51 protein-coding genes and 4 pseudogenes are annotated in these 49,232 nt (G+C 68.6%); 23 read left to right on the top strand and 32 right to left on the bottom strand.

Translation table 11 applies throughout. From position 1 onward, the window contains the following. On the top strand, nucleotides 1-769 hold a 769-nt coding region (locus I8N68_RS29160; RefSeq protein ID WP_234040801.1), incomplete at its 5' end, for an integrase core domain-containing protein. Nucleotides 770-1,139: 370 nt separating this feature from the next. Then, nucleotides 1,140-3,533 carry a low temperature requirement protein A gene (locus I8N68_RS29155; protein WP_200215918.1) on the top strand — a complete coding sequence of 798 codons (2,394 nt, stop codon included), beginning with the start codon at nucleotides 1,140-1,142 and terminating at the stop codon, nucleotides 3,531-3,533. A gap of 104 nt (nucleotides 3,534-3,637) precedes the next feature. Here the strand turns inward: I8N68_RS29155 and I8N68_RS29150 are convergent. Then, nucleotides 3,638-3,822: pseudogene (locus tag I8N68_RS29150) on the bottom strand (IS256 family transposase); the annotation flags it as partial. Between the two features lie 32 nt (nucleotides 3,823-3,854). Here I8N68_RS29150 and I8N68_RS29145 point away from each other — a divergent pair. Next, complete coding sequence (locus I8N68_RS29145; protein ID WP_307813019.1) at nucleotides 3,855-4,154, top strand: integrase core domain-containing protein; 300 nt, start codon at nucleotides 3,855-3,857, stop codon at nucleotides 4,152-4,154. A gap of 295 nt (nucleotides 4,155-4,449) precedes the next feature. On the opposite strand, the gene I8N68_RS29140 is transcribed toward I8N68_RS29145, so the two are convergent. Next, complete coding sequence (locus tag I8N68_RS29140; protein ID WP_200215914.1) at nucleotides 4,450-5,085, bottom strand: TetR/AcrR family transcriptional regulator; 636 nt, start codon at nucleotides 5,083-5,085, stop codon at nucleotides 4,450-4,452. A 135-nt stretch (nucleotides 5,086-5,220) separates the two neighbouring features. Here I8N68_RS29140 and I8N68_RS29135 point away from each other — a divergent pair, with 135 nt between their 5' ends. From I8N68_RS29135 to I8N68_RS29115, 5 genes are all read left to right on the top strand, one after another. Continuing rightward, the gene (locus tag I8N68_RS29135) at nucleotides 5,221-5,754 is read left to right on the top strand and encodes a carboxymuconolactone decarboxylase family protein (RefSeq protein WP_200215911.1); all 534 of its coding nucleotides are present in this window, start codon (nucleotides 5,221-5,223) and stop codon (nucleotides 5,752-5,754) included. Between the two features lie 108 nt (nucleotides 5,755-5,862). Continuing rightward, a complete protein-coding gene (locus I8N68_RS29130; RefSeq protein ID WP_234040800.1) occupies nucleotides 5,863-6,654 on the top strand; it encodes an isocitrate lyase/PEP mutase family protein in 792 nt (263 codons plus the stop codon). Nucleotides 6,655-6,715: 61 nt separating this feature from the next. Then, nucleotides 6,716-7,363: a nitroreductase family protein gene (locus tag I8N68_RS29125; protein WP_200215907.1), complete on the top strand. Its 648-nt coding sequence runs from the start codon at nucleotides 6,716-6,718 to the stop codon at nucleotides 7,361-7,363. Nucleotides 7,364-7,408: 45 nt separating this feature from the next. Then, the gene (locus I8N68_RS29120; RefSeq protein ID WP_200215905.1) at nucleotides 7,409-7,789 is read left to right on the top strand and encodes an MmcQ/YjbR family DNA-binding protein; all 381 of its coding nucleotides are present in this window, start codon (nucleotides 7,409-7,411) and stop codon (nucleotides 7,787-7,789) included. Nucleotides 7,790-7,833: 44 nt separating this feature from the next. Further along, entirely contained in the window at nucleotides 7,834-8,745 is a 912-nt protein-coding gene (locus I8N68_RS29115; RefSeq protein ID WP_200215897.1) for an NADP-dependent oxidoreductase, read from the top strand. Nucleotides 8,746-8,942: 197 nt separating this feature from the next. Here I8N68_RS29115 and I8N68_RS29110 read toward each other — a convergent pair whose 3' ends face one another. From I8N68_RS29110 to I8N68_RS29100, 3 genes are all read right to left on the bottom strand, one after another. After that, nucleotides 8,943-9,167: an integrase gene (locus I8N68_RS29110; RefSeq protein ID WP_236648169.1), complete on the bottom strand. Its 225-nt coding sequence runs from the start codon at nucleotides 9,165-9,167 to the stop codon at nucleotides 8,943-8,945. A gap of 223 nt (nucleotides 9,168-9,390) precedes the next feature. Beyond that, nucleotides 9,391-10,305 (bottom strand): hypothetical protein, encoded by a 915-nt coding sequence (locus I8N68_RS29105; RefSeq protein WP_200215896.1) that lies wholly within the window; start codon nucleotides 10,303-10,305, stop codon nucleotides 9,391-9,393. 266 nt (nucleotides 10,306-10,571) lie between these two features. Continuing rightward, nucleotides 10,572-11,630 carry a tetratricopeptide repeat protein gene (locus I8N68_RS29100; RefSeq protein WP_200215895.1) on the bottom strand — a complete coding sequence of 353 codons (1,059 nt, stop codon included), beginning with the start codon at nucleotides 11,628-11,630 and terminating at the stop codon, nucleotides 10,572-10,574. Between the two features lie 104 nt (nucleotides 11,631-11,734). On the opposite strand from I8N68_RS29100, the pseudogene I8N68_RS34380 reads away from it, so the two are divergent. Next, nucleotides 11,735-11,935, top strand: a pseudogene (locus tag I8N68_RS34380) (transposase); the annotation flags it as partial. 28 nt (nucleotides 11,936-11,963) lie between these two features. Here the strand turns inward: I8N68_RS34380 and I8N68_RS29090 are convergent. From I8N68_RS29090 to I8N68_RS29080, 3 genes and pseudogenes are all read right to left on the bottom strand, one after another. Further along, a pseudogene (locus I8N68_RS29090) lies at nucleotides 11,964-13,641 on the bottom strand (RHS repeat-associated core domain-containing protein); the annotation flags it as partial. A 533-nt stretch (nucleotides 13,642-14,174) separates the two neighbouring features. Then, nucleotides 14,175-15,002 carry a transglutaminase-like domain-containing protein gene (locus I8N68_RS29085; RefSeq protein ID WP_200215894.1) on the bottom strand — a complete coding sequence of 276 codons (828 nt, stop codon included), beginning with the start codon at nucleotides 15,000-15,002 and terminating at the stop codon, nucleotides 14,175-14,177. Between the two features lie 124 nt (nucleotides 15,003-15,126). Beyond that, nucleotides 15,127-15,606 (bottom strand): ester cyclase, encoded by a 480-nt coding sequence (locus tag I8N68_RS29080; protein ID WP_200215893.1) that lies wholly within the window; start codon nucleotides 15,604-15,606, stop codon nucleotides 15,127-15,129. 98 nt (nucleotides 15,607-15,704) lie between these two features. On the opposite strand from I8N68_RS29080, the gene I8N68_RS29075 reads away from it, so the two are divergent. The 3 genes from I8N68_RS29075 (at nucleotide 15,705) to I8N68_RS29065 (ending at nucleotide 17,398) form a co-directional block, all read left to right on the top strand. Beyond that, entirely contained in the window at nucleotides 15,705-16,343 is a 639-nt protein-coding gene (locus tag I8N68_RS29075; RefSeq protein WP_200215891.1) for a TetR/AcrR family transcriptional regulator, read from the top strand. 168 nt (nucleotides 16,344-16,511) lie between these two features. Then, on the top strand, nucleotides 16,512-17,009 hold the full coding sequence (locus I8N68_RS29070; protein ID WP_200215889.1) for a YcxB family protein: 498 nt from the start codon (nucleotides 16,512-16,514) through the stop codon (nucleotides 17,007-17,009). A gap of 77 nt (nucleotides 17,010-17,086) precedes the next feature. After that, entirely contained in the window at nucleotides 17,087-17,398 is a 312-nt protein-coding gene (locus I8N68_RS29065) for a VOC family protein (RefSeq protein ID WP_200215886.1), read from the top strand. A gap of 49 nt (nucleotides 17,399-17,447) precedes the next feature. On the opposite strand, the gene I8N68_RS29060 is transcribed toward I8N68_RS29065, so the two are convergent. From I8N68_RS29060 to I8N68_RS29045, 4 genes are all read right to left on the bottom strand, one after another. Then, entirely contained in the window at nucleotides 17,448-18,023 is a 576-nt protein-coding gene (locus I8N68_RS29060) for a DUF1345 domain-containing protein (RefSeq protein WP_200215883.1), read from the bottom strand. 171 nt (nucleotides 18,024-18,194) lie between these two features. Next, entirely contained in the window at nucleotides 18,195-18,911 is a 717-nt protein-coding gene (locus I8N68_RS29055) for an XdhC family protein (RefSeq protein WP_200215924.1), read from the bottom strand. Nucleotides 18,912-19,074: 163 nt separating this feature from the next. Further along, the gene (locus I8N68_RS33310) at nucleotides 19,075-19,368 is read right to left on the bottom strand and encodes a site-specific integrase (protein ID WP_234040799.1); all 294 of its coding nucleotides are present in this window, start codon (nucleotides 19,366-19,368) and stop codon (nucleotides 19,075-19,077) included. Nucleotides 19,369-20,280: 912 nt separating this feature from the next. Further along, complete coding sequence (locus tag I8N68_RS29045) at nucleotides 20,281-20,421, bottom strand: hypothetical protein (RefSeq protein ID WP_200215880.1); 141 nt, start codon at nucleotides 20,419-20,421, stop codon at nucleotides 20,281-20,283. A 425-nt stretch (nucleotides 20,422-20,846) separates the two neighbouring features. On the opposite strand from I8N68_RS29045, the gene I8N68_RS29040 reads away from it, so the two are divergent. Continuing rightward, nucleotides 20,847-21,857 carry an Acg family FMN-binding oxidoreductase gene (locus tag I8N68_RS29040; protein WP_200215876.1) on the top strand — a complete coding sequence of 337 codons (1,011 nt, stop codon included), beginning with the start codon at nucleotides 20,847-20,849 and terminating at the stop codon, nucleotides 21,855-21,857. Between the two features lie 338 nt (nucleotides 21,858-22,195). Here the strand turns inward: I8N68_RS29040 and I8N68_RS29035 are convergent, their stop codons facing one another. Beyond that, nucleotides 22,196-22,420: a hypothetical protein gene (locus I8N68_RS29035; protein WP_200215874.1), complete on the bottom strand. Its 225-nt coding sequence runs from the start codon at nucleotides 22,418-22,420 to the stop codon at nucleotides 22,196-22,198. Between the two features lie 224 nt (nucleotides 22,421-22,644). Next, nucleotides 22,645-23,061: a group III truncated hemoglobin gene (locus tag I8N68_RS29030; RefSeq protein WP_200215871.1), complete on the bottom strand. Its 417-nt coding sequence runs from the start codon at nucleotides 23,059-23,061 to the stop codon at nucleotides 22,645-22,647. A 43-nt stretch (nucleotides 23,062-23,104) separates the two neighbouring features. Here I8N68_RS29030 and I8N68_RS29025 point away from each other — a divergent pair, with 43 nt between their 5' ends. Beyond that, a complete protein-coding gene (locus tag I8N68_RS29025) occupies nucleotides 23,105-23,779 on the top strand; it encodes a helix-turn-helix transcriptional regulator (RefSeq protein WP_200215869.1) in 675 nt (224 codons plus the stop codon). On the opposite strand, the gene I8N68_RS29020 is transcribed toward I8N68_RS29025, so the two are convergent. After that, nucleotides 23,745-23,960, bottom strand: a complete 216-nt coding sequence (locus tag I8N68_RS29020) for a hypothetical protein (protein ID WP_200215867.1) — start codon at nucleotides 23,958-23,960, stop codon at nucleotides 23,745-23,747. The genes I8N68_RS29025 and I8N68_RS29020 overlap by 35 nt on opposite strands. 170 nt (nucleotides 23,961-24,130) lie before the next feature. Then, nucleotides 24,131-24,988, bottom strand: coding sequence for a sigma factor-like helix-turn-helix DNA-binding protein (locus tag I8N68_RS29015; RefSeq protein WP_267909693.1), 858 nt, complete (start codon nucleotides 24,986-24,988; stop codon nucleotides 24,131-24,133). A gap of 50 nt (nucleotides 24,989-25,038) precedes the next feature. On the opposite strand from I8N68_RS29015, the pseudogene I8N68_RS29010 reads away from it, so the two are divergent. Then, a pseudogene (locus I8N68_RS29010) lies at nucleotides 25,039-25,726 on the top strand (IS6 family transposase). Between the two features lie 309 nt (nucleotides 25,727-26,035). Here the strand turns inward: I8N68_RS29010 and I8N68_RS29005 are convergent. The 3 genes from I8N68_RS29005 to I8N68_RS28995 form a co-directional block, all read right to left on the bottom strand. Beyond that, nucleotides 26,036-26,812 carry a helix-turn-helix transcriptional regulator gene (locus I8N68_RS29005; RefSeq protein ID WP_200215863.1) on the bottom strand — a complete coding sequence of 259 codons (777 nt, stop codon included), beginning with the start codon at nucleotides 26,810-26,812 and terminating at the stop codon, nucleotides 26,036-26,038. A gap of 271 nt (nucleotides 26,813-27,083) precedes the next feature. After that, nucleotides 27,084-28,394: a multicopper oxidase domain-containing protein gene (locus I8N68_RS29000; RefSeq protein WP_200215861.1), complete on the bottom strand. Its 1,311-nt coding sequence runs from the start codon at nucleotides 28,392-28,394 to the stop codon at nucleotides 27,084-27,086. Between the two features lie 203 nt (nucleotides 28,395-28,597). Continuing rightward, complete coding sequence (locus tag I8N68_RS28995) at nucleotides 28,598-29,647, bottom strand: multicopper oxidase family protein (RefSeq protein ID WP_200215852.1); 1,050 nt, start codon at nucleotides 29,645-29,647, stop codon at nucleotides 28,598-28,600. A gap of 201 nt (nucleotides 29,648-29,848) precedes the next feature. Here I8N68_RS28995 and I8N68_RS28990 point away from each other — a divergent pair, with 201 nt between their 5' ends. The 4 genes from I8N68_RS28990 to I8N68_RS28975 all read left to right on the top strand — a co-directional run bounded on the left by I8N68_RS28990 (nucleotide 29,849) and on the right by I8N68_RS28975 (nucleotide 33,240). Next, on the top strand, nucleotides 29,849-30,586 hold the full coding sequence (locus I8N68_RS28990) for a YcnI family copper-binding membrane protein (RefSeq protein WP_200215845.1): 738 nt from the start codon (nucleotides 29,849-29,851) through the stop codon (nucleotides 30,584-30,586). A 131-nt stretch (nucleotides 30,587-30,717) separates the two neighbouring features. Next, nucleotides 30,718-32,520 (top strand): copper resistance protein CopC, encoded by a 1,803-nt coding sequence (locus I8N68_RS28985; protein ID WP_200215843.1) that lies wholly within the window; start codon nucleotides 30,718-30,720, stop codon nucleotides 32,518-32,520. A 10-nt stretch (nucleotides 32,521-32,530) separates the two neighbouring features. Then, nucleotides 32,531-32,701, top strand: coding sequence for a hypothetical protein (locus tag I8N68_RS28980; protein ID WP_200215841.1), 171 nt, complete (start codon nucleotides 32,531-32,533; stop codon nucleotides 32,699-32,701). A 272-nt stretch (nucleotides 32,702-32,973) separates the two neighbouring features. Continuing rightward, the gene (locus I8N68_RS28975; protein ID WP_200215839.1) at nucleotides 32,974-33,240 is read left to right on the top strand and encodes an NUDIX hydrolase; all 267 of its coding nucleotides are present in this window, start codon (nucleotides 32,974-32,976) and stop codon (nucleotides 33,238-33,240) included. A gap of 134 nt (nucleotides 33,241-33,374) precedes the next feature. Here the strand turns inward: I8N68_RS28975 and I8N68_RS34085 are convergent, their stop codons facing one another. Continuing rightward, the gene (locus I8N68_RS34085) at nucleotides 33,375-33,653 is read right to left on the bottom strand and encodes an ArsR family transcriptional regulator (RefSeq protein WP_307813017.1); all 279 of its coding nucleotides are present in this window, start codon (nucleotides 33,651-33,653) and stop codon (nucleotides 33,375-33,377) included. Between the two features lie 80 nt (nucleotides 33,654-33,733). Further along, nucleotides 33,734-34,399 (bottom strand): sigma-70 family RNA polymerase sigma factor, encoded by a 666-nt coding sequence (locus I8N68_RS28965; protein WP_307813016.1) that lies wholly within the window; start codon nucleotides 34,397-34,399, stop codon nucleotides 33,734-33,736. Between the two features lie 176 nt (nucleotides 34,400-34,575). Between I8N68_RS28965 and I8N68_RS28960 the strand changes: the two genes are divergently transcribed. The 3 genes from I8N68_RS28960 to I8N68_RS34570 all read left to right on the top strand — a co-directional run bounded on the left by I8N68_RS28960 (nucleotide 34,576) and on the right by I8N68_RS34570 (nucleotide 36,035). Then, nucleotides 34,576-34,785 (top strand): hypothetical protein, encoded by a 210-nt coding sequence (locus I8N68_RS28960; protein WP_200215837.1) that lies wholly within the window; start codon nucleotides 34,576-34,578, stop codon nucleotides 34,783-34,785. Beyond that, on the top strand, nucleotides 34,782-35,396 hold the full coding sequence (locus tag I8N68_RS28955) for a TMEM175 family protein (protein ID WP_200215835.1): 615 nt from the start codon (nucleotides 34,782-34,784) through the stop codon (nucleotides 35,394-35,396). The genes I8N68_RS28960 and I8N68_RS28955 overlap by 4 nt, the downstream gene beginning before the upstream one ends. A gap of 291 nt (nucleotides 35,397-35,687) precedes the next feature. Beyond that, nucleotides 35,688-36,035: a transposase family protein gene (locus I8N68_RS34570; protein ID WP_504739827.1), complete on the top strand. Its 348-nt coding sequence runs from the start codon at nucleotides 35,688-35,690 to the stop codon at nucleotides 36,033-36,035. Nucleotides 36,036-36,421: 386 nt separating this feature from the next. Here the strand turns inward: I8N68_RS34570 and I8N68_RS28950 are convergent, their stop codons facing one another. The 11 genes from I8N68_RS28950 to I8N68_RS28900 all read right to left on the bottom strand — a co-directional run bounded on the left by I8N68_RS28950 (nucleotide 36,422) and on the right by I8N68_RS28900 (nucleotide 48,167). After that, complete coding sequence (locus I8N68_RS28950; protein WP_200215833.1) at nucleotides 36,422-37,453, bottom strand: Gfo/Idh/MocA family protein; 1,032 nt, start codon at nucleotides 37,451-37,453, stop codon at nucleotides 36,422-36,424. Further along, nucleotides 37,450-38,379 (bottom strand): ATP-binding cassette domain-containing protein, encoded by a 930-nt coding sequence (locus I8N68_RS28945; RefSeq protein WP_200215831.1) that lies wholly within the window; start codon nucleotides 38,377-38,379, stop codon nucleotides 37,450-37,452. Before I8N68_RS28945 ends, I8N68_RS28950 begins: the two co-directional genes overlap by 4 nt. Continuing rightward, a complete protein-coding gene (locus tag I8N68_RS28940) occupies nucleotides 38,376-39,431 on the bottom strand; it encodes an ABC transporter permease (RefSeq protein ID WP_200215829.1) in 1,056 nt (351 codons plus the stop codon). The genes I8N68_RS28945 and I8N68_RS28940 overlap by 4 nt, the downstream gene beginning before the upstream one ends. 6 nt (nucleotides 39,432-39,437) lie before the next feature. Beyond that, a complete protein-coding gene (locus I8N68_RS28935; protein WP_200215827.1) occupies nucleotides 39,438-40,427 on the bottom strand; it encodes a sugar ABC transporter substrate-binding protein in 990 nt (329 codons plus the stop codon). 139 nt (nucleotides 40,428-40,566) lie between these two features. Continuing rightward, nucleotides 40,567-41,463 (bottom strand): TIM barrel protein, encoded by an 897-nt coding sequence (locus tag I8N68_RS28930; RefSeq protein ID WP_200215825.1) that lies wholly within the window; start codon nucleotides 41,461-41,463, stop codon nucleotides 40,567-40,569. Then, complete coding sequence (iolD, locus tag I8N68_RS28925) at nucleotides 41,460-43,406, bottom strand: 3D-(3,5/4)-trihydroxycyclohexane-1,2-dione acylhydrolase (decyclizing) (RefSeq protein WP_200215823.1); 1,947 nt, start codon at nucleotides 43,404-43,406, stop codon at nucleotides 41,460-41,462. The genes I8N68_RS28930 and iolD overlap by 4 nt, the downstream gene beginning before the upstream one ends. Continuing rightward, complete coding sequence (gene iolB / locus I8N68_RS28920; protein WP_200215821.1) at nucleotides 43,403-44,320, bottom strand: 5-deoxy-glucuronate isomerase; 918 nt, start codon at nucleotides 44,318-44,320, stop codon at nucleotides 43,403-43,405. The genes iolD and iolB overlap by 4 nt, the downstream gene beginning before the upstream one ends. Continuing rightward, nucleotides 44,317-45,213 (bottom strand): class I fructose-bisphosphate aldolase, encoded by an 897-nt coding sequence (locus I8N68_RS28915; protein ID WP_200215819.1) that lies wholly within the window; start codon nucleotides 45,211-45,213, stop codon nucleotides 44,317-44,319. Before I8N68_RS28915 ends, iolB begins: the two co-directional genes overlap by 4 nt. 2 nt (nucleotides 45,214-45,215) lie before the next feature. After that, on the bottom strand, nucleotides 45,216-46,190 hold the full coding sequence (iolC, locus tag I8N68_RS28910) for a 5-dehydro-2-deoxygluconokinase (RefSeq protein WP_234040798.1): 975 nt from the start codon (nucleotides 46,188-46,190) through the stop codon (nucleotides 45,216-45,218). Between the two features lie 2 nt (nucleotides 46,191-46,192). After that, on the bottom strand, nucleotides 46,193-47,158 hold the full coding sequence (locus I8N68_RS28905; RefSeq protein WP_234040797.1) for a TIM barrel protein: 966 nt from the start codon (nucleotides 47,156-47,158) through the stop codon (nucleotides 46,193-46,195). Nucleotides 47,159-47,162: 4 nt separating this feature from the next. Beyond that, nucleotides 47,163-48,167, bottom strand: coding sequence for a Gfo/Idh/MocA family protein (locus I8N68_RS28900; RefSeq protein ID WP_200215817.1), 1,005 nt, complete (start codon nucleotides 48,165-48,167; stop codon nucleotides 47,163-47,165). Between the two features lie 161 nt (nucleotides 48,168-48,328). Here I8N68_RS28900 and I8N68_RS28895 point away from each other — a divergent pair, with 161 nt between their 5' ends. Beyond that, the gene (locus I8N68_RS28895; protein WP_234040796.1) at nucleotides 48,329-49,066 is read left to right on the top strand and encodes a GntR family transcriptional regulator; all 738 of its coding nucleotides are present in this window, start codon (nucleotides 48,329-48,331) and stop codon (nucleotides 49,064-49,066) included. Nucleotides 49,067-49,232: the final 166 nt, after the last annotated feature.

Below are 49,232 nucleotides of genomic sequence, written 5' to 3'. Positions count from 1 at the left end.
CCCATCGATCGACCCGGCCATCGCTGCTCTGATTGCGCAGATGGCCCGGGGTAATCCCGGCTGGGGCTACCAGCGCATCCAGGGTGAGCTGCTCGGCCTTGGCTACCGCGTCGGCGCGTCCACCATCCGGCGGATCCTCCGACGTTGCGGGGTACCGCCGGTGCCGCTGCGACGTGACCACACCACCTGGCGGCGGTTCCTGTCTGCCCAGGCGTCGACCCTGCTCGCCTGCGATTTCTTTCACGTGGACTGCGCGCTCACCCTCAAGCGCCTGTACGTGTTCTTCGTGCTCGAGGTCGGCAGCCGACACGTCCACATTCTCGGCGTCACCGCCAATCCGGACGGGCCGTGGACAGCGCAGCAAGCCCGCAATCTGCTCATCGACCTCGGCGAACGGGCCGCGCAGTTCAGATTCCTCATCCGCGATCGGGCGGGGCAGTTCACCGCCGCCTTCGACGCCGTGCTGGCCGACGCCGGCATCACCGCATGCAAGATCCCACCACGTAGCCCACGAGCCAACGCCTACGCCGATAGGTTCGTCCTCACCGCCCGCAGCGAGGTCACTGACCGCATACTCATCTTCGGCGAACGACACCTACGCCAAACGCGCGGCGAGTACGCCCGCCACTCCAACGGGCGACGGCCACATCGAGCCCTGGCGCTGCAGCCCCCACGATCCGACCGTCCCGCCGTCGACCTGACACACGAGCGGATCAAGCGCCGGCCCGTCCTCGCAGGGCTCATCAACGAGTACGAACGAGCAGCATAGAAGTCCAGCTCACCACCGGTGACAGCGTTTTGGGACCCCTCAGGCCGGCTCTATGCCCGTGTCTGGACCGCCCGTCGCCCGCGCTCGGATGCCGCGCCCGAGCGGTCGTCCCGCGCCGGCCGGTCCTCGGCAGGCTTCTCGGCGCCCATCCTCGCTCCCCACGATCGGCGGTCACATATGTGAAGGGCTCTATGACGGACGGTGATCCCAGCGAGCTGCGTGCGGGCTGGCTGAATTCGGCCTCCGTCCGCCCACCGCTTGGCAGAGTGGGGAGGTGACCAGGAGCCGGTTGGCGCGGCATTCCGGTGAGCGTCCTGCGCGATTCCTCGGGGGCATTCAACTGTCTCCCGGGGGCCCCGGGGTGACCCGGTTGGAGCTGTTCCTCGACCTGGTGTTCGTGTACGCGTTCCTGAGCGTGACGGACCTCGTGACGGAGAACTTCCGGATCGAGGGCCTGTTCCAGGGCGTTCTGGTGGTCCTGTTGCTGTGGCGGGCCTGGAGCTCGTACACCGTGCTCGGCAACCTCGTCCGGTTGGACAAGGGAATCATGCGGCCGCTCATCTTCGGGGTGGCCGCGACCATCCTGGTGGCCGGGATCGCCGCGCCGGTGACCTTCACCGATCGGCCAGGTGGCTTGTTCGGGCCGTTGATCTTCGTCGTCGCCTTCCTGCTGGCCCAGCTCGGCGCGCTACTGATGTTGACGTACACCGTTTCGGGTGGGACCCGAGGACCCCTTCTACGCGCATGGTTGCCGTTCTCCGGCGCCGCGGTCCTGCTGCTGTGCGGTGCGCTACTCCCTCGCCACCTGCCCGCGGGCGTCGACGGTGGGTCCGTCCAACTGGCCCTGTTCTTCGCCGCCACCGTCGTCGATTTCATCGGCGTGCGGGCGCTCGGCGCGGACAACTGGCGGATCGTGTCCGTCCCGCACTGGGCCGAGCGGCACCGGCTGGTCGTGCTCATAGCGTTGGGCGAGACGATCATCTCGATCGGCACTGCCCGTGGTCTCATCGGTGACCCACCGATCACCTGGTCGGTGATCGGGGGCTCCGCCCTGAGCCTCGTCGTCGTGGCAGTACTCTGGTGGCGCTACTTCGACATCGCCGGATTCGCCGCCGAGCAGGCGCTGCAGCGGTGGCCGGCAGCCACCAGGTCACGACTCGGCCGGGACGCATATAGCGTCCTGCACGTCGTCATGATCATCGGTCTCGTCCTCATCGCGCTGGGGCTCAAACGCGCCTTGAGTTCGGTCGAACCCGCCACCGCGTACCGGTGGGACCAGCTGAGCACACTCGTCCTTTACGGAGGTGTCCTGGTCTACCTGCTCGGGCTGGTGGCCCTCGAGCACCGCACCATCCGCCTGCTGGGTCGTAGCCCGTTGCTGGGGATCGTCCTGGTGACCACCTTGGCTCCGGTCGCGGTCCGCCTGCCGCCAGTGGGCGCGGTGGGGCTGCTCGCCGCCGTTCTCACCAGCATGGTCCTGGCCGACCTCACCGTCTTCCGCCGGCGGCATCACTTGCTTCACAGGCAGGCGGCGGAGGCGGCGATCCATGCCGCCACCACTGGGGTCACACCAAAGGAACTCTTCCTCGATCTGGTGGTCGTCTACACGTTCATCCAGGTCACCGTGTTGATGACCCGGCACCCCACCGGGGTCGGGGTCGCCCAGGCCCTGGCCGTGCTCAGCCTGCTGTGGGTCGCCTGGTCCCTCTACACCCAGGTAGGGAACGTCCTTCGAAGCGAGTCCATCCCCGTCCGGTTGAGTGTCCTGCTGGTCGTGGCGCTGACCCTAACGATCGGCATCGCTATCCCACAGGCGTTCGACGTTGTACCCGACGGCCTGCCCGGTCCGATGATCGTCGTGGTCTGCTACATCGCGCTGCGCGTGCTGCACCTGATCGCGCTCCGGCTGGTCGTCCGCCCGGACCGGGCACCACACGCCCGGATGCTGCGGGCGGGCGTTCCGACGGCGGCCGCGCTCGTCCTGTTGTTGTTCGCCGCGCTGGCTTCCTCGCGGCCGCATGCCCCGAAGGAGCTGAGCCCGCTCGCGGCAAGCCTCTGGCTGGCGGCCATCGTCGTCGACCTCGCCGGGGGCTACTTCGTCGTCCAGCGGTTCTGGCAGGTGAGTTCGGCCAAACACTGGACCGACCGGTACGCCCTGATCATTCTCATCGCACTGGGCGAGTCGATCATTTCGGCGGGGGTGGCCGTCTTTGGTCGCGCGATTTCCTGGTCGGTGATCGTCGCCAGCGCCACCAGCATGGTCCTGCTGGCCACGCTCTGGTGGGCGTACTTCGACACGGACGCCATCGTCGGAGAGCGCGTCATGCGAGACCGGACCGGCAACCAGCGGGCCGCGCTGGCGCGCGACGCATACGCCTACCTACACCTGCCCATGATCGTCGGGCTGACGCTGCTTTCCTTCGGCATACGGAAGACCCTCGACGTTGTCAGCGACCCGTCAGGACCGGCGCGTACCCCGCTGGGGCACGCCATCCTCTTCGCCGGAGTGCTCGTCTATCTCCTCGCCAACCAGGCATTCTGGTGGCGCGCCCGGCACCAGGTCCGCTGGGTCCGGGCCACCGGAATCCTGCTGGTGGCGATCCTCGCGCCGGTGACCAGCCCACTGCCGCCGCTGTGGGCACTGACCATCCTGACGGCCGCCACCGCCGCCGTCATGATGATCGACTCCCACCACGCCGCCGAGCTACGGCGGCGGCTACACGAGCCACCACCCTCAGCCATCCTGACCAGCAACCGCCCATGAACCCCATCAGCTAACCCGCCGCGATCCCCACCGCCATCGTCCGAGCCGCGCTACCTACGGTCGCGTCCGCGGCTGTCTCGCGAACGGTGTTTCCGGCGATCTTGTTAGTAGGTCTCAGCGGCCGGGAAGCGGTCGATGAAGGTGATGCAAAGGCGTTCAACGCGGGTTTCCAGCGCATCGTCCATCGGGTTCTGCCGGCGCCGGTCGTGTCAAGGGACCGGGTCACGAGATAGAGGCACTTTAACGCGGCCTGCTCGTTCGGGAAGTGGCATCGGGCTTTGACCGCGCGCCAGCTACACGTCTTTCCGCTTCGCGCAACGCCTGGCCGACAACGGGATCCTGCCGTCGATGGGCTCCGTCGGCGACTCGTACGACAACGCGCTCATGGAAAACTTCTGGTCGACCCTGAAGATCGAACTGGTCTACCGCCACTCCTGGCGCACTCGCAATGAGGCCGAGAACGCGATCTTCACCTACATCGACGGCTGGTACAACACCCGCCGCATCCAGAAAGACCTCGGCTGGCGATCCCCAGGCGAGTACGAAGCCGCCTGGCACACCCACCAAGCCCAGCAGGACCAGGCGACTATCGTTCAGCCTGAGCCCACCGATGCCAGGTAACCAACCCTCCGGGAAACCGGGGGAACCTCAACGTCACGGTAGGACAGGTTGAACCGCAGATACCAGCGCACCGCGACCACGATCACCTCGGTCGGGAACCGGAAGCCAGCGAACGCTGACGTCGGCGGCAGCCACGAGCGTGGACGGGTCGATGACTTCATTGCTCAAGTCTGCCTCGATCTTGCCAACGCTCAATGCAACGGAGCCGCACGTCGCCCTCGGCATCGCTGTCGGGATGCGCCGATGATGGACGGCCGATCTAGGAAACTCGAGCGGCGGATTCGGTTCCAGCTGCCTATGTGTCGTGTGGGATCGCGAAGGTCTCGATGTAGTCGAGAGCAGCTTCCAGGGCGTCCCTGAGGGGGGAGATGTCCCGGGCGACTTGTGCGAGGAGCATGCCGCCCTGGAACGCGGCGAGGAGCAGGCTCGCGAGCTGCTCGGGGTCGGCCTCGTTGCTCAGACGGCCCTGCCGCTGCAGGCGGAGGAGCGCGTCGCGGAAGATCTCTCGCCACTGGGCGAACGCATCCGCAAGCTCATCGTGAACGTCGAGGTCGGTCTTGATGATCTCGCTGGCGAGCGACCCGAGGCTGCAGCCTTCGTGGTAGGCGCGTTCATACCCGATATAGAACGCTGCCCACTTCCGAAACCCCTCGAGGCTCTCGAAGCCGTCGAACTGTTCGCTGCGATGGAGCCCGAGGACGCGTTCAGCCTGCCATTCGATCGCCGCCCGGACGAGGCTCTCCTTGGTCGGGAAGTAGTGGTTGATTTGCGACCCGCTGACGCCGGCGGCGCGCCGGAGCTTGTCGTTGTTCGTGGCGTGGACGCCCTCGGCGTAGATGAGCGCGGCGGCGTGCTCCAGTATCCGGGCACGCGTCGCCTGCCCCTTCTCGGTGAGCCGGCGAGGCTCTGGCGCTGCCGTCGTGGACTTCATGATTCACATCTTATCAAAAGTGGGCTTGACAGCCCAGTCTTGCGTAGTGTTGTATCTAGGAAGTGGGCTACGCAGCCCAAAACTTGACCAGGTCGGTTACCGACCACCACCCACATGGACTGGAGTGGATTTCCCATGCCACGCCTGAACGTTCTTCCTGCCGATGAGCCCTCCGCCGACGTGCGGAGCACGCTTGACCAGGTCGGCGCGCAGTTCGGCTTCGTACCGAACATGTTCACCATGCTCGCGTCGAACCCGACCGTCCTCGATCTCGTCATGACGGTGCAGACGAAGGCGAGCAGGCTCCTGGACGCGAGGACGCGCCACACGATCGCGCTGGCCGTGTCCGAAGCCGATGGCTGCGACTACTGCCTGGCGCTGCACACGGCCGGGTCCCTGAAGGGCGGCATGTCCGTGGAGGACATCGAGCTGGCGCGGGCGGGAAGCTCGGTCGATCCGAAGCGGGCTGCGGTGGCTCGCTTCGCCCAGCAGGTGATCGAGACGCGCGGACGGGTCAGTGATGCCGACCTCGCGGCCATCCAGGGGGCCGGGTACACCGATCCGGAGATCTTGGCGATCGTCACGCTGGTCGTCCGGGCACTGCTGACCAACTACCTCAACAACGTCAACCTGACCGACGTCGACATCCCGGCCCCCGACCTGGCATGAGCGCTTACCAAACTCGCGAGAACAGCGACCTGACCGGTCGAACCCTCGCCCTGATCAACCGCACTGGAGAGGAACGACATGTCCGGTTCTGAGCTCTATGAGAAGTTCATGGCACTGCACACCCGAGAAGGGGGCCTCGTCATGCCGAACGCCTGGGATGGCGTGTCGGCATTGATCCTGGCGGATGCCGGCTTCGAGGCCATCGGCACGTCGTCGGCGGCCCTGGCGGCCGCGCTCGGCCGCATCGACGGACGCCACAGCATCACCCGCGACGAGCATCTCGACCACGCACAGCTGCTCGGCCGGCTCACGGGGTTGCCCGTCAACGGTGACTTCGAGGACGGCTACGGCATCACCGCCGAGGACGTCGCCGTGACTGTGGACAGTGCCGTCGCGCACGCGCTGGCCGGCATCGGGATCGAGGACACCACCGGAAATCCCGATGACCCGATCCGCGACTTCGACGACGCGGTAGACCGGGTTCGCAGTGCGGTCGTCGCGGCGAAGCGACGCATCGTCGTCACCGCTCGCACCGACAACTTCATCCAGGGGCGGCCTGACCTCGATGACACCATCCGACGGCTGACGGCCTTCGCCGAGGTCGGCGCCGACGTGCTCTACGCGCCGTTCCCGCCCGACCTCGAGTCCCTGGTCGCGATCGTCACCGCCGTCGCGCCGACACCCGTGAACGTTCTCATCTCACCGGCGGACCAGGTGCTGACCGTCCCTGAACTGCAGAAGGCCGGGGTCAAGCGGATCAGCCTGGGCCCTGCGCTCTACACGCACGCGATGGGTGCTCTCGAACAGGCGGCCGCGGCGCTCAAGGCCGGCGACATCGCCTCGGCCACGACAGGCATCAGCTTCGACCGGGTGGGCGAACTCCTCGCCCGCAAACCCTAGCCGTATCCGACTTTCACCATCTACAACCCCTCAACTCATCACGCACAGAAAGCACGATGACATGGATCTCGACAAGCTCATGAGCAAGCACCTCAGCCGGTATTTCGACGGCAGCAAAACGATCCCGGATGAGACTCTTCAGCAGCTGCTGAAGTTCCTGCGCTCGGCTCCCACGTCGACGAACATCCAGCCGAATCACTTCTACGTCGTGTCCACTCAGAAGGGCAAGGAGCGGCTGGCGGCCAACCTCGGCGAGCGGTTCCAGGACAACGCCGAGAAGATCCTCAACGCCTCGCACACCATCATCCTCACCACTCGGGCCGATGTGACCGAGCACCACCTCGAAGCGGTGTTCGCCAAGGAGCGGGCCGACGGCCGGTTCGCAGATGAGGCCAAGCAGGAGCGGTGGGAATCGATGACCCGTGACTTCGTGAGCCTGCGCAAATACAGCTACAAGGACACCTACCACTGGATGGAGAAGCAGACCTACATGGTGATGGGTCTGACGATGATGGCAGCCGCCGAGCTCGGCGTCGAGGCCATGCCGCTCGAAGGCTTCGACCCGATCAGCGTGGACAAGGCCTTCAACATCCGCGCGACCGGATACACCACCACCGTGCTGCTCGCGCTCGGCTACCCCGACGAGGGAAAGCAGTACAAGACCCCGGTGTCGCGGTTCGAGCCCGAGCGTCTGTTCACCTTCGCCTGAGCGGCCCGGCCCGGGCGAACCGATCGCTAGAGGAGTTGATCAGCTATGGACGGACAGGAACTCCAGAAGGTCGCGAACGAGTACGCGACAGAGCTGCCGGACGTGACGTTCGAGCACCGTGTCGGCCCGAATTGGGAGCTGTACAAGGTGGGCGGCAAGGTCTTCATGCTCATGACCGACATGCCGGGACACCCCGTCGTGATCCTGAAGGCCGATCCGGACGAGGCCGTTGGGCTGCGCGAGCAGTACGCAGAGATCACGACCGGCTACCACATGGACAAGAAGCACTGGATCACGGCAGCAGGTGGGCCCAGTCTCGACGATAACCTGGTGAAGGAACTCGTCACCGACTCCTACCGGCTCGTGGTCGACAAACTCCCGAAATCCAAGCGGCCCGTGGACCCGAGCACGAACCCGGCCGCCTGAAACCCCAAACACGCACGAACAGAATCAACACAGAAGGACAAATCATGATCGGACTCGGTGTTCGAGCCGCCAAGGGCGCTCTGGAGATCCTCGACCTTCCGAACCCCCGCCAGCCTGACGCGGGCGAGCTCGTCCTGGAGGTGGTCGCGGCAGGGATCGGGCCGTGGGACGCCCTGCTTCACACGGGCGGATGGGACGTCGGCCTCGTTCCGCCCGCAGCTCTGGGCGTCGAAGCCGTCGGCCGCGTCACCGCGACCGGCCCGGACGAGACCGAATTCCGCACGGGAGACCTCGTGCTGGTCCACGAGGCGCCCCTGCCAGGCGGCAGCGGCACCTGGGCAGAGCGCGTCCTAGTCCGTTCCGCGCACGTCGCACGACTGCCCGAGAACCTGGCTCCGGAGATTGCGGCGGCACTCCCGGTCGCCGGGCTCACCGCCCAGCAGGCCCTCGACGAGCTCCACGTCGACGCCACCACCCGCCTGCTCGTCGTCGGAGCCTCCGGCCCCACCGCGTCACTGGCCGTGCAACTCGCCCACCTCCGGGGCGCCGAGATCGTCGCCGGTGCAGGACCGGCCCGCGCCGATCAGCTCCGCGCCCTCGGCGCCAGCGAGGTCATCGACACCCACACTGACGGTTGGGCGCAGAAGAGCGATCGCCGATTCGACGCCGTCCTCATCGCCGCGACAGGCACCGCCGAGAACGCGATCGGACTGCTCACCGACGGAGGCCGCCTCACCTCCATCACCTCGGACGCACCCGATCCGATACGCGGAATCACCACCTCGAACCTCTACGTGCAGCCCGACGGACGTGCACTCGGCGAACTCGCGGCACTCGCCGCCTCCGGGGAACTGAGACTTGACGTCCAGACGACACCAATCAAGGACGGCGCCGCGATCGCGGACCAGGTCGCGGGCGGCCGCTCTGGTGGGGTCAAGTACGTCCTCGAGTTCTGACGTCCGCGGTAGAAGGACGTTGCAGATCGTTCGAAATGATGGTGTTCGTGCATCATGTGGGGCCAGCGCCTTCGTGACACACCGCCCTTCTCCCTGCCCCTGACCATCGACGGCGACCGCATCACCGGGCTACACGTTGCCCTTGTCGGAAACCTCGTCCGCCCAGGTGTTGAGCTGGCCCGAGGCGGAGCGCGCCGTCACGCGGCATGTTCGTACTCGTGAAGGATGCCGCCCAGGCGTTCACGCCTACGTATGTCGAGGCGGGCGATCTGCCCTGGATCGGTGATCGCCCGAGGCAAGGGGTGCAGCGGTCGGGCGTTCGCGATGCCCTGATGCGGCCGATGGGAGTTGTAGAACCGCTCGAACTCCCGCAGGGCCTGGCAAAGGTGGCGCTGGTTCCAGATCAAGGTGCGGTCCAGCACCTCACGCCGACAGGTCTGCACCCTGCCCCTGCCCCTGCCCCTGCCCCTGCCCCTGCCCCTGCCCCTGCCGAAAACCTAATGGCCCAGGTGGGACCAGCTGTAAACGGATCCCGACGGCGGGCGCAGGAACCGTTTCCTCTCCCGACTGTCTCTCCCACCCGCGGCATGATAATCGGCTGTGCTGCTTCGACTGGCCTATCTCGGTGTGACGAACGCGTTCGCGTTACTGCGGCTGCTTTCGATGAGCGACCGGGACAAGGACGTGGAGATCCTGGCGCTGCGCTACCAGATCACGGTCCTCGAGCGACAGCTGGGCAAGGCCCGGGCGCGGTTCTCCCCCAGCGACCGAGCGTTCCTCGCCGTCCTGCTGCACCGGCTTCCGCTGGGCGTGCTCCATCGGCTCAAGCTGCTGGTGCGCCCGGACACGGTGCTGCGCTGGCACCGCGACCTCCCCGCGCGCCGCCACGCTGCCAATTCCCGGCCAAAACGGCCGGGCCGGCCACACACCGTCCGCTCCATACGCGCCCTGGTGCTGCGCCTGGCTCGGGAGAACCCCAGCTGGGGTTACCGCCGCATCCACACCGAACTGCTCGTCCTGGGGATCAAGACCCCCGCCTCCACCGTGTGGGAAATTCTCTACGAGGCTGGGATCGACCCCGCGCCCGAGCGCACGTCCACCACCTGGGCCGACTTCCTCCGCTGCGAAGCCGACGCCCTGCTCGCCTGCGACTTCTTCGAGACCGTCACCCTGGCCGGAGCGCGGTTGTACGTGGTCGTGCAGCGAGAGCATCCTGCTGTGGGTGTCCGAGGACCTCACCGACAGGCCCGCGCGCTCCCACACCGCGGCCGCCTCGGCGTCGCCGGTGACGTCCTCGTCCCGGGCGGTGCGGAACCCCACCGGTGTCATTCGTTCGCTGACGGCGGACACCACCAGCTCGGCGAAGTTGGAGCGGATGTGCCGCTGGAACGCCTCGAACGCCTCCCGCGCCGCCTCCGCGCCCTCGGGCAGCGGCGGCGAGCGGGCGTAGTAGTTGTGCAGCTTCCATAGCCGCCGGCGCCAGCGCGGATCGTTGAGCTGGAAGAACAGCCGCTTCATCCACCAGCCCGGGCGGTTGTCCTGCTCCACGTCGATCGGCACGCCGCGCACCTCCTCGGTGAGCGAACGGCTATGGCTAATCGACCGCTTATTGGCGGATTAAATCCGGTTTAACTGGCGCCCGAGTGTCAGTGTGCGCCCGTACTGTTCACCGCGCGGAAGGTCGGGGTCCGAAGGACTTCTGCACCCGGTCGCCCGAGGCAGTGAACCGCCGAGGGCAACGGCCCCGGCCCTTCCGTCCAAACGTGAGCGGGTCACCACCTTCCAGGAGCTCCCAACCCGCTCCCCCGGCGAACGTCAACCGGGCGTCACCGACGCGCCCCGGCGACCTTGCGGTCGGCGGTGACGATCGCCGCCGCGCTGACGATCAGGGCCAGGAAGTGCGCCACCATCGGGACCACCATGGCGGCCGACGGCGGCTGGTCCGGATCCTGGCGCAGCGCGATGATGATCAGCCCGGCCGCGGTAAGCGCGCACAGTGCCAGCCCGAACAGCCGCACGCGGGCCCGGATGTCCGTGCGGACCACGTTCTCGGCGTATGCCCGCGCGCCCGGGGAGAGGGCGCGCCAGGTCCGGGCGGCCCACAGCAACCACAGCGCGGGCGGCAGCAGCGCCGGCAGCCACATCCACGGAAGCACGGCGAACATGCCCATGAAGCCAGCCGTCCAGACCGACATAATTGCCCAACCACAGAGGCCGCCGATGACCACCCGATCCAGTTCGGTGCGGGCGGCATCGTTGGTCGGTTCCGCGGCCAGTACCGCGCTGATATGCCCGGCGGCGGCCGCCAGCCACCCTCGGGTGGCCGCGACGCGACCGAGCCCGGTGAGCGCCGCCTTGTGCTCCGGGTCGAGCGCCAGCGCGCGGCGGTACGACCGGTTGGCGAACAGGTTCCAGCCGATCGAGTGGAACATGAGTGCCCGGATGTAGTGCGGGCCGGCCGACTCCGGGGCCATCCCCACCGCCCGCTTGATCGTCCGGAACGCGCGGCGCGGCTGCCCGAGGTTGAGCGAGGCGAGCGCCAGCGCGGCGTACCCGCGCCAGTCCTCGGGCGCGAGGCGGACGGTCTCCAGCGCGCTGGCTCGTGCCGCCGTCGGGTCTTCCACACCGATCTGGGCGAACGCGAGCAGCAGGTGACCCTCGTGCTGTCCGGGCGCGACCGCGACGGCCCGAACCGCCACGTCCTGCATGGCGGCGAACTCGTCCTCCGCCTGATACGAGCCGGCCAACACGTACAGCGCCTCGACGTTGTCCGGATCGCCGGCCAGCACGGCCGCGATTTCCCGCCGTGCGGCCTCGATCCGGCCGACCTCCAGCAGCGCGCTGGCCCGGGCCACACCGGCATCGGACGCCGCGTGCCTCATCATCGGCCCACCTTAAGCCTAGGACGGCGCACCCTGCACGAGCCAACCCAGCTTGGGCTGGCCGCGCGAGGTTCCCCGACAGGTGGAGGCCGGACCTAAGGGGATAGGTGGTCATTGCTGAGACGAGACGGCGGTTCGACCGGGAGTTCCGAGAGGGCGCCGTGCGGATCGTGCGGGGGACGGGCAAGCCGATCGCGCAGGTCGCTCGGGACTTGGGGACCAACGACGGCACTCTGGCGAACTGGGTGGCGCAGGACCGGCGGGCTCGGGGTGAGGCCGCCGTCGGCGGTCTCGGTGAGGACGAATGCGCCGAGCTGGCTCGTCTGCGCAAGGGACGGCACCGGCCGCGCCGCCCACCGCACCAAGCACTGCGCCTACCCCGACGTCACGCGCCAGATTGCCAATGCCACAGTGCGACTTGTCGCCCACCCTGCACTTCAGCGCCCCAGTCACAAGTCCAGAGACCGCACCACCAGCGATGCCACAGATAACCGCCCCGGCGCCACCGGTGAGTGCCGTACAGCCGAAGCCGACCGCGATGCCGGCGAGGGTTCCGAGGCCCTCCGGGCTCGTCGCCCACTTCCACCTGGCCTGGCCGACATCGGCGACCTTCTGCATGCTGCGGCGCCAGAAGCTTGCCTGGCACTCGCGTTGCTTGCGCTCCTTCTCCTGACGGACCGTGTTCTCTGCGGCGGCCTGCTCCGCGACCTGGGTGGCGACCTGCTTGGTGATCACCTGGCTCATCTGCCGAGCCGCGGCCATCTGCTGGGGGGTCACGCCGTCGTACTGCGTGGTGGTGCCGTCCCAGTAGCAGCCGCCTCCGCCGCCGGGGCAGGGGTCCTCGCCGGTGGGGTCGGCATGGCTGACCGGGCTGTTGTAGGCGTACGAGTAGGCGTTCCACTGCTGCGGATCGGACAGGTCCATGACGGGGTCGACCGAGATGAACCGCCCCAACGTCTGGTCGTACTGCCGTGCGCCGATGTTGACGAGGTTGGTGGGGTCGATGTCGCCACCGACGAAGCCCTTGCCGTTGGCTCAGACGGTGCTCGGCCCGCGAGATCCGCCGTAAAGCGTCTGCCGGCGGATGTCCACGGTCTGGGTGCCGGCGTTGATGGCGATCTGCTGGGTGCCCTGGTGGTCGCCGAACAGCCAGGTGAGGTCGGTGATCGCCGAGCCCGCCTTGCGGCTGGCGCAGGTGACGCCCGCGAAGCTGTAGTAGCGGGTGCCGGTGTTGACGGTGCCTTCGGCCGGATCTCCTGCCCGGGCAGGTACAGGGTGGTACCGGTGGCGTCGCGGCGGATGAGCCGGACGCCGTTGGCGTCGTAGATGTTGGTCTCGATGGTGTTTCCGCCGGAGCTGACGGTGGCGAGTTCGCCTTCGGCGTCCCAGGTCAGCGTCTGGCTGCCCGTCTTAGCGGTGCCGCAGTCGTTCGCGGTGGTGCCCGACGGCCGGCAGGTGGTGTTGCCGACTCGTCGTACTCGTACTTAGCGACCACCGTCGGCTGCCCGGGGGCGTCGGTGCTCATCTGGGTGACCGCGTGTGGCCGTACGACATTCTGGCCGCCGTCGGGTACGAGGTAGCTGCGGGTGGTGTCTCCGCTGCTGGTGTGGCTGGTTTCGGTACGCCGGCTATCGGTGTCGTCGACGGTCCAGTCCTGCCAGTAGGGCGCCGGCCCGCCCAGGTTGTCGAGGATGGGATCGGTGTCGCAGGAGACCTCGGTCTTCGGGGTCCACGCGGTCGTCAGGCGCCCCAGGGCGTCGTCGCGGAAGCACTGGAGGTCTGCCTGGCCGACCTCGGGGGTGTCGGCGATGGACTTGATGCGGCCGGCCGCCTTGTAGGAGTAGTTGCGGTCCGAGACGATGCCGTCCACTGTCGACCGTGTGACGGTGACCCAGTCGACTCGGCGGGTCGTCTCGTCCCGGTAGACGGTGTCCTGGGTGAAGTTGCTGTTCCCAGGCACCTGGTAGATCGAGCTCTTGCGCTCGCCAAAGGCGGTGTAGGGGGCGGTCGCCATGGTGCCCGCGGAGCCGGTCAGGCTGGTGTCCAACCGGACCGGCATGCCGGTCGTCGCGTCGTAGTCGGTGGTCAACTGCTCGGTGACCAGGCCGCCGGCGGCCGGGTACGAGATCGACGTCGGCGCTCCAGTGAACAGGGAGTACTCGTAGGCGTAGATGTAGGTGGCGTTGAGGCCGGTCTCGACCGGCGGGATCACGTAGTTGACGCCCCTGGGTTGGTAGCGCTCGTTGAAGCCGCGGACCTGCCACTTGTAGGCGCTCGACGTGCCGGCTGAGTCGTACTCGTATCGGATGCTCTGGGTCAGCTGCCCTCTGAATCCGCCCTGCCCGCTGTAGAGGGTGTCGTACTTCCACTCGGCGCGCATCGCGTGCAGGTTGCGGTCAGGCCGCTGGTTAGCGTGGCGCCTGCGGCTTGGCCGAGCCGCCCGGGGCCGGCGCCTCACCTGCAGGCACCCACCGCCGCAGGGCATCCCCAATTAGCCGAAATCAGTGCACCGTGGCGGCCTTGCAGCAGCAAGCTGCCCCGGGGGCGTCACTGCAAGAGCGCGATAGGCACTGCGAGGTCCTCGGAGGCGTACAGGTCCCCGACGGCGCTGGGATCGTCGGTGGCGCAGACGGCGGCGATTGCGTCGATGAGTTCGTCGTAGTCGGGGCCGGTCTTGCCCTTGTAGGAGGCCTCCATGTGTCCCCACTCGTCCCACGGCAGCATCTCGACCTTGTTGAGCGCCGCGAGGTCCTTGATCGCGTTTCCCCGGATCTCGGCCGGCCCCCAGTTTTCGGTGCCGTACACGCCGAAGTGCGCGGCATCGATGTGGCCGCCGCGGAAGGCCGTCCACGCCTCGCCGCCGGTGAGGAAGTCGCCAGCGGCGAGGTTTTCGGGTTCCGCCACGAGGAAACCGCCGAGGATCTCGGTGTCGATCCGCACCCAGCGGCCGCCGTGCCGGTACTCGGTGATCCAGTGGTCCACGCCCTGCCCATGTTGGAAGTACGTGGCGAAGCCGCAGCGGGCCCGGGCCGCGATTCCGCGGTAGCGCAGCAGGGCACAGCTGAGCAAGGCGAAGTGGCGGCAGGTGCCGATCACCCGCCGGTCGGGGTCGCGTGCGACGGTCAGCGGGGCCGGATCGAGGGCTAGTAGGGCGCCGATCAGCCCGTCGACGGGACGAAGCTGGTTCTCGGCGAACCGCTCGTCGGGCACGCCCAGGCCGTTCGCGTCAGCGGGCTGGATGACGAGGTCGTGAACAAGGCGGCAGATCTCGACGGCCTCGCTCGGAAGATTCGCCAGCGCCGGCTCGTGGAACGGGTCGATCCTCGTCAATGGGCCTGCCCCGGCGTAATCGATCGTCCCCACCATGCCGGCCATCGTAGGCACCGCCTCCGAGAGCTGTCGGCCCCTGACCAATGCGATAACCGGCACGGCGTACGCGAGGGCCGGGATCTGGGTGCGTGGCCTGATGCCGATGCGGCATGGCTGGACATACAAGGGACTAGTGGGTCGGGTTGCGGCGGGCACGCCGCTTGGCCCGGACCATTCGCCACAAGAATGCCGGCTTGGGCGGGACCCAGCCGAGTTGGCTGGCCATGCCGAGGTCGTCGCGGTTGGCCCAGTGCTCGATGAGTTGGCCGTCCTTGACTCGGAACCAGTGGGTCTGGGTGATCGCGAACCTGCGGCCGGTCGGCGGGAACGCCTGGTCGACCTCGCCGCGCTCGTCGTACGCCACGAACGGACCGACCTGGCGTCCCGACATGGTGCAGTGCACGGCGACCAGGTCGCCGTCGGCCACCACGTCATGGATGTCGAAGTTCAGATCCTCGAATGCGGCTCGTAGCCAGCGGGCGGTGGCCGCGAACGCGGCCGGGCCGTGCACTCGGCAGGCCGCGGGCTCGGCCTTCGCCTCGCGGTTTACGGCCTGCGGGTGAACGACCTGGGCCAACTCGGCGAGGTCGCCGGAAGTCATGATCGTCATAGAGCGAACACAAACCTCGGTGCCGATCGTGCGCATGATGCCCCCTCGGTAGTATCAGATACAGTAGATGAGTATTCAATACGGTCGGGCGGTAAGCAATGACTCGTCGCGCATACGACAACACCCGCCGCGCCGAACAGGCGCAGCTCACGCGCCGCCGCGTCCTGGACGCGGCCCGCGAACTGCTCATCGAACGCGGCCCCGCGGCGATCACCATGCGAGACGTCGCCACGCACGCCGGTGTCTCGGCCGAGACCGTATACAAGACGTTCCGCACAAAGGCGACGCTCATCAAAGACGTGTACGACGTGACGCTCGCCGGCGACGACGATCCCATCCCCATGATCGACCGCCCCGAGATCCAGGCGGTGTTCGCCGCGACCAGCCCGCAAGACAAGCTCGCCCGGTACGCCTTCGCCGCCCGCCGGGTCGGCGAACGCGCGGGGCCCCTGCTTGCCAGGCTGCTCGCCGCTGCCACCGGCGGCGACTGCGACCTGGCGCAGTTCCGCGAGTCCATCAACAGCGAGCGCCTGGCCGGGACCGACGCTCTCGTACGCCACCTCGCGGCAGCCGGTGGCCTGCGCGCCGACCTCGACCCCGACCGGGCACGGGACATCGTCTGGACGCTGATCTCACCCGAGGTCTACGAGCTGCTCGTCGGCGACCGAGGCTGGTCACCCGACGAGTACGAGCAGTGGCTGGCCCAGGCGCTCACCGCCGCCCTCGCCGCCCGCTAACTCGGTACCCACGCGGATTCCAACACTGTGGGCCACCGCCACCACCTTCACGGATGACAGGCCGGCAGCAACATCCGCAATTGCCGCTGACGATGGGCGGCGCTCGACGATCGGCCCGGGGGGCGGGAGCCAGGGGCTGCCCGGGGTTGGGGGCACCATCGTTCTGGCGTGCACATCCGTTTCAACGTCCCAGCCGATCCCGCCTACCCAGGCCGCGTGGCCGCTGCGCTCAGCAGTGTTCGGCTGCGCAAGTACGGCTATATCGGCGCGATGCTGGCGGCGGTCGGGGCGATCGGTTTCGCCGTCTCGCGGGGGTTCGCCTGGGACGACCAGATCTCGCCGCTGTGCATGGCGATGGTCGTGGGTGGCCTGCTGTCGATGCTGTACTCGCCGTGGGTGCGGTTGCGCGCCCGGCGCCGCTCCAGTCGCTACGCTGTCGAGGGCGCCTACGACATCACCGACGACAACATCATGATGCGCAGCGGCTCGGAGTCCGGCGGCATCGCCTGGGACGGGGTCGCCCAGGTAAGGGACACCCCTGAGTTCTGGATCGTGTACGTAGGCCGGAGGCCGGCGACCGTGATCCCACGCCGGTTGATGTCCGCTGGGGATGCCGAGACGTTGCGGGCCTATATGACCAGACGTGGGCTGCTTCGACCTCGATGAACAAGTAGCCGATGAGAATGCATCGGCGACGATGCGACACGCTGTTAGCTGATGGCGATAGCGGGTATGGGTGCGGCGTGGTCAGCCGTATCGTCGTAATCGCCATCGATGCGAACGAGCCTCGCCCCGTTGCCGAGTTCTGGACAGAGGTGCTCGGGTGGCAGATCGTCGAAGAAGAGGCTGGCGGGATCACCATCGCTCCCGAAGGCGCCGCCTGGCCGACCATCGATGTGCTGAAGGTACCTGAGCGTAAAGAAATCAAGAACCGCCTGCACCTCGAACTACGAGCCGACGGCACCACAGCCGAGGCTGAAGGGGAACGACTCGTGGCGATGGGTGCCCGGGCGGTCGACGGACTGGCTCCTGACATCACAGACCGGGCGTACTAATCTGCCGCGAGTCGCGCGCTGCCACCAACCGGCCGGTGGTCCGACACCGTTAGCGGGCCAGGTCGGCGATGAGGTTGACGGAACCCGCCACGATCACCACACCGAACACGTAAGACAGGAAGGCATGGGACAGCACGCTGCCCCGGATCCGCGGATCGCTGATGGCCGTGTCTGATACCTGGTAGGTCATGCCGATCGTGAAGGCGACGTAGGCCAGGTCGCGGTAGGTGGCCTGCCCCTGCACAGGCTGGCCGTCGAAGCCGATCCCCCCGGTTGTTGACCGGTATTGCAGGTCGGCGTACCGCAGGGTGAAGACCGTGTTGACAACGGTCCACGACAGCAGGACGGTCAGTAGTGCGACGCTGACGAGCAGCACCCGCGTTGAGCCGCCGTGCCGGCCGGCGAGGCTGAGAGCAGAGCCGACACCCAGCAGGCTGGTGACGCCCGCCCCTACCAGCAGCACTGCGGCGGTTACCCGCGTCTCGTCCTCACGCATGGCCATCATCTCGGTGTGGGAGCTGTCCGCTCGGAGAATGACGCGCCAGATGCTGATGAGGAAGGCGAGCGCGGCGATGTCCCAGCCCCCGACCGCGGCCAACTCCCACGGCATGAACGGCAGTAGCACGAGAGCGACTATGAGCCCGATGGAGGCGACGATGACGGCTCGCCGCAGGGCAGGGGCGTGCCAGCCTAGGCATCGGTGATACAACGTATCCGGGGGCATACCGGTCATCGTTTGAGTGTCTCGCACCGCATCGCATGGCGTGCTCATAGCCGCGCACAGCGAGCCGGTTGGTCACTTCGATGGCCCACTGATCGGGCAATCGGCATGCCTCTGCGCCAGTGGAGCACTCCAATTCGACTGCATGGGAGTGGCTGGAACGTTCGCCGGCTGACCGCCCGGGCCTGCCCTACCGTGGATCGGCCCGGCAAGCTCCGCCAGCGGGCGTCCCGTCCCGCCCCACCGTCCCGCGACGATCTGGGCGGCCACGCTCACCGCGATCTCCTCCGGCGTGCGCCCGCCGAGGTCCAGCTCGATCGGCGAGGCGAGCCGGGCGAGTGGCGCCGGGTCGACGCTGGCCTCGCGCAGCCGTTTGCGCCGCTCGTCGTGGGTACGCCGGGAGCCCATCGCCCCGACGTAGGCCAGCGGATGGCGCAGCGCCAGTGCGAGCACCGGCACGTCGAACTTCGGGTCGTGGGTGAGCACGCAGACCGCACTGCGCCCGTCGACCCGGCCGGCGTCCAGTTCCGCCCGCAGGTAGCGGTGCGGCCACAGCACCACCACCTCGTCCGCCTCGGGAAGGCGCTGGGCGGTGGCGAAGACCGGCCGGGCGTCGCAGACGGTCAGCCGGTAGCCGAGGAACGCGCCGATCCGAGCCGCCGCGGCGGCGAAGTCGATCGCCCCGAAGTCGATCATCCGCGGCGGGGCGGCGTGGGTCGCCACGAAGAGGCTCAGGCCGCTGCCGCGGCGCTGGCCCTGGTAGCCGTAGTGGAGCATCCCGCTGCGCCGCATCAGCGTCGGCGAGACCGGCTGCCACCGGGAGGTGCCGCCCTTCTCCCGCAGGAAGATCAGACATTGGTCGGTGTCCAGGTCCCGCGGCCGCAGGGCCAGCGCCCCGGCACGACGGCAGGCCGTCTCGGTGTGCGGCCGGATCAGCAGACTGTCCAGACCCGGGTCATCCCCAACTGGCCGCCACCTCGTTGACCTCCGCCAAGCGCGCGTCGCCGATGGCTCGCCGGGTGGTGGGCAGCCGGCGTGGCTTGTCCACCTTCAACGCCGGGTTGTCGGCCGCATCCGGGAACCCGTCCGCCACCGCCCGCCGGTACAGGCGCCGCAGCGCGGCCACCAATTGTTCGGCAGCTGATCGGCCGCCTCGGTTGTTGCGTCGCGCCACCACGTTGGCCTGCACCTGGGCGCGCAACTGCTCGATTTCAGACGGGCGGGGTTCGTCGATACGCCGATCCCCCATGCCTGGACCACCCGATTCCAGTACGAGCCGTACGCCCGACGAGTACCCGGCGACACCGCAGCGGCCACCACCGGCACGTACTCGGCGAACGTCGGGGCCAGCGGACGGGCCGGCCGCACCTGCAGCAGATCGGCCGGAGAGATGCCCATCCGCTCGAGCAGTAACCGGGCAGCCTCCAACTCCGGCCGGCCAGCGACGGTCTGGCTCACGCCGCCTCACCCCCGCCACGGCAGCGTGCACGTCGGCCAGCAGCCGGTCAAGTACGGCAAGGGGATGGGCCACCAGTACACCGGTGGCAGGGTCGGCAGCAAGCAGAACCCGGTCCCCCGCCGTCAGCCGGCACCACCGGCGCACCGCCAATGGCAGATGCAGGTGACCACGATCGCCGACGCAGTGGACACCATCGACTGCCGGCCGGGCCACGATGATTCCCGCCTGCTCGCGGATGTCCAGCCGAGCCCCCGGCCCCCAGCCAAGCACCCGGACGATACTGCGATCGGCGACTCGGCCGCTCTTGTCCACAGCGCTCAACGCGTAGACGGCGTCGGTCGCTCGCGGGGATCTGGATTCCAACGCCGGTACGGGAAGCGGCCGTCGACTCCGACCCACCGGACCAGCACCGGCACCGCCAGGGACCACCTTGGGGATCACCGGCGGCACGAACGAGGCGGTCACCACGATCACCCCCGCCCCGTTGACGAGGAACGTGACCTCCAGCGGCGTGACTGGGGCACTTGATCGGCATGTCCACGATGTGCACCACAAGCGGGCCGCTGTCGAAGCCCGCGATCGCCTTGGCCGTGGCCACCGCGCCATCAGAGGTGTAGAAGTCGAAGATGCCCTTGCGCCACTGCCCGCCGTCGAGCATGCCGGGAGTTCGGTCCGGCCGCGGCTCCACAGCCGTGGCGATGATCAGGTAGTCGTAGGCGGCCGGCGCCCGGCGGCCAGCAGCACCACGTTGCCGTCCGGCGCGACCCGCTCAACCTCCCCGCGCACGAGATCCACCCCGTCCGGGATGAATCGCTGCCGCAGCTTGGCGATTTCCTCTGGCAAGTAGCCCCCGAATGGAACGAACAGGTAACCAGGCTGGTAGAAATGCGGTCACTCTGGTCGACCACACTGAGCCCTTTCATCGTGGGTGTCGGCCGGTCCGCCGTCCGCAACCCTGTCAGCCACAATCCGCCGCCGAGCAGCGCGGCCAGGGTGAGCAGGGTCAGCGGTGCCCACTCCCGCCGGTCCACCCGGCGCCGCCGCACCGGCCGCTCCGGCACGCACTCGTCCGGTTCCGCTCCCACCTGCGGATCGTTTCAGCAGCACAGGTTCCCGCAAGCGGGAACCGGCGTGATCCGTTGCGGGCCGGACGACCCCGAGGCGGGGAATCCGTGTGCCGGCTGACCGGCATCCCGGAGGATGGAGCGGCAACACCGCCCGGGACAGGTCCGGAGTGGGGCACGATGTGGGAAAGAAAGGTCGTGACGATGAGCCACGAGACGCCGGCCAGGGACCGCCCGCTGACCACCGCGCTCACGCAGGCCGCCGCGACGGCCGGTCTCGCCCCGTCGGTGCACAACAGTCAGCCGTGGCGCTGGACGGTCCTCCCCGACGCGCTGGAGCTGCGGATGGTGCACGAGCCGCAACTCGCCGCCACCGATCCGGAGAATCGGCTGGTGACGTTGAGCTGCGGCTTGGCGCTGCACCACGCGCGGGTGGCGCTGGCCGCCGAGGGTTGGGCCGCCCAGGTGGAGCGGCTACCCGACCCGGGCCAGCTTGAGCTGCTCGCCCGGCTCGGCCGGTTCCAGCAGACCGCGGCGGACGCGGACGCGACCCGTCTCGTGCAGTGCATGCGGATCCGGCAGACGGACCGGCGGCCGGTCAGCGACGAGCGGGTGCCCGACGCCACGCTCGACGAAATCGTCAAGGCGGCCGGCGCGCAGGGCGCCCGACTCCAGTTGCTCGGCTCCGACCAGGTGGTGGAGTTGGCCGCCGTGGCGGCCAAGGCCGCGGTGGTCGCGGCGGAGGAGCCGGAGCTGCGGGAGGAGCTGGCGTACTGGACCAGCCGGGCCGGCACCGGCGTCGGGCTGCCGCCCGAGGTGCTGCCCGAGCAGCCCCCGCAGACCACCGTGCCGGGCCGGGACTTCGGCCATCCCGGCACCCTGCCGATCGGCCCCGGGCACGACCGCGCGGCTGTCTACGGGATCCTCTGGTACACCGAGGACGAGCCGGACAGCTGGCTGCGTGCCGGTGAGGGGCTCTCCGCCGCCTGGCTGACCGCCACCCGGCTCGGCGTCTCGATGGTGCCGCTCAGCGGCGTGGTCGAGACCGACGGCACCCGGCAGACTCTGCGTCAGATGCTGGCGGGGCTCGGCTTCCCGTATCTGGCGATGCGCCTGGGGATCGCCGACCGGGCAAACGCAGGGCCACCCCACACTCCGCGCCTGCCCACCGAGCAGGTCGTCGACACCTCCGCAGTGGACGCCGGCGCCAGGTAGCGGGCCCGTCCTCGGACGCTTACCCTGTGGCGGCCAAGCCAAGCGAACGAGCGCCTCGCGCTTGCCTGTACGGCAGTCTTAAAGCATGGCGCGGCAGCCACCACAGGATGCGCGTGACAATCCCATGCCGGCCGAGCATGACCCACGACAGCCAATCGACTAACTCCTCAAAGACTTGAGAACGAGCCTCGATGGACTGTCAAGCACGGACGCCGAGCAGCGCGGAACTTCAACGGCGCCTCGATCAGGGAAATGGCCACCACCATTCCGAACCAGATGAACGGGATTGCAAACTGCGCAACAAGTCGTAACCTGTCCATGATTTTCTCCCCTCTTTGCTACTGCGACAGCACGCCCGGGGCCATCTCTCCCTGGATCTCCTTGACGTGCAGCTCACGGCAGTGCATGGTGCCGGTCGGAATGGGTGGCGCGACGGCGTCGCAGGCGGCGAAGGTCGGTGCGCCGGTCGCCATCGGGTCGAGGGTCGGGCCGGGGTTCTGATGTTCCGCGGCCGGCTGCGCTGGCGGAGGCGCCGCGCCCACCGACACAATCTGAAGGGTCATGCCGGCCTGGCGATGTCCGGGCAGGGAGCACCACCCCCGGATCGCCGCCCTGTCGACTCCCGCGCCCAGGCGGACCGATTCACCCCGGCCACCAGTGGGGTCCGAGTGCCAGGTCCTGAGATCCGACGGCCGGCCGCCGGCTGCCAATGGCAGGTCAGCCACCAGATGAGCGCGACTGACCTGGTGGGCGACGGACGAGTCGACCTGTACGCGGCGGGGCCCGGTCAGGACGAGGGTTGGCGGGTCCGAATGGTGCGGTGCTCGCTGCCGGTGCCGCCGTTGAGGCGCCGCAGCATCGACTGCGCGATCCGGCCGGCCTGCGCCTTGGCCAGCTCGGCCTTGGGGCCGGCGTGCCGGTCGTCGATGGTGCCGCACCACAGCTCCCACCAGCGGTCGAAGTGCCGCTCGGCCAGGGGCTCCCGTCGGTGCAGGTCCACATGCAGGCGGAAGGCGCTCCCGTGGTACGCGCCGGTACGGAACAGCACGGTCTCCCAGAAGTCGCACATGATCGGCAGGTGGGCCGTGAGGTCCATCCGAGCCACGTCGATGAAGACCGGACCGAGCAGGTCGTCGGCGAAGGCCCGGCGGTAGAAGTCGGTCACCAGGGCGGTGATGTCGGCGCGGTCGGCGATGTCGGCCATGGGGTCCTCCTTTTTCACTATGTCCATCGTATAAAATAGGTGCGTGGTGGAAGACGTGAGCTACGGCGCACTCGCCGTGCAGAGCCGGCGCCGGATCCTCGACACGCTCCGCGCGGCGGACGGCCCGACCGGCGTCAGCGAGCTGGTCACCGCCACCGGACTGCACGCCAACACGGTCCGTTTCCACCTCGAGGTGCTGGTCGAGGCGGGCTTCGTCAGCAGCGGGCCCGGCCCGCGGCGCGGTCGTGGACGCCCGCACACGGTCTACCGCAGCGTCACGCCGCCGGCGCCGTCGACCGGGTACCAGTTCCTCAGCCAGGTGCTGGCGGCCCAGCTCGACGACCGGGGCGCGGGTGAGCTGGCCGAGCAGGCCGGCCGCTCCTGGCTGCGCGGCGACGGCCGCTCCGCGGCGGCACCGCCCGGCGCCGATCCCATGGGCGTCGCCACCGCCCGGGTGCTCGCCCTCTTCACCGAGCTGGGCTTCGAGCCGGAGCGCGCGGCCGACTCCGCCACCGTCCAGATCGACCTGCACGCCTGCCCGTTCCTGGAAGTCGCCCAGCGCCACCCCGACGTGGTCTGCGCCATGCACCGCGGCCTGCTCCGGGAGGTCGTCGAGGCGGCGGCGCCGGGCCTGGCCGCCGAGCTGATCCCGTTCGCGCGACCGGGCGTCTGCGTCGCCCGGCTCACCTCCACGGAGAAAGGACCCGTCCGCTCATGACCAGGCTCCGGGACATCGTCCAGCTGGCCGTTCCCTTCATCTGGCTGGGGATGGTGATCGCCATCTCGCTCATCGAGGCGCCTGGGCGGGGATCGGCGCCCTCTGGCTGGTCCTGCTCACCCAGGCCGCCGTCCTGCGGCCGCTGCTCGACCGGCGTGCCCAGCTGATCATCGACGACCACCAGCCGCCTCCACGCTGCACCTGTGGTACGTGGCGCTGGAGCTGACCAAGATCGTCACCCTGGTGCTGCTTGGCTGGTCGCTCGCCGGACGACTGGTGCGCTAGCGCTCGTCGGCTGCGCCCTGCCGGTGGTGCCGGACGCACTGAGCGATCACCCGGCCGGCCCTCCGCTCAGCCGCCGGCCGCGAACTCCCGCAGCTTGTCCGGGTTGAGCACCAGGAGCAGCCCTTCGGTCCCGCGCGCCGAGGCGTCCAGGGCGACGACGGCCAGCGGGTTGCCGTCGGCGTCAAGCACGAGCAGCGCGGCGTCGCCGTTGGCCTCGACGAGCCGGAAGGTCGCCGCGTACCAGTACTTGTGGAGGACGTTGTCCAGGAGGTTCGCCACCCGGGCTGCGCCCCGCACGTCCTTGCGGGCGGCGGGCACCTGGCCGCCGCCGTCGGAGTGGGCGATCACGTCCGCGGTGAGGAGCCGCTCCAAAGCGGCCAGGTCGCCGTCGCGGGCAGCGGCGAGAAGCGCCTCGGCCAGCCGGCGCCGCTCCGGCGGGCGGGCGGGGGTCGACCGGTCCGAGGCGAGGTGCCGCCGCGCCCGGCCGGCGAGCTGGCGGGCGTTGGCCTCGGAGGTGTCCAGCACCGCGCCGATCTCCCGGTACGGGTAGCCGAACGCCTCCCGCAGCACGTAGGCGGCACGCTCGGTCGGGGTGAGCTTAGCCAGCAGCAGCAGGACCGCCAGGTCCAGCGCCTCCGCCCGCTCGGCGCCCAGCGTCGGGTCGGCGGAGGTGTCCACCGGCTCGGGGAGCCAGGGCCCGACGTACGTATCGCGGGTGGACCGCGCCGACGTCGCGGCGTCGATCGCCAGCCGGGTCGTGGTGGTGGTGGGGACCGCCGCCGGGTTGTGCACGGCTCGGCGGTCGGCGCCCTGCCAGCGCATCCACGCGTCCTGCACGACGTCCTCGGCCTCGGCGACGCTGCCGAGCATCCGGTAGGCGAGCCCGAACAGACGCGGGGGTGCCGTTGCGTTGGTCGCATGCAAAATCGAGGCAGGCGTGAGCGGTAAAGCGGTCAATCCGTCCCCGTACCTGGTTGCCGCCGAAGTCAGCCTTCGCGGGGCTCCGGTTCTCGGCCGAGCTGATCGTCGTGGCGGTCCGGTGGTACCTGCGCTACAACCTCTCCTACCGCGACGTGGAAGAACTGCTGGTCGAGCGCGGGGTCGAGGTCGACAACCTCACCGTCTACCGGTGGGTGCAGCGGTTCACGCCGCTGCTGGCCGACGCCGCCCGGTTTGCCCGCCACTCGCCGGGCGATCGGTGGTTCGTCGACGAGACCTACGTCAACGTCACGGCGTGTGGCGCTACGTGTATCGGGCGGTCGACCAGAACGGGCAGGTCATTGTCGTGCTCGTCTCGGCTCGCAGAGACGCCGGCGCGGCCCGGCGATTCTTCTCTCGGGCGCTATCGGCGTTGAAGGTGACACCCAGCGAGGTGGTCACCGACGCCGCCGCGATCTCCCCCGCGGTGCTCGACGAACTGGTCCCCTCGGCGTGGCACCACCTCAAGCGATACGCCAACAATCCGATCGAGGCCGATCACAGTCAGCTCAAACACCGCCTGAAACCGATGCGCGGGCTGCGGACCGATCGAACAGCCCAGGTGATCATCACCGGACATGCCTTCGTCCAGAACCTTTGCCGCGCACACTACGAACTCGGACTCGACGTCCCACCCGCGTCGAGGTCGCCGCGGCGTTCACCGAACTCACCCTGGCGATCTGACGTCGAAACCGACCCGGGATCAGCGCGTCGTCCGATCCGAGAACGCAACAGCGCTCCTGCAGGTCCTACACGGTCATGTCCGCCTCACCACCGCTTCGGACACCCGAGACGCGACGGCTGGTGGCTACCTCGCTAATTCCACCCGAGCGGCACGGGTTGATGGCCATCGACGGCTCCGTCGTTCGGCTCACCCTGGCGACACAGCCTCCTGCCTGATCCAGCCCGAGCAGTCCAGCCCTCGTCACCGTAAATGAGCCCGGTCCGAGGGTTTCAGAACTCCGTGTTGCACCGCTCGACCTTGCGGTCCGCTCATCCGTCCGCGGGGTTCTTCGGACCGGGCACGGTGAAGATTTCGACAGGTATGGGCCGTCGGTGGTCCGATCCCGGCCGTTCCCGGTCTTCCGGTCGCTGTCCGGCCCGCTTCCGCTGCGTCTCGTCGAACTGGACGAGGCATGGATGGGAGGTGAAGGACGGTTTCAGGGCGGTGGCCGCTAAGGGTGCTCCCATCTCCGACAGGGCTCCGCGCATCAGCCCAAGGTGTACCGAACATGCGATATCGGGGCGTTGCTCGGCCACCGTCCGAAACGGACAGCGATGCAACTGCACGGAAGAACCGTCCGACCCCGGTTCTGGCTCGAACCCAAGGTCGTCTAGCAGGGAAACGAGCTGTTCGAGCGCCTTCTCAGAGGTGATGGAGGAAAAGGGGCCGGGCCGCTCCGTGAGGTGACGGCCCCATTCGCGCCCTGCGGCGAGCGACGCTTCGGCCGGAGAGGGGGACGAGGTGGCAAGCTGGCCGGCGAGGATCTCCGCGAGGAGTTGATACCCGTTGCCGGATCCGCCGTCCGCGTTGCCAGCAGCGGAGTAGACAAGTTTGGGCCGGCCGGGACCGCTCGGTCCGACCCGCTGCTCCTCGACGAGTCCCTCCTTGGCGAGCTTGTCCAGATGGAACCTGACCGTGTTGCTGTGCAGGCCCACTTCGTCGGCGAGCTGCTTGATCGTCAGTGGTTCGCGGCTGCGACGCAGCGTGTCGAGGAGCGCGACCCGCGAGACGCCGTCGAGTGTCCGACCCGTTTTCGGTGCTGCCATGACGTCATTTTATCCCAAACTTTTAGTAGAAACCTGGGGTCCGGTTTGGGACTCCTTCGGCGAAAGGGGAAACCGAGTCCGCCATACGAGACGGAACGCATGAGAAGCGACAGAGCTGATGTATCCGGGCACCGAACCTGGTGGCCGAGCAAGATGCCCGTGCCCGGCGCGCGCGTTCCGCGTGCGCCGGGCATCAGCCATTGTCTGCGTCAGGGCCGTCCGCTGTTCACGTATTTCTGCGGGCGACGGTTTCGATCATCGGTGGCGAACCCTACTTGACGGAGAACACACCGGCCGCTCCGCGCGACAGGTTCCGCATCTCGTGGTTGACGAACGTGTAGTTGCCCGGTGCGTCCAGGGTGAACTCGACGAACCCGCCCTGCGTGGGCGACAGGTCCAGTGTCTGGGAACCACCGTGGTCGGGGCCACCGCGCTTGAGCTGGTAGTTGCCTTCCTTCCACACGGTGTCGAAGATCGTTCCGACGGTATGGAAGGCCAGCTCATCGTTGATCGCCGCGTTCACGACCCACGCGCGTACCCGCTCGCCGCGCTTCACCTCGATCGGCTGAAACGCATACTGGTTGAAGTAACCGTTGAAGGCGGCGCCGTCGCTGTCGTTGGCCAGCATCTTCGTCAAGTCCTGTACCTCGCCGTTTGGGCCGAGGTACAGCTCGGACTGGATCAGGACGATCTCCTTATCAACCTTGGGCAGGTTCGGGGGATCGACAATGACCGCTCCGAACATCCCGTTGCCCATGTGGTGGATCATGGGCGCGGCGCCGCAGTGGTAGGTGAAGACACCGGCGTACTCGGCTTTGAACTCGTAGACCAGCGACTCGCCCGGCTTGATCGAACGCATCTCGACGTCCGGAGACACCTTGGAGGCGTGGAAGTCGATCGAGTGGTTCATGGTGCCGTCGTTGACCAGCTTGACCCTGAAGATGTCACCGACCTTGCCGCGAAGCACCGGACCGGGCGCGGTGCCGTTGAAGGTCCACAGGTTCTGCTGCACCCCGGGCGCCACCTCGATCTTCGACTCCTTGACCCGCATCTCGATCTCGTGGACCTTGTTACCGTCGGCCGGCTTGAGAATCGGGTCGTATGCCTTCCAGCCGGCGGCGGGCTTGGCGTTGGCATCGATCTTGGCGCTGTTGCTCGCAGCCGCGGCGCCGGTCGTGTGGTCGGCGGCTGCCGCGGTGTCGCCCTGAACGTTCACGGCGAGGACCATTCCGGCGGCCTTGTGGCCGGGAACCGTGCACCACGCCTGGGTGGATTTGGTGAGCGCGTCCCAGTTGATCGTCGTCGAGCCACCGGGCTTGATCATGGGTTCGTCGCGGCCCTCGAGCGCGAGGCTGTGGTCCATCGCACCCTTGTTGACGACGTTCAGCACCACCTTCGCGCCGCGAGGGACGTCGATGGAGGAGGGCTTGACGTAGAGATCGCCAAGCTCGATATCGAATTTCACATCCGCGACCGCGCCGGCCGCGGCCCCGGTGCCGCCTGCATAAGCACCCGAAGAGAAGGCGGTGTCGGGCTTGAACACGCCGACCACCACGAAGCCGACGAGCAGGCCCAGCGCCACCGCGGCCCCGATCCAGGGTAGGAGCGGGTTCACGACCCTTGCGAGCGAGCGCCAGGCGCCGGCCGGTGAGGTGGCGCGTGGGGGATCCGTGCTGACTGACACGGTGGTACTCCAATCTGCGAAGTTTCAGATAAGGGAGCGAACGGGAGCCGGTCGGGCAGGGCCATCAACGCCCTGCGGATGCCGGGAGCCGGTTCATCAGCTCAGCTCACGATCATTTCGGTGAACATTCCGAACATGCCTGTGGGTCCCTCGGAGTGCGGGAAGATGTGGCAGTGGAAGGCCCAGGTGCCGACGCGATCGGCCTTGACCAGTACGCTGTAGCGCTCTCCGGGTGCAACCAACACCGTGTCGACCTTGTAGGGCGTGGCGATCGGGAAGCCGTCCTTGGCCACGACCAGCTGGTCCAGGCCGTGCAGGTGCATCGGGTGGTCCATGGTGCCGGCGTTGACGTAGTGGATCAGGACTGATTCGCCCTTCTTCACCCGCACAGGCTCGGTGGCCGGGAACGACTTGCCGTTCAGGCTCAGCCCGATCGCGCCGGAATCCTGCAGCTGGATCGGGATTTCCTGGCTGATCTGGGTGTTGGCTGGGAGCGGCACGTCACCGATCAGGAAGGTGCCCCACAGGCCCGCGGGCACCTGGTTGGAGCCGTCATGGTGGGAGTGGAACCAGCCGACGGACTGCCGCTCGGCAGTGATCTTGTAGGTGAAGGTCTTCCCCGGAGTGACCGGCTCCTGGGTGATGTTGGCGACGCCGTCCATCTCGTTCTGGATCGGCACGCCGTGCCAGTGGACCACAGTGGAGACATCGAGCTCATTCTTGAGCACGACCTCCACCTTGTCGCCGACCTCAACCTTGATAGTGGGGCCGGGAACCATGTCGTTGTAGGCCATCGCCTCGACGACCTTGCCCGGTTCCACCTCCCACTTGATCTTCTTGGCGGTGAGGGTGAACTGCTTGGTGCCGTCCTTCAGCACCGTGGGCTTGATGAACTCCCCTCCCCTGCCCTTGGTCTTGGCAGGGAACGAATGATCGCGCTCGGCCATCGTCTTGTCCATGGCCTTCCAGTCGTGCGGCCCGGCCTCCGCGTGGGTGCCACCACTCGACGAAGAGTCCGAGCTGCCGTGTGCGGCGCCGGCAGGTGCACCGACTAGTGGGACCGGGGAGGCCACCTGGGAGACCGTCACCCATGGAACGGCGACGGCAATCGCGAAGGAGACAGCGCCAACCAGCGCCTTTGTCGTCAACATGCTGCCTTCCTCAGGCTGATGTGGTTTTGCATGCCGAGTTTTTACCATAAAAACCATGAGGTAAGCGGAGGTTGGCCGCGTGACCCCTGCCACCTCGGAGAACTAGGCCTCGGGTCACATTCATTGTTCGACGGCGACGCCCCCGAACTCTAGTTTTTATGGTAAGAATTCGGAGCAACGCAACCTTGTGAGGGAGCCCCGATGAACGCCCGTGTCCTTCGCTACGGCATCCTGGCCGCAGCCCCGGCCTCATTCCTGCTGGTCTTGGCAGCAGCCCCGGCATCTGCCCACGTCTCGGTCAACCCGAAGGCAGCCGAGCCCGGCAGCTACGCCAGGCTCACCTTCCGCGTACCCAATGAACGCCCCGACTCCGCGACAGTGAAGCTGGAGGTGGCGCTACCCAAGGACCAGCCCCTGAGGTCGGTCGCCATCCAGCCCGTACCCGGATGGACAGCTAGGGCCGAGAAGAGCACCCTGGCCACGCCACTGAAGAGCGACCACGGCGACGTCACCACCGTGGTCTCCAAGATCACCTGGACCGGGGGGAAGGTGCAGCCCGGCGAGTTCCAGGAGTTCGATGTCTGGTTTGGGCCGCTGCCGGAAACCGGCAAGCAGATGGTGTTCAAGGCCATCCAGACCTACGACAACGGCGAGGTCGTCCGCTGGATCGACGTGCCCGCCGAAGGCAGCACCGACAAGCCCGAACACCCGGCACCGGTGCTGGCACTAGGCGCCGCGGGCGAGAAGGCCGCTCCCGACACGGCCAAAACGTCCCAGCCCACGGTCACCGCCGAAGCCGAAGAGCTAGCCGCGCCCGCGGCGAGCACCGCGAAGGACGGATCGGCTCGAGTGCTCGGCGGCTTCGCGTCCGCGGCCGGTCTGCTCGGCATCCTGCTGGGCGTCCGGGCCCGCCGCACCGCCCGCCGCAGCAAGCCGTGATCCCGACCCCGTCGTCCGCCCCGGTCCGCACACGGACCGGGGCTGGCGGGCGTATCGGGCAGACCGCGAGCGGCAGCGCCTGGGCCCGGCACCACCGCGGGCTGCAGACGCTGCTGACGCTGCTCGGTGCCGTGTTCCTGTTGCTGACCTGGTCGACCGGCGCCTCCGCCCACGCCGAACTGCAAACCACCACCCCAGCCAACCGGGCGGTACTGGCCCAAGGGCCGGCCACGGTCACGCTCCAGTTCACCGAAGGCGTCCAGGTCAGACCCGACGGGTTACGCGTGCTCGCCGCCGACGGCACCCGGGTGGACCTAGAGGATGCCGCCCCATCCCCCGCCAACCCGAACAGAGTCGCTGTCACCCTGCGCTCCGGACTCCGCGACGGGACCTACACCGTCGCCTGGCGGGCCACCTCTGCCGATTCCCACCCGATCCACGGCGCGTCCACCTTCACCGTTGGCGCGCCCGGCTCCGGAACCGGCCTGCTCGCCGGAGCCGACCAGGGATCCGATCCGGTGGTTTCCGCCCTCGTGTTGCTCTCCCGGAGCACCGGCTACGCCGGACTGGCCCTGCTGATCGGCGCGACCGGGATTGTGGCGCTACTCGCCGAAGGCGCCAACCCCCGCCGCCCGCGCAAGCTAGCCCGCGCCGGAGCCGTCACCATCTTCTTCTCAGCGGTGCTGAGCCTGCTCGCACAGGGTCCCTACTCCGCCGGGTCTGGCCATAACTTACTGGACCCGGATCTACTACGGGAAACCCTGGCCGAACGACCGGGCCTTGCCATGCTAGCCCGCGTCCTGCTCGCTGCTGTCCTAACACTCCCCGCACTCATCCGCCCCCGCACACCGATGCCGACCACACCCAGGCGAGCCCGGGCCCGCGCCGCCCAAGCACTCCTGCCGGCCGTCGCCCTCGCCGCCACCTTCAGCGCTGCCGGGCACGCGATGAGCGGACACCAGATACCGCTGGCCGTCACGGCCGACATCCTCCACCTGACCGCCATGGGACTCTGGCTCGGCGGCCTGGTCACACTGGGCGTTCTCTGCATCCGTCCAGACGCCCCAGGACCGCTCGGCACAACGATCCGCCGCTTCTCCACACTGGCCGCCTGGTGCGTCGCGGTGCTGGTGGTCACCGGCGTCTACCAGGCGACACGGCAGGTCGGAACCCTTGCTGACCTGCTGACCACCCAATACGGCCGGCTGCTCACCGGAAAGGTGGTGGTCGTCCTCCTCATGATCGGCCTAGGACACACGGCCCGTCGCTGGACCCAGCGGCACGCCAACGCGGCCACAGCGCCGAAACCGGCCGCACTGCACCGAGTGCGGCGCACAGTGGCTCTCGAGGCCGCCATCGGGGTGGTCGTACTTGCCCTATCCGCTCTTCTCGCCGGGTCGGCACCCCCACACAAGCAGTCAGTCACGCCACCGACGGCGACCAACGCGGCGGCGGTCACCCTGGAAGCTCATTACGACACCGGTACCGGCGTCGAGGGGACCGGCACCGTGAGGGTCGGATTCGTCCGGAAGGCAGCCGGCACCTACGACATGGACCTACGAGTCACCGGGCCCTCCGAAGCCCCCATAGCCCCAGCGGAAATCACAGCCACCTGGTCCCTGCCTGCACACGACCTCGGTCCTCTGCCAGTGGCCCTCATCGAGAAGGAAACCGGTCACTGGCAAGCCGAGGCATACCTGACGCCCGCCGGCACTTGGACCTTGAACGTGAAGATTCGCACTTCCGACTTCGACGAGGACACCGTCACCTTCGCAACCTCGAACGCGGCCCTGGACGCACCCGCCCGACCTGCCGATCGGAGCGCTGAAGCCCCGCCGCACGGCAGCGACCGTACCCATTCCGCGCCCAGGCCGCACCCCTTCACCCGGGCCGCCACACCCGCATACCTTTGCTGTCATCGCCCGACAGCCTGATCCCGGGCCTTTGTCGGCGCTGGTGGTGATCTCCTCGACCAACGCGATCGAGAGCCCTCAACGCCCGTTTTACAAAACCGAGCTGTATCCCCTCCTGCGGCGCATCAACTACTACCTGATGCGCTGGGTCCGAAAGAAGTTCCGGCGGCTGAAGACCTTCAACAAGTTCCATCGGCGGTGAAAGCGGATCACAAATCCGCGCTACTTCGCCCATTGGAAATGGGTTCACTCGATCTGGTGATCAGGACGATAGGAGCCCGGTGACGGGAGACTGTCACGCCGGGATCTGTGGGAGCTCGGGGGTGATTCCCCCGGGCGACCCGACCACACGCGCTCTTGGCCGAGATCTCCCCTCCACCGAGGGGCGACAGTCGTCCGCCAACCGATCTGCGACATCCGAGCGCGGATCGTGGCTACCTGTTAGCTGGTGGTACGACCGCAGCCCGGCCAGGCTTGGTCGAGGTGACCGGTGGGGTCGCTCTCATCGCGGAGGAGTTGGGGATCACGGCGTCGGAGCCGTCCAGCCCGCCGATGCATGAGATCCGGACCGCGACGTTCGACATGCAGATCTGGTTGGTCGACAGGTGGACCGGAACACCCGTCAACGCCGCGCCGGACGAGCACGACGCTGTGGCGTGGTCTGAGACGTCCGACCTTGACAGCATGCGTCTCGCCCACGAATCGTATCTCTCGATGCTCACCGCCGTGCTCGCCGGGTGACGTCCCTCCGGAAGCCAGGGGTGCGCAGTCATCGGCAGATCCGGATCTGATGTAGGGCTGCGCACAGCACGGCTTGTGACACAGCGTTACCACGGTGAGGGTCTCATTGGCTTACGCGGGCAACAGGCCTGGCGTCACCCGGGCTCGACGGGCAGCTTGGCCAGGTGTCGATAGATGGTGGGCCGGGTGACGCCGAACTCGGCCGCGATTTGCTCCACGGTGTGCAACCGCCGGCCGTCAGGCCCAGTCTCCTCGTACATCTCCCGCGCGATCTTCGCCTGGCGCGGGGTGAGTTTCGGCTTCTGCCCACCGGTGCGGCAGCGGGCGCGGGCGGCGGCCAGGCCGTCGAGGGTGCGCTCGCTCATGAGGACGTGTTCGAACTCGGCGATGGCGCCGAGAATCTGGAAGAACATCGGGCCGACTGCGGTGGAGGTGCCGATGCCTGGTCGAGCACGACCAGGTCGACGCCGCGCTCCTGCAGCGATGAACGTGCTCAGCAGCTGCCGCTGCGCGGCCGCGCTCGCTGGCGTGCGTTCATCGCGACCGCCCGCTCCACCGCGGTCATGTCGCCGGAGCGGGCGGCCGCGATGAACGTGGTCAGCAGGCGCCGCTGCGCGGCCGCGCTCGCTGGCGTACGCCGCTCACTCGCCATGTCTCGGCGCGCCCGTCTGACCAGCTGGCGCACCGCGGGTTCGGTCGACTGCAGGATGTCGGCGATCTGCGCATACGGGTAGTCGAACGCCTCCCGCAAGACATACGCGCCGCGTTCGGTGGGCGTGAGCTTCTCCATCAGCAGCAGGGCCGCGAACTCCAGAGCCTCGCCGCGCTCGGCCCCAAGGTACGGGTCCGCGCTCGTGTCGACGGGTTCCGGCAGCCACGGTCCGATGTACGTCTCGCGCCGCACCCGCGCCGACTGGAGTGTGTTGATGGCTAGCCGGGTCGCCGTCGCCGCCAGGAACGCGGCCGGGTTGACCACCGCGCCGCGGTCACACGTCTGCCACCGCAGCCACACCTCCTGCACCAGATCCTCGGCCTCGGTGGCACTGCTGAGCATGCGATACGCGATCCCGAACAGGCGCGGCCGCAAGCTCGTGAAGACCGCGGCAGCCTCCTCAAGATCATCCGTCCCAATCGGCTCTTGATTCACACCAGAATCCACCGTCCCTCGCCCCCGTCTGATCACGTCACGGCTGCCACTGATCCCATCGTGGGCCGAACACGCCGCAATTCCCAACGTCCGGACCGCAGCAGTGACGGCGACCACGCGCCTGTCACAGATTCTGCGGCTGCGCTGTCTCGGGTGGTGGGAACCTAGTAACTCACCAGGAGAACACCATGACCAACCAGAAGCCGAGCGTCGTCCTCGTACACGGCGGCTTCGCGAAATCCGCGAGCTGGTCCGGGGGCGTCGAGCGATTGCAGGACCGGTCCAGCTGTTTCCTCCTTCCGGCCGCGGCGCTGGGGGCTTCCCGCCCGCTGAAGACGGCGCCCATGGGGCGTTCGAAGCGGGATCCAAGTATCGAAAGGAGAAGGGTGGCGCGGTGAGGACCAATCGACTGGAGGCATTCAGTGATGGGGTGCTTGCCATCATCATCACGATCATGGTGCTGGAGCTGAGGGTGCCGGAGGGTCACGATCTCTCCGACCTCGTCCACACGACCGGCGTCGGGCTGCTGACGTACCTCCTCAGCTTTGTCTATATGGGCATCTACTGGAACAACCACCACCACATGTTCCACCTGGTTCAGCGGGTCAGTGGCGGTGTGCTGTGGGCAAACCTGGCGCTGCTGTTCTGCCTGTCGCTGGTCCCGTTCACGACAACCTGGGTTTCCGAATCGAGGTTTGAGCAGACCCCGGTCGTCATCTACGGTCTGAACCTGCTCAGCGCGGCCGTCGCTTACGTCGTGCTCCAGCGGGTGATCATCCGGCAACAGGGACCGGAGTCGCCGCTGCGCCAGGCCGTAGGCACTGACCGCAAGGGCAAGATCTCCCTAGCGCTCGACGTCGCCGGGATCCTCAGCGCCCTGACGATCGACCGGAGCGGGCATGTCGGAGTGTGGATTGCCATGGCGTGCTTCGTCGCCATCGTGATTACGTGGATCGTCCCCGACCGCCGCATCGACCGGGTGGTCCGCCAGTACGAGACTCCAGGCTGAGGGCGCGAGGTCGACCTCGCCGCTCGTTGCATCCTCTCGAGCCCGTTTCCACGGCAGGAACCGAGACAGGCCGAGGTCAACGAACTCTTCGACGATCTCGCCCGCAAGCGTATGCATCGTGCCCGTCACGCCGTTCGTGCCTGACGCGCCCCTCGCGGCCGACGGACCGCGCACCACGCGGTCGGCCGGTCATCCAGTACGGGGGCGGCCAGTCCGTGCCTTCAACGGCAACCGGTTCGGTTGGCTCTGGCACGGAAACGGTGGCGAGCTAATCCACAGTGGTCATTCAGAGTGCGGCATGCTGGCGCCGGCGCGGCTCAGACCCTGATCAAGACGTTGTTCCCTCAGCTGTCCTCGCTGCTGATTGATGAGGTGGTTGATCAAGGACCGGTCGTGCTGGTCCGTGCCCGGACGCTGGCGGCGGCCGTCGCGTGCTCGCAGTGCGGGCAGCCGGCCCAGCGCGTGCACGCCTGTCACCAGCGTCGCCTGCCCGACCTTCCTTTCGGCGGCCGGGGCGTAGTCGTGCAGCTGCGGTCCGGCGCCTGGTGTGCCAGACCCCCGGCTGCACGCGGCGCACGTTCCGGGAGCAGGTGGCAGCACTCGCTGCGGTGGGTGGCTGCAGGGCGACGTCTGTGCTGACCGTGCTACCGGACTGCGCCTTGACCGTCTTTGTCAGACTGGTGAATCCACGGCGACAACCCCCAGCTGTTGGCCGGGTTCGACCCGGCGTCCTCGAGGTCCCCCTGCTAACCCCGGGCAGGCCGTTGATCTGGAATCAGCGCCACCTGCTCCACGCGCTGTGCGAGTTCGAAAAGTTCTACAACGGGCACCGGCCTCACCAGGGCATCGCGAACGCCCGTCCACTCCGCTCGCTACCCACGCCGATCGCCGATCCAGACAAGATTGCATTGCTCATCTCGACATACGCCGACGTGATCGGCTCGGCGGCATCCTCCACGAGTACCAACATGCTGCCTGACCTGTGCGGGTAAGGTTTTCGGCAAGGGCAGGGTCAAGGGCGAGCTTCACGTCGCCGCGCCCCGGAGGATCTCGGCGCGGTCGGCCAGGTCGACCGAGACCGGCCTGCCGGTGGCGAGAGACTGCAGGCCGGCCCTGCACACCGCCGTGGCGGCGTAGCCGTCCCAGGTGGTGGGCCCGACGACCTCGCCTCGGCGTGACGCGTCGACCCAGGCCTGGACCTCCAGGTCGTAGGCGCGGGCGAAGCGGTCGCGGAAGTCGTCGGGAATGTGGCCGCCGTAGTGGTCGTCGCTGCGGACGAAGACGTCCTGCCCCAGGCCGACGGTTACGTTGCCGAGTTCGGCCACCGCCTCGCAGCGGACCTCGTAGCCGACCTGGCAGTTGACGAAGACCTCGGTCGTGGCCATGCCGCCGCCGGCCATCTGGAAGATGGCCACCTGGGGGTCGAGTAGCCCGTCGGCGGCCCTGCCGGTCGGCTTCGGCGCGAGGACGGTGATCGTGGCGATCTCGTCGTCGAAGAGCCAGCGGCACACGTCGACCTCGTGCACCAGCGAGTCGCTGACGATCATCTCCGAGCGGAATGTCTCCGGGACCGTCTTGTTGCGGTGTGTGTTGTGCACGAGCAGGATGCGCCCGAAGTCACCGGAGTCGAGCAGTCGCTTCATCCGGGCGTACTCGGGATCGAAGCGCCGCATGAAGCCGACCTGGATCAGCGGCCGACCGGCCTTGTTCCGCTCGGCCTCGACCACGTGAAGCGAGGACTCGCTGTCCATCGTCAACGGCTTCTCGCACAGGGTGTACTTGCCGTACTCGACGCAGGCGAGAACCTGCTCCTCGTGCGCGAAGCCGGGCGAGGCGATGAGCACGGCGTCGACGCCCTTGTCTGCGATGAGTTCGAGCGGGTCACCGACGGTGCGTACGCCGGCGAAGCGCGCGGCGAGGTCGGCGGCCCGGGCGGCGTCCGGGTCGGAGACCGCGACAAGTTCCGCTCCGGCGGTGCGGTGGACGAGCCGGTCGGCGTGGTCGGCGCCCATCATGCCGACGCCGATGATTCCGACCCGCAGGGGCGATGCACTCATGCCCTCGGCTCTTCCTCGTCTTCGCGCTCCACGGCCTTGAGCTCCTCGCGGCTGAGAGCGGGGGCTTCGACGTGGCCGTGCTCGACCTCCCCGGGCTCGATGACCTTGCCCGGGTCGATCCCGCGTAGCTCGTGGCTGAGCTCCGCGAGTTCCTGGCCGCCCGCCATCTCCGTGGTGAGCTGTTCGAGGGTTAGGTCGTCGCGGTGCGCGTCCAGCACGACCCGACCGAGCTTGAGGATGATGAAGTGGTTGCCGACGAGGTAGGCGTGGTGCGGATTGTGGGTGATGAAGATGACGCCCAGGCCGGCGTCGCGAGCCTTGACGATGTACCGCAGGGCGACACCGGACTGCTTGACACCGAGCGCGGCCGTCGGCTCGTCGAGGATGATCACCCTCGCCCCGAAGTAGATGGCCCTGGCGATCGCGATGCACTGGCGCTGGCCGCCCGAGAGGCCCGCGACCGGCCGGTCGAGATCGGGGACGACGACCCCCATCTTGCCCAGTTCATCCTCACAGATGCGCTTCATCCGGGCGATGTCCAGGGTGCGCAACGGCCCCTTGCGGAGTTCGTTGCCGAGGAAGAAATTCCGCCACACCGACATGAGCGGCGCGAGCGCGAGGTCCTGGTAGACGGTCGCGATCCCGCTCGCCTGGGCGGCCCGCGGCGAGCCGAACCGGCGCGCCACGCCGTCGAGCTTCATCGTGCCGTCGGTGTGGTCGTGCAGGCCGGACATGATCTTGATCAGCGTCGACTTGCCGGCGCCGTTGTCGCCGAGAACGCACGTGACCTCGCCCTGGCGAACGTTGAGGCTGACACCGCGCAGGGCGTGGACGTTGCCGTAGCTCTTGCCCACGTTCTCGAGTTCGAGGATGGGGGTGTTCGAGTGACCGACGACGTCGTGCCGCTCGGTGGTCGCGGTGCTCATCGCAGATCCGCCCTCCTCTTGACGTACATGTTCACCAGCGTCGCCAGCAGCAGCATCACGCCGAGGAACGTCCTGAACCAGTCGGGGTTCCAGCCGGCGTAGTTGATGCCGAGTTGAGTCATGCCGAAGATCAGCGCGCCGAGCGACGCACCGACCACCGAGCCGTAGCCGCCGGTGAGCAGGCAGCCGCCGATGACGGCGGCGATGATGAAGATGAACTCCTTGCCGACGCCCTCGCCGGACTGCACGGTGTTGAACTGGAACAGCAGGTGCATGCCGGACAGCCAGGCGCAGAACCCCACGGCCATGAAGAGGCCGATCTTGGTCGCCCGGACGGGCACGCCGACGGCGCGCGCCGCAGCGGCGTCACCGCCCACCGCGAACACCCAGTTGCCCATCTGAGTACGCAGCAGGACGTAGGCGGCGATGACGGTCAGCACGACCCAGTACAGGACCGTGATCTTCAGGTTGACCGGCCCGAGGGTCACCTCGGACCCGAAGATCTTCTGTGCGGTGGCAAAGCCGTCCATGTCGCTGATGTCGGCGCTGGCGACGTTGCCGGTGAGCAGCCGCGTGACGCCGAGGTTGACGCCCTGCAGGATGAAGAAGGTGCCGAGCGTGACCAGGAAGCTCGGCAGTCCGGTCTTGAGCAGCAGCCACCCGTTGAACGCGCCGATCGCGACGGAGACGACCAGCGCCAGCAGGATGCCGACCCAGACGTTGAGCCCGAAGTTCCAGGCGAGCAGGGACGCGGAGAGCCCGGAGGTGGTCACCGCGACGCCGGCGGAGAGGTCGAACTCCCCGCCGATCATGAGGAGCGCCACGGGGACGGCCATGATGCCGATGGTCGAGGCCCCGTAGAGGATCGTTCCGACGTTGGCGACGTTGCGGAAGGGCTCCGCGACCGCCATGAACAGCAGGAAGATCACGATCGCGGCGATGAGTGACCCGACCTCAGGGCGGCTCAGCAGCCGTGCCGCCAGGGGGCGGGTGGCGACCCGGTCGTCCCGGGCCGCCAACCCCCTGCTCGGCTCCGTGGCCGTAGCAGTCATGTCAACTCACCTCGTGCCGTTGCTTGCGAACTTCTCGACAGCGGCGACGTTGGTGTTGTCGATGAACGCGGGACCGGTCAGGGTCGCCTGGCCACCGCCGATGGTGTTGCCGTTGGTCTTGTAGAGCCACAGGCTGTCGACCGCGAGGTAGCCCTGCAGGTAGGGCTGCTGGTCGACCGCCCACTCGACCTGGCCGCCCTTGATCGCGGCCACGAGGTCCTTGTTGGTGTCGAAGGTGACCACCTTTGCCGAGCTGTTGGCGTCCTTGACCGACTTGACGGCGGTCAGCGCGAACGGCGCGCCGAGGGTCAGCACGCGGTCGATGCTCTTGTCCTGCTGGAGCTTCGAGGTGATCGCCGCCTGGACGCTCGGCATGTCGGTGCCGGTGACGTAGATCTTCTCGGTGTTCGGGAACCCGTCCTTCGCCCCGTCACACCGGGCCTCGAGGCCGACGTGGCCCTGCTCCTGGATGACGCAGAGCGCCTTCTTGGCGCCGTCCTTCGTGAGCCGCTGGCCGGCCGCCTGACCGGCGATCCTCTCGTCCTGGCCGAAGTAGCCCAGCACGCCCATGCTCTTCCACGCGTCGATGCCGCCGTTGAGGGCGACGACCGGGACCCCGGCCTGAGCGGCCTTCTGCACGTTGGCCTTCATGGCATCCGGCTTGGCCAAGGTCACCGCGATTCCGTCGACCTTCTTGTCGATCGCGGACTGCACGAGGTTGGCCTGGTTCGCGCCGTCCGGGTCGGACTGGTACTGCAGGTCGACGTTGTCCTTCTTCGCCGCGTCCTCGGCGCCCTTGCGGACCAGGTCCCAGAAGGTATCGCCCGGGGCCGCGTGGGTGATGAAGGCGACGGTCATCCGCGGGGTGCTGGCGGTGCCGGCCTTGCCGGCGTCACCCTCGGTGGTCTGCTTGCCTCCGCTGGAGCTGCACGCCGCCAGGGCGAGAGCGGTCACGGCGCCGGCCGCGAGCAGGGATATGCGGGATCTACGCATCATGTCGTTTCTGCCTTTCTTCATCCGCCACGTAGTCGGGACGGATCTCGGGGGACGGGTCAGGCGGTGATACCGCCTGTTGGGGGATCATCGGTGGCTTCCAGAGCGGTCGTGTCATCAGCTGCTCCCGGGCGGGAGCCGGTCAGCGCAGCGGGCCGCAGGACTGCAGGTACGTCAGGGTCCGCCTCGCGATGGGCAGGGGTCTGTCGGCGGGGCACGGGTACATGTCCTGCTCGACGATGGTGAAGATGTCCGCGTCGAGGTTCGCCAGGGCGTCGAGGATGGGGGGCATGTCGGGGATGCCCGTCGGTGGCTCGCACATGGCGCCCATCCGCACGGCCTCGCCGAAGCCGATGCCCTGCTCGTGCACGGCGGCGATGACAGCCGGATCGACCTGCTTGAGGTGCACGTACCCGATCCGCTCGGGATGGTCGCCGATGAGCTTGAGATTGTCTCCGCCGCAGTAGGAGATGTGCCCCGTGTCCAGACACAGGCTCACCAGGTCGGGGTCCGTCTCGTGGAGGAACCGCTCCACGTTCTCGTGCGTGTCCACGTGAGTGTCGGCGTGGGGGTGGAACTGGATCTGCAGGCCGAACTCCTCGCGGATGCGCCGCGCGAGCCGGTTCATCTGCGCGGCGTACGCCACCCAGTGCTCGTCGGTCAGTAGCGCGTCCTCGAGGACATTCCCCGTCTGCGGGTCGCGCCAGAACTCCGGGATGACCACAAGGTGCCGAGCGCCCATGGCCGCGGTCAGCGTGGCCGCCGCGGAGACGTCCTTCCACGTGGTGTCCCACGAGTCGGCGCGATGCAGGTGCTCGAAGATGGTGCCGGCCGTCACGGTCAGCCCCCGCTTGTCGAGCTCGTCACGCAGGCGGGACGGGTCGGTGGGCAGGTAGCCGTACGGCCCCAGCTCGATGCGGGTGTAGCCGGCCGCGGCGACCTCGTCCAGAAAACGCTCCCAGGGAGTCTGTCGGGGGTCGTCGGGGAACCACACGCCCCAGCTGTCGGGGGCGCTGCCGATCATGGCTGCGCCGCTCATAGGTTCGTCCTCTCGGTCGGCGCCAGCAGTGCGCGCTGCGTGGCCTTGTGCCCGGCGTACGTGGCGTGGGCGCGCTGGGTGGTGTCGAGGTCGCTGACCTGGCTGACCGGGACATCCCACCACGACTCGCTGTCGGGGGCGTGGACGGTGGGCTCGGTTTCCACATGGATGACGACGGGCCCGCCGTCCGCCGGGGCGGCCTTGGCATCCTTGATCGCCTGCTCGAGTTCCCCGCGACTGCGCACCTCCATGACCGTCGCGCCGAGGCTGCGGGCATTGGCGGCGAGGTCGATCGGCAGCTTCCCGCCGTCCAGCCGGCCCGTGGCGTCGTTGCGGAAGCGGTACCTGGTGCCGAACCGCTGTGAGCCGAGGGACTCCGACAGTGAGCCGATGGAGTGGAAACCGTGGTTCTGTACCAGGACGACGATCACCTTGACCCGTTCCTGCACCGCCGTGACCAGCTCCGTCGGCATCATCAGATAGGAGCCGTCGCCCACCATGACGAAGACGTCCCGGTCGGGGTCGGCCAGCCGCACCCCGATACCGCCGGGGATCTCGTAGCCCATGCAGGAGTAGCCGTACTCGACGTGGTAGGCCTTGCGGTCCCGGACCCGCCACAGCTTGTGCAGATCGCCGGGCATGGAGCCGGCGGCGCAGACGACGACGTCCCTCGGGTCGGACAGTTCGTTGACGCAGCCGAGCACCGTGCCCTGGGTGAGGACGCCGGCGGCGAGCGCGTCGGTGACCTCGGCGGGCGGGTGGTAGGCGGCCTCCACCCGCGCGTCCCAGTCGCGGAACAGCCTCACCTGCCGGTCCCGGTACGCCGGGTCCACGGCATACCCCCGGAGGGCCGCGGTGAGGGCGGTGACGGCCTCGCGGGCGTCCGCCACGACCGGCAGGCCCGCGTGCTTGCCGGCGTCGAACCGGGCGATGTTGATGTTGACAAAGCGGATGCCCGGATCCTGGAAGGCGGTGCGCGAAGCGGTGGTGAAGTCGCTGTAGCGGGTGCCGATGCCGATGACGACGTCGGCCTCCCGAGCCAGCGCATTGGCGGCCGTCGTGCCCGTCGAGCCGATCGCGCCCATTGCCTGCGGATGACCGTGCGGCAGCGCGCCCTTGCCGGCCTGAGTCTCCCCGACCGGGATGCCGGTGGCCTCGCAGAACACGCGCAGCGCCTGCTCCGCGCCGGAGTAGTGCACCCCGCCACCGGCGACGATGAGCGGCCGCTGCGCCGAGCGGATCAGCGTGGCCGCGTCCGCGACGTCGACGGCCTCCGGAACCGGCCGGGCGATCCGCCAGATCCGCGGCGCGAAAAGGTCGACCGGCCACTCGAACGCCTCCGCCTGCACGTCCTGCGGTAGCGCGATGGTTGCCGCCCCCGTCTCCACCGGGTCGGTGAGGACCCGCATGGCGCCGAGCAGGGCCGAGGGCAGCTGCTCCGGCCGGTTGACCCGGTCGAAGAAGCGCGACAGCGGGCGGAAGGCGTCGTTGACGGTGACGTCCGCGGCGTTCGGCGCCTCGAGCTCCTGCAGCACCGGCCCGGACACCCGGGTGGCGAACGTGCCGGAGGGCAGCAGCAGCACCGGCAGACGGTTCACGGTGGCCAGGGCGGCTCCCGTGAGCATGTTCGTCGAGCCGGGGCCGACGGACGCGGTGCACGCCCACGTCTGGAGGCGGTCCTTCTGGCGTGCGTAGGCCACCGCGGTGTGAACCATGGCCTGCTCGTTGCGGGCCAGCACGTAGGGCAGGCGCTCCTCCTTCTCGGTCAGCTCGTTCTGGAGCAGGGCCTGGCCCACGCCCGCGACGTTGCCGTGACCGAAGATGCCGAAGCACCCGGCGAACAGCTTCTGGCGCTGGCCGTCGCGCTCGCTCCACTGGCTGGCCAGGAAGCGCACGACGGCCTGCCCCACGGTCAGGCGTACGTTGTCGGCGCCGGCGGTCATCGGGGTCCTCCGATCGGCAGTCTCGGGTCGACATCCTGCTGGGCCCACGAGTCCCGCATCCAGGTGTGGGCGGGGTCGTCGCAGATGAGCCAGGCCCTGGTCGCGCCGGGGCCGGCCATGACGTTCAGGTAGTAGAGGTCGTAGCCGGGCGGGGCCATCGCGGGGCCGTGCCAGCCGTGCGGTACCAGGACGACATCGCCCGAGCGAACCTCGGCGAAGACGTCCAGCGGCCGCTCTCGGGTGCCGTATACGCGCTGGTAGCCGAGGGGGTCGGCCCCGTCCGCCGGGGACTCCGCCCGGACCTCGAAGTAGTAGATCTCCTCCAGCTCGGTCTCCACCCCGTCGCGCTCCTCGTCGTGCTTGTGCGGCGGATAGGAGCTCCAGTTGCCGGCCGGCGTGATGACCTCACACGCGATGATCGAGTCGGCATCGAGGACCTGCGGGACGCCGAAGTTGCGCACCTCGCGCGAGGCCATGCCGGCGCCACGCAGCTCGACGGGGACGTCGGCGGCAGCCACGTGACGGAACGGCAGCGGCATGCTCTGCTTCGTCGCCTTCGCGCCGCAGACCGCCACCTTGGCCGGGCCAACGCCTGCGTTGCGCACCGTGAGGCTGGCGCCGCGCGGGACGTACGCCACGTCGGTCGCACCGGCGAAGACGCTCGTCCGTCCGGCGAGCCTGGCCTCGTGGCGCTCTCCCGCGTGGTCGACCGCCGTGACGTCGAAGCTGCCCTGAAGGGGCACGACGATTACCTCGCTGTCGCCGAGGTCGAGGCTCACCTGAACGGCCGGTGCCAGCGTGGCCACCCGTAGGCTGGTGTGCTGCCACCCGCAGAGGTCGTCGGTGATGGACACCTGGAAGTCGCCGTCGCCGGAGCTGCCGAAGGGATACACCCAGCGTCCGTTGTCGCTCATCGCCGACCCCGGTGCACGAGTCCCGAAGCGATGTCGACGGCGGTGGCCACGTCACCGTCCGGCGGGAAGAGCAGCGCCCGCCCGACCACCAGGCCGCGCACGGCGGGCAGGTCGAGCGCCCTGCCCCACGCGGCGTAAGTGTCATCCGGGTGCCGTGTCGGGTCACCGCCGAGCAAAAGCGTCGGCAGGGTGGTGGCGTCCATGACGCGCTCCAGGTCGTCGACCACGGGCAGCTTGAGCCAGGTGTGCTGGCTGGTGGCCCCCAGACCCGCAGCGATGTGGATCGACGTGATGGTCGAGTCGGGGTCGAGCAGGTTACGCACTCGGCCGTTCTCGCGAACCGAGAAGAACGGCTCCACCATCGCCATGACGCCGTGGGCGGCAAGCTCCGTGATCGCGTGGGCGCTCGCCTGCAGCGTCGCTGCCGTACCCGGATCGCCGAGGCAGATGCGGGTCAGCATCTTGCCGCCCTCCAGACCCCGGGCCGCGATCTCGTCGGCCGTGTACGCCGTGAACCGGTCGTCGAGCTCGAAAACCGCGCCCTGCAGACCCCCGCGGTTCATCGACCCGACGGCGACCTTGTCCTCCAACGCGCCCATCAGGAGAAGGTCGTCGAGGATGTCGGGCGTGCCGAGAACGCCGTCGACGCCGGGGCGGGACAGCGCTGTGGCCAGACGCTCCAGCAGCTCGCTGCGCGAGGCCATGGCCTGACGGTCGTCACGCACGCCCAGCGCGCCGCGGGCCGGGTGGTCCGCGGCCACGATGAGCAGCCTGCCGTCCACACCGACCAGCTGCCGGCGCCGGCGGGCGGCCCAGCCGTCGGTGATCCGCCGCGGCTCGCGGACCCGGATCTCAGTCAGATCGGCGATGGTCGAACGGGTCGTCGTCGTCACCGTCACCCCTCCTGTCCCTTGGCGGCGAGGACGGTCTCGACCTCGGCCGTGGTCGGCATGGCACTGGAGCACTCGAGCCTGGAAGCGACGATGGCCCCGGCCACGTTGGCGAACCGCAGGATGCGGCGCAGGTCCCACCCGTTGAGCAGGCCGTGGACCAGCGCACCGCCGAAGGCGTCACCCGCGCCGAGGCCGTTGACGACCGTCACGGGGAACGGCCGCACTTCGACGCGCTCGTCGGCGGTCACAGCCAGCACCCCCTTGGGGCCCTGCTTGACGATGGCGAGCTCCACCCCGCGCTCGAGCAGGGCGTCCGCCGCGCGCCGAGGTTCGGTCTCGCCGACGGCGACCTCGCACTCCTCGCGGTTGCCGACCGCGACGGTGACGTGCTCCAGGGCCTTGGCGACCTGTTCGCCCGCCTCGGCTTGGTGCGGCCAGAACATCGGCCGGTAGTCGAGGTCGAGGACGGTGTGCGACCGCCGGCCGCGGGCCTGCCACGCGGCGAAGTGCGCTGAGCGCGACGGCTCCTGGGACAGCCCGGTGACGGTGGCCCAGAAGACCCGGGCCGCGCGGATCGCGTCGAGCGGGAGTTCCTCCGCCTGAATCATCAGATCAGGAGCCGTCGGATAGCGGTAGAAGTACAGCGGGAAGTCGTCCGGGGGGAAGATCTCACAGAAGGTGACCGGCGTCGGGGGGCCGTCGACCTCGGCGACGAACACGTCGTCGACGCCGAGTTCACGCAGCGACCGGTGGATGTAGCGACCGAACGGATCGCGGCCGGTACGCGTGATGAGCGCAGCTCGACGCCCGTGCCGCGTCGCGGCCACGGCGACGTTGGTCGCGCTCCCGCCCAGGAACTTCTCGAAGCGCTTGACGTCCTCGAGGCCCACACCGTGGTCGAGCGGGTAGATGTCCACCCCGCACCGACCCATCGCCACCAGGTCGTACCCCGCCATGTCGCCCGCCGCCGCCACCATCGTCAGGCCCCTGCCGCGCTCGGTCCCGCCACGGCCGGTTCGCCGGCCACGGCGAGCAGGTGCTCGATGCTCGCCCGTACGTCGGCCACCGGGTCCGGTCCCGCGGACCCGGTGGCCGGCGCGCCGGCCAGGATGCAGTCCTGCTCGAGGACGTACCATCCCGCGTACGCGCTGTCCTCAAGCGCCGTCACGATCGCCTTGACGTCGACATCACCCTGACCGAGCGGGACGTACATGCCACCGGCCACGGCTTCGGTGTAGGTCACCTCGCCGGACTGCACGCGCCGGGCCCAGCCGATCCGGACGTCCTTGAGATGGATGTGCGCGATCCGCCTCGGGTTCTGCTGCGCCACCGCGACCGGGTCGCCGCCGCCGATGAGCAGGTGCCCGGTGTCGAGGCACAGGCCGATGCGGCTGCCGGCGAGCACCCGGGCGGTCTCCTCGCCGGTCTCGACCATCGTGCCGACGTGCGGGTGCAGGGTGGTGACGAGTCCGCGGGCGGATGCGGCCTCGGTGATGCGGTCAAGGTTACCCAGGAGGGTCGACCAGCCGGGATCGTCGAGGACCGGACGCTCGTCGTAGCCCTCCTGACCCGTAGCAGCGGCGATGACCAACGTTGATCCGCCGGCCGCGACCAGACCAGCCATCGCGCGTTCGACCTCCGGTAGCGGGTCGTGGCCCGGGTCGTGCAGGACGACGGGGACGAACTGCCCCACCGCCTTCAGGCCGTACCCGGCCAGCGTCGCGGCCTTGGCCGTGGGGTCGTCAGGAAGGAAGCCCTCCGGCCCGAACTCGGTGGCGGCCAGACCGAGTTCGCGCATCTGCCGCAGCACGACGCCCGGCTCCAGCTGGTAGCCCCACCCGGGGACCTCGCAGACGCCCCACGAGATGGGCGCCCCGGCGATGCGGTCGGACACCGGGCTGCGGCCGGCTGCTGGCGGGGTGGGTCCGGCGCTGACAGCCGTCATGGCCTCAGACTCCCTTGATCTCGGAGAGTGCGACGGGCCGGCGCTCCGTCCGGGACAGCTCGCAGGCCTCGGCGACGCGGAAGGCCTCGAGTGCGTCGCGGACGGTGCAGGGCGAGGGCCGCTCGCGGCGGGCAACGTCCGCGAAGGCGGTGAGCTCGGCCTGATACGCCGGAAGGAAGCGCTCCATGAAGGACCACCTCCGGGGGCCGCGGGGAAAGTCGACCCCCTCCTCGGCGGACCCCATCGCCAGCGAGTGGTCCAGCCCGACCGCGATCGTGCCCTTCTCGCCGAACACCTCCATGCGCACGTCGTGGCCGCCGCCGTTGTACCGGGTCGAGGAGACGACGACGATCGTGCCGTCGTCCAGGGTCAGCAGTGCAGCGCCAGTGTCCACGTCCCCGGCCTCGGAGAAGAAGCCTGCCCCCTTGTTCGCACCCGTCGCGTAGACCGAGACCACCTCCTGCCCCGTGACGAACCGGAGGATGTCGAAGTCGTGCACGTTGCAGTCACGGAAGATCCCGCCCGAGGTCGGGATGTAGGACGCGTCCGGCGGGGACTGGTCGTGGGTGTTGGCCCGAATGGTGTGGATGAAAGCCAGCTCGCCGGACTCCACCGCGCGCCGCGCGCGCTGGTAGCCGGCGTCGAAGCGTCGCTGGAAGCCGACGTGCACCGGCACCCCGGTGGCCGCGACGAGGCCGGTCAGCGCGATGGTCTCTTCGAGGGTGGCCGCGACGGGCTTCTCGCAGAACGTCGGCACCCCGGCGGCGATTCCCTGCCACAGCAGCGGGGCGTGGCCGGGGGTGGCCGTCGCGATCACGAAACCGTCGACGCCCGAGGCGAGCAGCCTCTCGGAATCCGCGGCGACCTCCATACCGAACTCCTCGGCGAGGGCCCGGGCAGCCTCCACGTTGGTGTCGGTCACGACGAGCTCGTCGACAAAGTCGAGGCCTACCAGGGTCCGGGCATGGAAAGCGCCGATCCTTCCCACACCCGCGAGACCGATGCGCATGTGAATCATCCAATCCACGGCGTCGGTGGCTGCGGTTCCCGCGGCTGGTTCCCGCCGCTGGCCGTGGGGTGTAGCGTGCCCGTAACATCAATGTCTCGTCAAGAGGTTGTTCTGACATCTTCACGTAACGTCAATCTGGCTTTCGGGGTAGGGTGCCGGCCATGGCCATCCGAGTGGGCGTGACGATCGACCGGTCCTCCCCCGTGCCTCTGTACCACCAGCTCGCGGAGCAGCTCTGCACCGCGATCCGGAGTGGCCAGCTGCAGCCCGGCGATCCATTCGAGAACGAGATCGCCCTCGCCGAGCGACTCACCCTGTCGCGGCCGACGGTGCGACGGGCCATCCAGGAACTGGTCAGCCAGGGCCTGCTGCTGCGCCGGCGCGGACTCGGCACCACGGTCGCCAACCGCAAGGTGCACCGGCGCGCCGAACTCACCAGCCTTTACGACGACCTCAAGCGCGACGCGGGCCGACCCACGACCACCGTTCTGCAGCATGAACTTGTGCGGGACCAGCGCGTGGCGGCGGCGCTCGATCTGCCGGCCGACGCCGAACTGCTCTCGATCGTCCGCGTGCGGTTCTCCGACAACCGCCCGCTGGCCATCCTGCGCAACTGGCTGCCACCGTCGTGCGTCGACATCACCCGGGAGCAGCTCGAGGCGCAGGGCCTGTACGACCTGCTACGCGATCGTGGCGTGCGGCCGGTCGTCGCGCACCAAACAATCGGGGCACGCACGCCGACCGCGGCCGAACGGCGGCACCTGGGGTTGAAGCCGTCCGAGCCCGTGCTCACCATGACGCGCAGCGCGTTCGACTCGGCAGGCAACCCGGTGGAGTACGGCGACCACTGCTACCGAGCTCAGGACTACAGCATCGAGGTCATGATCGACGAGCGGTGACGCGGGACGACGCCCATGGCCGGACCGACCGGCCGCCCCTAGTACGCGCGGGAGCGCCCCGGCGGCGCTGTCGTCCGGCAGCGTGACGGCGAGCCGCTGCGGCGGTCCAGGGTGGAGCGAGACGGCGCCGGGGCACGCCGACGGCTGCGTGGTTGATCCCCGGCAC

This window comes from Micromonospora coerulea (assembly GCF_016598485.1).
GTDB lineage: Bacteria > Actinomycetota > Actinomycetes > Mycobacteriales > Micromonosporaceae > Micromonospora > Micromonospora coerulea.
Note: the sequence above shows the minus strand (reverse complement) of the source record. Positions and strands in the feature narration are given on the sequence as shown.

What these genes read in the sequence shown, in the direction of transcription:
- I8N68_RS29140 (WP_200215914.1), bottom strand. Translation starts at nt 5,085, where the DNA reads ATGAAGTCCACGACGGCAGCGCCAGAGCCTCGCCGGCTCACCGAGAAG.
- I8N68_RS29135 (WP_200215911.1), top strand. Translation starts at nt 5,221, where the DNA reads ATGCCACGCCTGAACGTTCTTCCTGCCGATGAGCCCTCCGCCGACGTG.
- I8N68_RS29130 (WP_234040800.1), top strand. Translation starts at nt 5,863, where the DNA reads ATGGCACTGCACACCCGAGAAGGGGGCCTCGTCATGCCGAACGCCTGG.
- I8N68_RS29125 (WP_200215907.1), top strand. Translation starts at nt 6,716, where the DNA reads ATGGATCTCGACAAGCTCATGAGCAAGCACCTCAGCCGGTATTTCGAC.
- I8N68_RS29120 (WP_200215905.1), top strand. Translation starts at nt 7,409, where the DNA reads ATGGACGGACAGGAACTCCAGAAGGTCGCGAACGAGTACGCGACAGAG.
- I8N68_RS29115 (WP_200215897.1), top strand. Translation starts at nt 7,834, where the DNA reads ATGATCGGACTCGGTGTTCGAGCCGCCAAGGGCGCTCTGGAGATCCTC.
- I8N68_RS29100 (WP_200215895.1), bottom strand. Translation starts at nt 11,630, where the DNA reads ATGATGAGGCACGCGGCGTCCGATGCCGGTGTGGCCCGGGCCAGCGCG.
- I8N68_RS29085 (WP_200215894.1), bottom strand. Translation starts at nt 15,002, where the DNA reads ATGGCCGGCATGGTGGGGACGATCGATTACGCCGGGGCAGGCCCATTG.
- I8N68_RS29080 (WP_200215893.1), bottom strand. Translation starts at nt 15,606, where the DNA reads ATGACGATCATGACTTCCGGCGACCTCGCCGAGTTGGCCCAGGTCGTT.
- I8N68_RS29075 (WP_200215891.1), top strand. Translation starts at nt 15,705, where the DNA reads ATGACTCGTCGCGCATACGACAACACCCGCCGCGCCGAACAGGCGCAG.
- I8N68_RS29055 (WP_200215924.1), bottom strand. Translation starts at nt 18,911, where the DNA reads ATGCGGCGCAGCGGGATGCTCCACTACGGCTACCAGGGCCAGCGCCGC.
- I8N68_RS33310 (WP_234040799.1), bottom strand. Translation starts at nt 19,368, where the DNA reads ATGGGGGATCGGCGTATCGACGAACCCCGCCCGTCTGAAATCGAGCAG.
- I8N68_RS29040 (WP_200215876.1), top strand. Translation starts at nt 20,847, where the DNA reads ATGAGCCACGAGACGCCGGCCAGGGACCGCCCGCTGACCACCGCGCTC.
- I8N68_RS29035 (WP_200215874.1), bottom strand. Translation starts at nt 22,420, where the DNA reads ATGACCCTTCAGATTGTGTCGGTGGGCGCGGCGCCTCCGCCAGCGCAG.
- I8N68_RS29030 (WP_200215871.1), bottom strand. Translation starts at nt 23,061, where the DNA reads ATGGCCGACATCGCCGACCGCGCCGACATCACCGCCCTGGTGACCGAC.
- I8N68_RS29005 (WP_200215863.1), bottom strand. Translation starts at nt 26,812, where the DNA reads ATGGCAGCACCGAAAACGGGTCGGACACTCGACGGCGTCTCGCGGGTC.
- I8N68_RS28995 (WP_200215852.1), bottom strand. Translation starts at nt 29,647, where the DNA reads ATGTTGACGACAAAGGCGCTGGTTGGCGCTGTCTCCTTCGCGATTGCC.
- I8N68_RS28990 (WP_200215845.1), top strand. Translation starts at nt 29,849, where the DNA reads ATGAACGCCCGTGTCCTTCGCTACGGCATCCTGGCCGCAGCCCCGGCC.
- I8N68_RS34085 (WP_307813017.1), bottom strand. Translation starts at nt 33,653, where the DNA reads ATGTTCTTCCAGATTCTCGGCGCCATCGCCGAGTTCGAACACGTCCTC.
- I8N68_RS28960 (WP_200215837.1), top strand. Translation starts at nt 34,576, where the DNA reads ATGACCAACCAGAAGCCGAGCGTCGTCCTCGTACACGGCGGCTTCGCG.
- I8N68_RS28950 (WP_200215833.1), bottom strand. Translation starts at nt 37,453, where the DNA reads ATGAGTGCATCGCCCCTGCGGGTCGGAATCATCGGCGTCGGCATGATG.
- I8N68_RS28945 (WP_200215831.1), bottom strand. Translation starts at nt 38,379, where the DNA reads ATGAGCACCGCGACCACCGAGCGGCACGACGTCGTCGGTCACTCGAAC.
- I8N68_RS28940 (WP_200215829.1), bottom strand. Translation starts at nt 39,431, where the DNA reads ATGACTGCTACGGCCACGGAGCCGAGCAGGGGGTTGGCGGCCCGGGAC.
- I8N68_RS28935 (WP_200215827.1), bottom strand. Translation starts at nt 40,427, where the DNA reads ATGATGCGTAGATCCCGCATATCCCTGCTCGCGGCCGGCGCCGTGACC.
- I8N68_RS28930 (WP_200215825.1), bottom strand. Translation starts at nt 41,463, where the DNA reads ATGAGCGGCGCAGCCATGATCGGCAGCGCCCCCGACAGCTGGGGCGTG.
- iolD (WP_200215823.1), bottom strand. Translation starts at nt 43,406, where the DNA reads ATGACCGCCGGCGCCGACAACGTACGCCTGACCGTGGGGCAGGCCGTC.
- iolB (WP_200215821.1), bottom strand. Translation starts at nt 44,320, where the DNA reads ATGAGCGACAACGGACGCTGGGTGTATCCCTTCGGCAGCTCCGGCGAC.
- iolC (WP_234040798.1), bottom strand. Translation starts at nt 46,190, where the DNA reads ATGGTGGCGGCGGCGGGCGACATGGCGGGGTACGACCTGGTGGCGATG.
- I8N68_RS28905 (WP_234040797.1), bottom strand. Translation starts at nt 47,158, where the DNA reads ATGACGGCTGTCAGCGCCGGACCCACCCCGCCAGCAGCCGGCCGCAGC.
- I8N68_RS28900 (WP_200215817.1), bottom strand. Translation starts at nt 48,167, where the DNA reads ATGCGCATCGGTCTCGCGGGTGTGGGAAGGATCGGCGCTTTCCATGCC.
- I8N68_RS28895 (WP_234040796.1), top strand. Translation starts at nt 48,329, where the DNA reads ATGGCCATCCGAGTGGGCGTGACGATCGACCGGTCCTCCCCCGTGCCT.